Raw genomic sequence first — 57,671 nt, 5'->3', positions numbered from 1 at the left:
CGGCACGGTGAAGGGCTTCGCGTTCGCGCTCGGCCTCGCCACAGTGCTCGACCTGGTGGTGGTCTTCCTCTTCCGCCACCCGATCATGACGATGTTCGCCCGGACCCGGGCGTTCCTGTCCCCGCGGGTCAGCGGGCTCGGCCGGGCGCTTCCGGCCCGGACCCAGCAGACTCAGCCCCGCAACCCGCGCGCCAAGGAGGCCTGAGATGGCTGACAACAGTTTGGCGAGTCGCCTCTACAACGGTGAGGCCGGTCTCAACGTCGTCGGCCGACGCAAGCTCTGGTTCGGCGTCGCCGGGATCCTCGTCCTGATCGCGATCCTCAGCATCTCGATCCGGGGGTTCAGCCTCGGTATCGAGTTCGCCGGCGGCAACTCGTTCTCGGTGCCGGCCAGCGTCGGCACGCTGGAGCAGGCCGAGGAGGAGGTCAACGCTGCCCTCGCCGCCGAGAACACCGGCGTCGAGGTGGCCACCGCGCAGCAGGTCGGCGGCACCGGCGGCGACTCCTACGAGCTTCGTACGCCGCAGCTCAGCGTCGAGCAGACGAACGCGGTGAAGGCGCAGATCGCCGAGGACTTCGGTCTGGAGCCCGGTCAGATCAGCAGCAACCAGGTCAGTGAGGCGTGGGGCAGCCAGGTCACCGAGCGGGCCGTGCTCGGTCTGGTGGTCTTCATCGCGCTGGTGATGCTCTACCTGATCCTGCGCTTCGAGTGGCGGATGGCCGTCGCGGCCGTCACCTCGCTGCTGCTGAACCTGATCCTCACCGCCGGCATCTACTCGCTTGTCGGCTTCGAGGTCACCCCGTCGACGATCATCGGTTTCCTCACGATCCTGGGCTTCGCGCTCTACGACGTGGTGGTGGTCTTCGACAAGGTGCAGGAGAACACACGGGGCATCACTGCCAACAACAACCAGACGTACGGCGAGGCGGCCAACCTGGCCGTCAACCAGAGCCTCATGCGGTCGCTGAACACGTCGGTAGTGGCGCTGCTGCCCGTCGGTGGTCTGCTCTTCATCGGCGCCGGCCTGCTCGGCGCCGGCACGCTGAAGGACCTCGGCCTGGTGCTGTTCGTCGGTATGGCGATGGCCTTCCTGACCTCCATCGTGGTGGCCACCCCGATGCTGGCGCTGCTGAAGAACTACGAGCCGCGCATCCAGGCGCACAACAAGCGGGTGCAGGCCCGCCGCGGTGCGCTGGCGCGTGGCGAGGTCCCCACGAAGGGTGCCGCCGTGAGCCCGGCCCGGACCGATGCGGACGACGCGCCCGTGGACGACACGGCCGCGATGGCCGGCGCCGCTCCCAAGGTGGGCGCCCGGCCGGCGGGCAAGCGGTCCACCGGTGCCCGGGGCGGTCGCCCGGGTGGCGGCGGCAACCGGCCGGGTGGCGCCAAGCGGCGCTGACCGGCGGCAGCGCCCAGGCGGCGCTGACCAGCAGTGGCGCTGACCGGCGGTGGCGCCGGGCGGCGCGGAACGGCCCGGGTAGGCCCGGGAGGACATGACCGAACGGCGTCCGGCATGCTGTGCGAGCAGCACTGCCGGACGCCGTCGTCGTCGAAGGGAACGGAACTGCCGTGACGGAGACCCACAGCACCGCACCGCGCGGGGACCTCGGCCCGGACACCGCCCGGCTGGTGGCCAGTCGGGTGCTGGACGTGCCGGACTTCCCCCAGCCCGGTGTCCTGTTCAAGGACCTGATGCCGCTGTTCGCCGATGCGAAGGTGTTCCGCGACGTTGTCGACGGGATCGTGGCGTACCACGGGCGGGACGGCTTCGACGTGGTGGTCGGCATCGAGGCGCGCGGGTTCGTGGTGGCGGCGGCCGTCGCGTACGCGGCCGGGGTGGGCGTGGTGCCCGTCCGCAAGGCCGGCAAACTGCCCCGCCCGGCGCACTCGGTCTCCTACGCCCTCGAATACGGCGAGGCCACCCTGGAAGTGCACGAGGACGCCTTCACCGCAGGTCATAGGGTGCTTGTGGTCGACGACGTGCTGGCCACCGGCGGCACCGCCGAGGCGACTCTGGACCTGGTCGAGCGGGCCGGTGGGACCGTCAGCGGCTTCACCGTACTGCTGGAGTTGGGTTTCCTGGGTGGCCGTGAGCGGCTGGCGCCGCGTCCGGTCCATGCCCTGCTGACCGTTTGATTCGCGGCCCGTCAAGCGGACCCCGCGCCGACCGTCCGGCGGAGCGGCAGGGGACCGTCCGTGCGGGTAGCATTGCCCTTTGCTGACGCCGGCGGTACCCCGCCCGGCGGCGCGAGACCAGGCCGGCCGATGTACGGCCGGTGTTTTCCCGGCGAGCGGTGAGGAGGCCGGTGTCCCACGATGTCGTCCCTCCGGCGGAGGGCACGGTGCACCCGACAGGCGACGCTGACGGCTCGGTGACCGACCGGAACGCTGACGCTCCGGCCCGGGTGACGGGCTCCGGCAAGGGCTCGGGCAACGGCTCCGGCAGGGCTGCGATCGACGGCACGACTGTGACACCCGCCGCCACGGCGGGCGGCGTCGAGTCGTCCCTCGGCGCTGACGGGGTAGTGGTCCCGTTCCCCACCGACGCCGGTGTCGACCCGTCGCCCAGCGGCGGGTTCGGGCTGTCCAACGCGCCCACCGGTCGGCGGGTCCGGGCCCGGTTGGCCCGGTTCAACGCGCCCTGGCAGACCTCGCAGGTGAGCGAGGTGCTGGAGCCGCTCATCGCCAGCCACCGGGAGAACCACCCCAAGGCCGACGCGCGGTTGTTGCAGCGGGCCTTCGACACCGCCGCGCGGTGGCACTCCGGGCAGTACCGCAAGTCCGGCGACCCGTACATCACCCACCCTCTTGCCGTGGCGACGATCCTCGGCAATCTGGGGATGGACACCACCACGCTTGTCGCCGCGCTGCTGCACGACACCATCGAGGACACCGAGTACACGCTCGACCAGATGCGCGTCGACTTCGGCGGTGAGGTCGCCCTGCTTGTCGACGGTGTCACCAAGCTGGACAAGGTAAAGCTTGGTGACGCGGCGAAGGCCGAGACGATCCGCAAGATGGTCGTGGCGATGGCCAAGGACCCGCGGGTGCTGGTGATCAAGCTGGCTGACCGGTTGCACAACATGCGTACCCTGACCTTCCTGCCCCGCCCCAAGCAGGAGCAGAAGGCCAAGGAGACCCTGGAGATCCTGGCGCCCCTGGCCCACCGGCTCGGTATGAACACGATCAAGTGGGAGCTGGAGGATCTGGCGTTCGGCACGCTGTTCCCGAAGCGCTTCGAGGAGATCAACCGGCTGATCGGGGAGCACCAGCCGCAGCGTGAGGCGCTGCTGCGCCAGGTGACGCAGAAGGTGTCGACCGACCTCAAGGCCGCCAAGATCAAGGCGGACACCACCGGGCGGCCGAAGCACCTCTACTCGATCTACCAGAAGATGATCGTGCGGGGTCGCGACTTCAACGACATCTACGACCTGGTGGGTGTACGGATCCTTGTCGACACGGTTCGTGACTGCTACGCGGCGCTGGGCGTGATCCACGCCAACTGGCAGCCGGTGCCGGGCCGGTTCAAGGACTACATCGCCATGCCCAAGTTCAACATGTACCAGTCGTTGCACACGACTGTCATCGGGCCCACCGGCAAGCCGGTGGAGATGCAGATCCGCACGTACGCGATGCACCGCACCGCCGAGTTCGGCATCGCCGCGCACTGGAAGTACAAGGAGCACAAGGGCACGCAGATCGTCGGCCCGCCGGCGCACATCGACGAGATGACCTGGCTGCGGCAGTTGCTGGACTGGCAACGCGAGGCCGCCGACCCGAGCGAGTTCCTCGACGCGCTGCGCTTCGACCTGTCCAGCCAGGAGGTGTACGTCTTCACCCCCAAGGGTGACGTCATCCCGCTGCCGACCGGTTCGACGCCTGTGGACTTCGCGTACGCGGTGCACACCGAGGTCGGGCACAAGTGCATCGGCGCGCGGGTCAACGGCAAGCTCGTGCCGCTGGAGTCGACGCTGTCCAACGGCGACGTGATCGAGATCTTCACGTCGAAGTCCGAGACGGCCGGCCCGACACAGGACTGGCTGGGCTTCGTCAAGAGCCCACGCGCCCGCACGAAGATCCGCCAGTACTTCAACAAGGAGCGGCGCGAGGAGGCGATCGAGGCCGGCAAGGACGCGATCGTCAAGGCCATGCGCAAGCAGGGCATGCCGTTGCAGCGGATGCTCACCTCCGACGCGCTCATGTCGATCGCACGGGACCTGCACCTGGCCGACGTGGCGTCGCTGTACGCGGCGGTCGGCGACAGCCAGGTCTCGGCGCAGTCGGTGGTGCAGAAGCTGATGGCCGCGTACGGCGGCGAGGAGGGCGCGGCGGAGGACATCGCCGAGACCGCCGTCGCCACCCGGCCGCCGCGCAGCCGGCAGAGCAGCAGCGACCCCGGCGTTGTGGTCCGCGGCGTCAGCGACGTCTGGATCAAGCTGGCCCGCTGCTGCACACCGGTCCCACCGGACTCGGTCTTCGGGTTCGTCACCCGCTCCGGCGGCGTGAGCGTGCACCGTGACGACTGCGCCAACGCCGAGGACCTGCGGGCGCAGAGCGAGCGGGTCGTGGAGGTCAGTTGGAAGCTCACCTCCGCCTCGACCTTCCTTGTGGCCATACAGGTCGAGGCGCTGGACAGGCACAAGCTGCTCGCCGACGTCACGAGGGTGCTCTCCGACGAGCGGGTCAACATCCTCTCCGCCACCGTCACCACCACCCGTGACCGGGTGGCGGTGAGTCGGTTCAGCTTCGAGATGGCCGACCCGAAGCACCTCGGCCACCTCCTGGCCACCGTCCGCAAGGTCGACGGCGTCTTCGACGCGTACCGGGTCACCTCCGGGGCCTGACCCCGACAGCAAAGCGCCCGCCGGCTCAGCCGGCGGGCGCTTTCACGTGCGAGGGTGTCAGCCCTGCGGGTTGCTCATCGTGAGGTCCTTGATGACGATCTCCTTCTTCGGGTGACCGCCACCGGCCTGCTGGGCGAACGCACCGTCGTCGCCGGCCTTCGCCACGTCCTTGACGATGTCCATGCCGCCGGTGATGGTGCCCAGCACGGTGTACGCCGGGTCCAGGGGCGAGTCGCCGTACACGATGAAGAACTGGCTGCCGGTGCTGCCCGGCTGGCCGGAGTTGGCCATCGCGATGACACCCTCCGGGTACGGCGGGCGCTTGTCGGTGGGCAGGTTCTCCTCGGCCTGGCGGTAGCTCGGGCCGCCGGTGCCGTCGGTGTCCCGCCAGCCCTTGCCGGTGGCGCTCGGGTCACCGCACTGGAGCACCTTGATGCCCTCGGTCACCAGGCGGTGGCACTTGCTGTTGTCGAAGAAGTTCTTCTCCGCCAGGTAGGTGAAGCTGCCCGCCGTGCACGGCGACAGCGACCGGTCGACCTTGGCGGTGATCGGACCCAGGTTGGTGTCGATCGTCATGGTCTGCACGCCGGTGGCGGACTGCTGGTTGCTGGGCAACCCGACGTCCTTGATCTGCGGGGTCCGCTGGTCGGCGGGCACCTCGGTGAATGCGCACTCGGCCGAGCCGGGCGCCGAGGCGGCCGTGTCGGTCTTGTCGTCGTCGCCGCCGAGGGTCATGGCCAGCCAGGCGGTGCCGGCGACCACGAGAACCAGGGCAGCCCCCGCACCGATGATCGCCTGGGTCTGCCGGCGCTTACGGGCCCTGCCCGCGCGCTCGGCCATCTCCTTCTCGAGCCGGGCGCGTGCCGCCGCGCGCTGCCGCTCTCTGGTGGACGTCACGCCTGGATCCTCCTGGCTGTCTGCTGCTTGGTGCCGCTCGGGTGGGTGGGGACGACCGGTCAGCCCGCGCTCGGGCTGCTGGCCGGGGCGCTGGCGGACGACGGCGACGGTGCCGCACCGGTGACCGGCTCACCGACGGTGAGACTCTGGATCACCACGTCGGACTTGGGCTTGACCTGCGCCCCGGTCCCATTGTCCACGGTCGGCAGGGCACCTATCTTCTCCACCACGTCCAGCCCGCCGGTGACCTTGCCGATCACCGGGTACTTCGGCTCCGCGGTGGTGAAGTCCTTGAAGAAGATCAGGAACTGGCTGCCGTTGTTGCCCGGCGGGTTGGAGATCATCGCGACGGTCCCCTTGGGGTACGTCGACGGCTGACCGGGCGCCGGGCTGGCCGAGGGCGCCGTCGGCACGTCCTCGTCGTAGAACGAGTAGGTGGGCCCGCCGAGACCGGTGCCGCTGGGGTCGCCGCAGCGCAGCGCGCCCTCGGCGGTGATCTCGTGGCAGGCGGTGTTGTCGTAGAACGACCGGCTCGCCAGGTGGGCGACGCTCGCCGCGGCACAGGGGGAGTTGGCCAGGTTGAGCTCGGCGGTGATCGGCGCGCCCTGGTTGGTGGTGACCGTCATCGCGCGGGTGCCCTCGGTGGGCAGGTCCTTGGTCGCCGGCATGCCGACGTCCTTGAGGTTGGTGTTGGCGGTCGCGTCCTGCGGCGTCCAGACGCAGGTGTCCTGCGCTGCGGTCTTCTGCTCCGGCTCCGAGTCGAACGCCCCGAGTGCCCAGGCCGAACCGGCCACGACCAACGCGAGGACCAGGAAGACACCGACACCGGCCTGGATCTGTCGACGGCGCCGCGTGGCGGCGGCCCGCCGGGCCAACTGCCGGTCGAGCTTGGCCCGCGCCAGTTTGCGCTGCCGGTCCCTGCTGGAAGCCACCAGTGCTCCCCTTTCCTCTGCCTGGTCGTCGCCGACGGCCGGGTGTCCCGGCCCATCCGGCGTTTCGTGTGCCGCGCCACACGCCCGCCAGAGTGTACGGCTAGCGACTGGGAATGTGGTGTACGAGGTCCACCCCGTCCCGAGCAGCGTTTATCGGAGGCTGTCACTGTGCCCGTCAGGGCGCCAGGGACGGACGCGGCGAACCCGCTCGCCGGGCCGGTTAGGCTGCTGGGCAGGACGACAGCTCGACGGAAGGACAGCGCCCGTGCTCGTGGCCGGCTTTCCCGCGGACGCTTTCGGCACCAACTGCTACGTGGTGGCGACCGCGCCGGGGGAGCAGTGTGTCGTGGTCGACCCCGGCATCGGGGTGCTCGACCAGCTCGACGCGCTGCTCGCCGAGCACCGACTGCACCCGGCAGCCGTCCTGCTGACCCACGGGCACCTGGACCACACCTTCTCGGTCGCCCCGGTGTGCGGCGCCCGTGGCATCACCGCGTACGTGCACCCCGGCGACCGGGAGATGCTCGCCGACCCGGCCAAGGGCCTGTCGGCCGACCTGACCTCGCTCTTCGGCGGCCGGCTGAGCTACAGCGAGCCCGACGACGTGGCGGAGCTGACCGACGGCGCCACCCTCACCCTCGCCGGCCTGGAGATCGCCGTCGACCACGCACCGGGCCATACCGGCGGGTCGGTGCTGTTCCGGCTGCCCGGCGCGGGCTCGGGCTGGGAGGCTGACGAGATCTGCCTCTCCGGCGACGTGCTCTTCGCCGGGTCGATCGGCCGCACCGACCTCCCGGGCGGCAGCATGCCAGCCATGCTCGACAGCCTGCGCGACAAGATCCTCCCCTTGGCCGACGACACAGTCGTCCTGCCCGGGCACGGTCCCAGCACCACGATCGGCCGCGAGCGCGCCAGCAACCCGTACCTCATCGAGGTGGCGGGGTCGGCGCCCGCCGCGCCCACCCGGGGTCTCTAAAGAAACGTCCGCGCCGCTCGTGGACCCACGACACCACCGCGCCGCGGGCGCGGAACCGCAAGGAGTACGCCAATGAGCAAGCCCACGCCCATCTCAGGCTTCCCGGAGTGGACCCCCGGCCAGCGGATGATCGAGCAGTTCGTGCTCGACAAGATCCGGGGGACGTTCGAGTTGTACGGGTTCGCGCCGCTGGAGACCCGCGCGGTGGAGCCCCTCGACCAGCTGCTGCGCAAGGGCGAGACCTCCAAAGAGGTGTACGTGATCCGGCGGCTGCACGCCGACGCGGAGGGCGGCGGCGGTGACGACCAGCTCGGCCTGCACTTCGACCTGACCGTGCCGTTCGCCAGGTACGTGCTGGAGAACGCCGGCAAGCTCGCCTTCCCGTTCCGCCGCTACCAGATCCAGAAGGTGTGGCGGGGGGAGCGCCCGCAGGAGGGGCGCTACCGGGAGTTCGTGCAGGCCGACATCGACATCGTCGACCGGGACACACTGGCCCCGCACCACGAGGCGGAGATCCCGCTGGTGATCGGGGACGCGCTGCGCTCGCTGCCGATCCCGCCGGTGACCATCCAGGTGAACAACCGCAAGGTCTGCGAGGGCTTCTACCGGGGGATCGGGCTGACCGACCCGGAGGCGGCGCTCCGTGCCGTCGACAAGCTCGACAAGATCGGCCCGGCGAAGGTGGCCGAGCTGCTGGCCCAGACCGCCGGTGCGAGCGAGGCGCAGGCCAAGGCGTGCCTGGCGCTTGCCGAGATCTCCGCGCCGGACGCGTCGTTCGCCGACGCCGTACGCGCCCTCGGTGTCACCGACCCGCTGCTCGACGAGGGCATCGAGGAGCTGGTCCGGGTCGTCGAGACCGCCGCCGAGCACTCGCCCGGCCTGTGCGTCGCCGACCTGCGCATCGCCCGGGGGCTCGACTATTACACCGGCACCGTCTACGAGACCCAACTGCACGGCTACGAGCGCTTCGGTTCGATCTGCTCCGGCGGTCGGTACGACAGCCTGGCCACTCTCGGCGCCACCTCGTTCCCCGGCGTGGGGATCTCGATCGGGGTGACCCGGCTGCTCGGGCTGCTCTTCGGCGCGGGCGAGCTGTCGATCTCCCGTTCGGTGCCCACCTGTGTCCTGGTGGCGGTGACCGGCGAGGAGCAGCGTGCGGCAAGCAACCGGGTGGCCGAGGCGCTGCGGCGACGCGGGGTGCCGACCGAGGTGTCGCCCAGCGCGGCGAAGTTCGGCAAGCAGATCCGCTACGCCGAGCGGCGCGGCATCCCGTACGTCTGGTTCCCGGGCGTCGACGACGCGCCCGACGAGGTCAAGGACATTCGCTCAGGTGAGCAGGTAGCGGCCGACGCGGGGGAGTGGATGCCGCCCGTCGAGGACCGTACGCCGAGAGTCAACTGAGTCTCACCACTGGCGCGCAGAGCCGCGGGGACCTACGGTAGCGTAAGTTACGCCACCGTAGGGAGTTTCTCGTGACCATGAGCACCACACTGAGCCAGACCGCACTCCTCGTCGAGCTGGAGCCGGTTGTCGCACGCAACCTGGACCGCCACCTCTCGCTGGCCAAGGAGTGGTTCCCGCACGAGTACGTGCCGTGGAGCGAGGGGCGCACCTTCGACGGGCCGCTCAATGGTGAGGCGTGGTCGCCGACCGACTCGACGATCCCGGACGTCGCCCGCACGGCGCTCATCGTCAACCTGCTGACCGAGGACAACCTGCCCTCGTACCACCACGAGATCGCCACCCTGTTCGGTCGCGACGGCGCGTGGGGCACCTGGGTGCACAGGTGGACCGCGGAGGAGGGCCGCCACGGCACCGCCATCCGCGACTACCTGACCGTCACCCGGGCTGTCGACCCGGTGGCGCTGGAGCGGGCCCGGATGACCCACATGTCCGCCGGCTACGTGAACGTGCACGACGACGAGGTGCTGCACTCCCTGGCGTACGTCTCGTTCCAGGAGCTTGCCACCCGCATCTCGCACCGCAACACCGGCAAGGCCACCGGCGACCCGGCCTGCGAGGCGTTGCTGGCCCGGGTGGCAGCCGACGAGAACCTGCACATGGTCTTCTACCGCAACCTGCTCGCCGCCGCGTTCGAGTTGGCGCCGAGCCAGGCCATGCGGGCCGTCGCCGACGTCGTGGCCGACTTCCAGATGCCCGGCAACGGCATCGACGGCTTCGCCCGCAAGTCGGTGGCGATCGCCCTGGCCGGTATCTACGACCTGCGCCAGCACCGCGACGAGGTGCTCCAGCCGGTGCTGCGTCAGTGGGACGTGTTCAACGTGACCGGCCTGAACGCCGACGGCGAAGCCGCCCGGGAGCAGCTCGCCACCCAGCTCGACGACCTGGACCGCGCAGCGAGCCGCTTCGAGGAGAAGCGCGACGCCCGAGCCGCCCGTCTCGCGTCCCGCGCCTAGGCTCCCCGCTCCGCCCCGCGGCTCCGCGATCTTGCACTTTGTGCCTCCGCGAATCGGTGCAATGCGCCTGTTTCGGCGACCGAAAGTGCAAGATCGCGGGGGTGGGGGGTGGGGAGGGTTAGGGCAGGGGGAAGACCAGGCAGGTGCTTGTGGCGTGGGCTATCAGGCGGGCGTCGGTGTCGGTGAGGCGTGCTTCGGCCAGGGCGGTGCGGCGGCCACGCTGGAGCACGGTGCCCTCGCAGCGCAGCGTGCCGCTGTCGACGGTGACCGGGCGGAGGAACTTGACGTTCAGGTCCAGCGAGGTGTAGCCGACGCCGGCCGGCAGCGTGGTGTGCACGGCGCAGGCGGCAGCGGTGTCCAGCAGTGTCGAGATGACTCCACCGTGGACGGTGCCCAGCGGGTTGTAGTGGAACTCCTGCGGGATCAACTCGATGGCGACGCGGCCCTCGTCGGCCTCCATCCGCCCCATGTCGATCAGGTCCATCACGGGCGGCCCGGCCAGCTCTCCGGCGATCATCGCGCGGAGCAGTTCGATGCCACTGCGCCGCCCCACCTGCGCGGCGTTGGCCGCCGGGTCCGACCAGGTGAAGGTACGGCTGCGCGCCGGCTCCTGGGTCTGTGTCATGGACGCAGCCTCGCAGCCGATTGCTGAGTCTGTCAACAAGACCTAGCCTGGGCGGATGACGCCTGCGGCACTGGACTGGTCGGTGGAGAACTGCACCATCGCCCGCGCGATGGAGATCCTCGGCGAGCGGTGGACGCTCGTGGTGCTCCGCGAGGTGTTCAACGGCATCCGACGCTTCGACGACATGCGGGTACGCACCGGGATCCCGCGTCAGGTGCTTACCAACCGGCTGGCCGTGCTTGTGGAGCGGGGCGTCCTGCGCCGCGAGCCGTACCGGGAGCCGGGTAGCCGGGTACGCCACGAGTATCGGCTGACCGAGATGGGTCTGGCTCTGTGGCCGGTGCTGGTCGCCGTGCTCGGGTGGGGCGACCGGTACCTCGCCGACCCGGAGGGCTCGCCCCTGCGGGTGGCACACCGCGACTGCGGTGCCGAGGTACGCGTCGAGCTGCGCTGCGCCGAGGGGCACGAGGTGACCGAACCCCGCGACGTGCTGCCCCGCCCTGGCCCGGGAGCGCGCCGCCGTACCCCCTGACGCCGGATCGCCGCCGGGGCCGCGCCGTCGCGCCGGGCCGGGGGCGGCGGGCGGCCGAGGCTGCTTCGCAGACGGCGCTGCCCGTGGGTGATCGGTTGTGGCGGCAAACGCGCCCGGCGGCCGAGGGTGTCCGAAACGGATCCGAGGGCTCTTTCGGTGTGACGGTGCCTGTCCGTCAGCGTGTCAGTGGTGTTGCGGCGATGTGACCGGTGAAGGTCGACGAATTCGGGCGAAACCAAGTCTTGTCAATGATCTTAAGTATGTGAATACTTCAGTTCACTCAGCCGGTTTCCCCAGATCGGCTGGGTTGCCCTCGGGTCAGCCGCCCTCGGCGAGACCCGTACTCCCCCGCCCAGGAGGTTTGTTACATGCGACCCACGAGGTCCTCATTCCGCGTTGCGGCGACCGTCGCCGTGAGCGGAACCCTGGTCGTCGGCTCGCTCATCGGCGCCCCCGCCCAAGCCGCCCCCGCCGCCTCTGCCGACACCGCCGCCGCGCTCTCCGCCGAGCTTGGTGACCGCTCCGCCGGCTCGTACATCGACGCCAGCGGCAAGACCGTCGTCACCGTCACCGACGCCGCCGCGGCGCGGAAGGTGAGCAACGCCGGGGCGACCGTCAAGTACGTGACCCGCGGGGCCGCCGAACTCAACCGCGCCACCGCCGACCTGGAGCGTTCGGCGAAGATCCCGGGCACCGCCTGGTGGAGCGACCCGGTCACCAACCAGGTCGTCGTCTCCGTGGACAGCACGGTCACCGGGGCCAAGCTGGAGCGGGTCAAGGCCGCCGCGGCGCGCGCCAACGGCGCCGTGCGGGTCGAGGCCGAGGCCGGCGTGCTGAGCACCCGGATCTCCGGTGGCCAGGCCATCTACGCCGGTGGCGGCGGGCGCTGCTCGCTCGGCTTCAACGTGCGCAGCGGCAGCACCTACTACTTCCTGACCGCTGGGCACTGCACCAACATCTCGGCGAGCTGGTACTCGAACTCCGCCCAGACCTCGCTGCTCGGCACCCGCACCGGCACCAGCTTCCCGGGCAACGACTACGGCATCGTGCGGCACAACAACTCCGCCAACGCCGCCGGCAACGTCTCGCTCTACAACGGCAGCTTCCGGGACATCACCGGCTCGGGCAACGCCTCTGTCGGCCAGTCGGTGCAGCGCTCCGGCAGCACCACCGGGCTTCGCAGTGGCTCGGTGACCGCGACCAACGCCACTGTGAACTACGCCGAGGGTTCGGTCTCCGGCCTGATCCGCACCAACGTCTGCGCCCAGCCGGGCGACAGCGGCGGCTCGCTGTTCGCCGGTGGCACCGCCCTGGGCCTGACCTCCGGCGGCAGCGGCAACTGCAGCACCGGCGGCACGACCTTCTTCCAGCCCGTCACCGAGGCCCTGAGCCGCTACGGCGTCAGCGTCTTCTGATCCTCGTACCGCAAGCGGGCCGCCGGAGCACTCCGGCGGCCCGTTCGCTGTCCCGGTCCGTGACGGGTCAGGGCAGCGGCCGGCGGCGGGTCAGCGCGGCGAGCACGGCGGCCAGCGGTACGACCGCCTCGGCGGCCGCCACGAGCCGCTCCGTCAGTCCGATCCATGCGCCGTCGGTGAAGAACACGGCGGCGAACCAGCCGAGCAGCCCCAGCAGGAGCGCCGTCACCGCGAACGCTGGCCAGCGGGCCGGTCCGCTCGGAGCCGTCCCGTCCGGTTGCTCCAGGGCTTTGGGCCGCGCCGTCCGCCAGGGCACGGCCAGGGCGGGCCACACGGCCAACGCCCCGAACGCCACACCTGCGGCGACGACGTGGGTGATCGACCCGTCCGGGCGCTGCGGAAAGACGACGAGCACCACTGTGGCAAGCCCGCCGAGTGCGAGCAGCCCACGGCCCGCCGGTGCGGCGGTGACCAGACCGAGCGCCGTCACCAGGTGGCAGAGCCCCAGGCCGGCCAGCCCGACCGTCATGATCCAACGGTGGTCCGCGTCGGTGGCGGCGAGCGCGCTGATGGTCTGCCGGATCGGATCGAACCCGTCCGGTTGGGCGGCCTGCGCCACAGTCCAGCCTCCGACGAGGAACAGTGGCGCGCTGCCGGCTGACAGCAGGGCCCAGCGGGGAACGACCGACATCGCGTGATCGTAGCGGTGCGGCCGGCGGCGATACCGTGTGCGCGGACGGCCGGACGCGCCAGCCCGAGCAGCACCCCGACGGTCGGAGTTGGCCGGTGGCTGGCCCGGCCCGACAGAGGTCAGGCGCGGCTCACGGCAGCGGATCGGACCGCCGCGCGGTGGAGCCGGGCGGTGGGCGAAGCGGATCCGGGGTCACGACGCCGGTCAGCGGCAGGGCCGGACCGACGGTGGTGGTGCCACCGGCGGCCCAGCTGAGGTGCGCCCGCCGGGCCGACAGGACCGCAAGCAGTGGCCAGAGCGCCACCGCCACCGCCGTGACCCGCTCGGCAAGCCCGGTCCGGGACCCGCTCGTCACCTCGAACGCCGACCAGCCGAAGAGCGCCAGCAGCACGATTGTCGCGCCGAGCCCCACAGCTCGACGGAACGCCCACGGCGGCTGCGGCGCCGCCGGATGCGACTTGTCCCGACCCCGTGGCAGCCGCAGCGCCGACCCGGCCGGCCAGAGCGCCAGGGCCAGGACGGCAACCGTCGCCGCGATGCCATGGCTCAGCGAGCCGCCGACCGTCGGCCGGGGAAAGGCGACAAGCGCGATAGTGGCCACACCTCCGACGGCGAGCAGGAAACGGCTGGGCAGCCCTGCCGCGTGCAGCACGGCGGCCACCGCCAGATAGCAGCAGCCCAGCAGCACCAGGGCGGTGACCATGATCCAGGCGTCGGTGGCGTCCTGCCCCGCCAACTCGCTGATGGTGTCCCGGACCGGGTCGTACCCGGGTGGTTGCCTGCTCTCCGCGACCGTCCAACCGGCCACCAGCAGCACGGGCGCGGCAGCCGCCGTGGCGACGGCCCAGTTCGGTACGGCGCGCATTTCGCCACGTTAACCAATACGCCGGGCCGCCGAGCACGGTTCGCCCGTCCGCCCACCAGCGAATCCCCACGGGCTGCCGGGTGCCCCCGAAGGAGACCGGCCGCCCCTGACAGAATGCCGGTGAGGACTGTTCCACGATGAGGAGTTGCCAGCCGTGATCCGTACCCACAATGCCGGAAGCCTGCGCGCGACGGACGCCGGCTCGACGGTGACGCTGGCCGGGTGGGTGGCCCGCCGGCGCGACCACGGCGGCGTCATCTTCGTCGACCTGCGCGACGGCTCCGGCGTGGTCCAGGTGGTGTTCCGGGAAGAGGACGCGCACGCGCTGCGCAACGAGTTCTGCGTGAAGGTCACCGGCGAGGTGACCCGCCGCCCCGAGGGCAACGAGAACCCGGATCTGCCCACCGGTGAGATCGAGGTGACCGCCACCGAGCTGGAGGTGCTCTCCGAGGCCGCGCCGCTGCCGCTGCCGGTGGACGACCAGGTCGAGGCCGGCGACGACATCCGCCTCAAGTACCGCTACCTGGACCTGCGGCGCAGTGGCCCGGCGAACGCGCTGCGGCTGCGCTCGCGCGCCAGCCACCTCGCCCGGGGCGTGCTGCACGAGCGGGACTTCCTGGAGATCGAGACCCCGACGCTGACCCGCTCGACGCCCGAGGGCGCGCGTGACTTCCTGGTGCCGGTGCGGCTCCAGCCCGGCAGCTGGTACGCGCTGCCGCAGTCGCCGCAGCTGTTCAAGCAGCTGCTGATGGTCGGCGGCATGGAGCGGTACTACCAGATCGCCCGCTGCTACCGCGACGAGGACTTCCGCGCCGACCGGCAGCCGGAGTTCACCCAGCTCGACATCGAGATGTCCTTCGTGACCGAGGACGACGTCATCGACCTCGGCGAGGCGATCGTCTCGGCGCTCTGGAAGGACCTGGCCGGGCACGAGATCACCCGGCCGATCCCGCGGATCACCTGGCACGACGCGATGGCCCGGTACGGCTCCGACAAGCCGGACCTGCGCTACGGCGTCGAGCTGACCGAGCTGACCGACTACCTGCGCGGCACGCAGTTCCGGGTCTTCGCCGGGGCGATCGACGCGGGCGGCTACGTCGGCGCGGTGGTCATGCCCGGCGGTGCGTCGCAGACCCGCAAGGAACTGGACGGCTGGCAGGACTGGGCCAAGGCGCGCGGCGCCCGGGGCCTGGCGTACGTGGTGCTGGACGCCGAGACCGGCGAGGCGCGCGGGCCGGTGGCCAAGAACCTCTCCGCCGAGCACCTGGGTGGGCTCGCCGACGCGGTCGGCGCCAAGCCGGGCGACGCGGTCTTTTTCGCCGCCAGCACGAACACCCGTGAGGCGCAGGAGCTGCTGGGCGCGGCCCGCGTCGAGATCGCCAAGCGGGCCGGCCTGATCGACGAGAGCGCCTGGGCGTTCTGCTGGGTGGTCGACGCGCCGATGTTCGAGCGCACCGACGAGGGTGGCTGGACGGCAGTGCACCACCCGTTCACCTCGCCGAACGCCGAGTGGGTGGACCGGTTCGAGGAGGCACCGGACCGCGCTCTCGCCTACGCGTACGACATCGTCTGCAACGGCAACGAGATCGGCGGCGGCTCGATCCGTATCCACCGGGGTGACGTGCAGAAGCGGGTCTTCGACCTGCTCGGCATCACGCCGGAGGAGGCGCAGGACAAGTTCGGCTTCCTGCTGGAGGCGTTCAAGTACGGTGCCCCGCCGCACGGCGGCATCGCGTTCGGCTGGGACCGGGTCTGCATGCTGCTGGCCGGCGCGGACTCCATCCGCGAGGTCATCGCGTTCCCGAAGACCCGGGGCGGCTTCGACCCGCTGACCGGCGCGCCCACGCCGATCACCGCCCAGCAGCGCACCGAAGCCGGCATCGACGCCAAGCCCAAGCCGGCCGCCACCCCCCACACCGGCACCGCCGGCCCCGCAGCCCCAGTAGCCGACCCGGTCTAGCAGTCCCGCTGCCCCGTCCCGCCCCCGCCGCTCCGCGCGGTGATCATGAGGTTGACGGGGGCGTGCTTCGGCGCGTCGCCCCGCTAACCTCATGATCGCCGTGGGTGGGGGAGGGGCGGGGATCATGCGGGTGCTTGTGGTGGGCGGTAGTGGGTTTCTGGGGCGGGAGGTTTGTCGGCGGGCTGTTGACGCCGGGTGTTCGGTGGTGGGGACCTTCCACTCCGGTGGAATCGAGGTGCCGGGTGTGGCCGCACGGCGTCTGGACGTGACCGACCGGGCCGCCGTGCGCGCGCTTGTCGCGCAGGTGCGCCCCGACGCCGTGGTGAGCACCCCCTACCGGTACGACGACTGGACGGTCACCGCCGACGGGACCGCGCACGTGGCCGTCGCCGCCGCCGAGGCCGGTGCCCGGCTGGTGCACATGTCCAGCGACGCGCTCCACGCCGGCCGGCCGTCGCCGTACCTCGACGACGACGTGCCCACCCCGATCCACGCGTACGGGGCCGCGAAGGCGGCGGCGGAGACCGCCGTGCGGGCCATCGACCCGGGCGCGGCGCTGGTGCGTACCTCGCTGATCGTGGGGGCGGGCAGTAAGCAGATCCAGCTCTGCCGGGACGCGCTCGCCGGCCGGGCAGTGCTGTTCACCGACGAGACCCGCTGCCCGGTCGACGTCACCGACCTGGCCGACGCCGTGCTGGAACTGGCCCACTCGTCGTACGCCGGTCTGTTGAACGTGGCTGGCCCCGACGCCGTCAGCCGGGCCGAGCTGGGCCTGCTGGTGGCCGGGCGGTTCGGCCTGGACACCGCCGCGCTGAAGACCACCACCGGCGGCGCCGCCGGGGTGGTCCGCCCCACCGAGGTACGCCTGGACTGCTCCCGCGCCACGGGTCTGCTGCGCACCCGACTGCGGGGAGTCCGCGAACTTCTGGCCTCCTGAGTCCCTGCTCCGGTTGCACACTTTCTGTGCATACCTCTTGTGCACAGAAAGTGTGCACAGATATTGTGCAGGCATGGAGACCCCTTCGCCGGACAGCCCTGTCGAGGCGCGTCGCGTTCATCTGGACAGCCGGCAGGTCCGCACACTGGCCCACCCGCTGCGCATGCGGCTGCTCGGCTCGTTGCGGGTCGACGGCCCGGCGACCGCCACCGCGCTGGCGGAGAAGCTGGCCACCAACACCGGTGCGACCAGCTACCACCTGCGCCAACTCGCCGAGGTGGGGCTTGTGACCGAGGACCCCGACCGGGGCACCGGCAGGCAGCGCTGGTGGCAGGCCGCGCACGACATCAGCAACTTCGAGCCCACCGACTTCGACGACGACCCGGACGCCCGCGCCGCTGTGCAGTGGATCCAGGCTGACCAGGTACGGGTCATGGCCGAGCTGTACGAGAGGTGGATGGCCGTCGAGCACCACCAGTCCCGGCCCTGGCGTGACGCCGCCGGCATGAGTGACCTGGTGCTGCCGCTCGACCCGGCCCGGCTGCGGGCCCTCAACGACGAGCTGTGGGAGGTGCTGATGCGCCACCGCGACGAGCCCGTGGCCGACGGCGGCGACGTCAAACCGGTGCACGTGTTCCTGGCCGGCATCCCACGGCTGGACGAGCGGTGGTGAGCGCGAGGAGCGCGGTCCTGCGGGCCTCGCAAGCGTCAACAGAGGACGCGCAGTGAGCGCGCTGACCGTACGTCAGGTCCGGCAGCGGTTCCTGCTCCTGCACGGGCTGCGGTGGCTGCCCAGCGGCCTGATCATTCCGGTGATGGTCCTGTTGATGCAGGAGCGTGGCCTGTCGCTGTCCCAGATCGGGCTTGTCACCGTGGCCCAGGGGCTGGTCGTGCTGGCGCTGGAGCTGCCCACCGGCGGCCTCGCCGACGCCCTCGGCCGCCGGCCGGTCCTGCTGGTGGCCTGGACACTCGGGCTGGCTTCCCTGCTGATCTTCGCGGTCGCCGACTCGTTCGTCGTCTTCGTGCTGGTCTGGGCCCTGCAGGGGGTCTTCCGGGCCCTCGACAGCGGTCCACTGGAGTCCTGGTACGTCGACGCCACCCTCGCCGCCGACCCGGAGGCGAAGTACGAGCCGGGTCTCGGCTACGCCGGGACCGTGATCGGCGTGGCCATCGCCGCCGGCGCGCTGCTGGCAGGCGGCCTGATCGCGCTCGGCCCGATCGGGCCGGTCAGCGCGCTCACCGTCCCGGTGCTCGTCGCCGCGGCTTTCCAGGTGGTGGCCCTGGCCGCCCTTGTGACACTGCTGCGGGAGGTCCGCCCGGCCAAGGGGGCTGGGGCGTTGCGGGCCTCGATCGTCGAGGCGCCCCGGATGATCGGCCAGTCGTTCGGGCTGCTGCGCCGTTCCCGGGTGTTGCTGGCCCTCGTCGCGGTGGAACTGTTCTGGGGCTTCGGCATGGTCACCTTCGAGTCGCTGCTGCCGGTCCGGCTCGCCGAGGTGGTAGGGGATCCGGACCGGGCGGCGGCGCTGCTCGGACCGGCGAACTCGGCGGCCTGGCTGGCCAGCGCGGCCGGTGCCGCCCTCACCCCGCTGCTGCTGCGCTGGCTGGGCGCCGCGCCCAGCGCCGCCCTGCTGCGCATCCTGCAGGGCGCAACTGTGGTCGGGATGGGTCTGTTCGCAGGCCCGGTCGGGGTGCTCGTGGCCTACCTCGCCTGCTACAGCATCCACGGGGCGTCCAACCCGGTGCACATGGGTCTGCTGCACCGCCAGGTCGACGGCCCGTACCGGACCAGCGTGATCTCGCTGAACTCGATGATGGGCCAGCCCGGCTTCGCGGTCGGCGCGGTCGTGCTCACCGCGCTCGCCGACCGGGTCAGCGTCACCGCCGCGATGCTCGTCGGTGCGGTCGTGCTCGCCGTGGCCGCCCCGCTCTACCTGCCGGCCTGGCGGGCCAGCCGCCGGCCTGCGGACCCGTCGGCCGACACGGCTCCGGTTGCCGTGCCCGCCGAGCAACCGACCAGCCCATAGGGGGCCAGGCTGGGCGACGGCATGGCTGATCCACGGTGGAGATTGACGAGTCGACCGATTGGGTACATCACGCGCCGACCTACTGGGAACCCCCACCGGAGGACCGACATGCTCGCCATTCTCGCGGCCATCGTCTTTGGCTTCGCCCTGCTGCTCGACCTGCTCAACACCGACTTCGGCGCGCCGGACCTGTTCAACTGGAACACCCTCGTGCTCATCGGTCTGCTCCTGCTCTCGCTCTACCTGGCCGGCGTGGGCAGCGGCCCGCGTGGCGGTGGCGGGGGCCGTTGGTACCGGGGTCGTCGCCCCGGCCGTGGCTGACCGGAACCGATCATCGATGGCCCGGCCCGCAGCGCGATTCCGGCGTCGTGGGCCGGGCCCGGTACTGTCTTCGTGATGGAGTCCGACGCCCTCTTCTCCCTCGGTGCGCCCACCGGGCCGCGCAGCGCGCCCGAGGGTCCCGCCGGTGTCGACGGCTTCACTCCGGTAGCAGACGATTCGCCCCTGCCCGTCCGGATGCGCCCGGCGACCCTCGACGAGCTGGTCGGCCAGGACCACCTGCTCGCCCCCGGCGCGCCACTGCGGCAACTGGTCTCCGGCGGCGCCCCGCTGTCGGTAATCCTCTGGGGACCGCCCGGCAGCGGTAAGACCACAATCGCGCACCTGGTCGCGGCGGCCACCGACCGCCGGTTCGTGGCCATGTCGGCGCTCTCCGCCGGGGTCAAGGACGTCCGCGCTGTCATCGAGACGGCCCGCCGCCAGCGCCGCTCCGGCGGCCCGCAGACCGTCCTCTTCATCGACGAGGTGCACCGCTTCAGCAAGACCCAACAGGATTCGCTGCTCGCCGCCGTCGAGGACCGCACTGTCACGCTGCTCGCCGCCACCACCGAGAACCCGTACTTCTCGGTCATCTCCCCGCTGCTGTCCCGGTGTGTGCTGCTCACCCTGCAACCGCTCGACGACGACGCGGTACGCGGCCTGCTACGCCGGGCGGTCACCGACGAGCGCGGCCTCGGTGGCACGCTCACCCTTGAGCCCGAGGCCGAGGACCACCTGGTCCGGCTCGCCTCCGGTGACGTCCGCAAGGCGCTGACCGCGCTGGAGGCGGCGGCTGCCTCCGCCACGGCGCTCGGCACCGGGCGCATCGACCTCGCCACCGCCGAGCAGGCCGTCGACGTGGCGGCGGTGCGCTACGACCGCGACGGCGACGCCCACTACGACGTGGTCAGCGCGTTCATCAAGAGCATGCGCGGCTCGGACGTGGACGCCGCCGTGCACTGGCTGGCCCGCATGCTCGTCGCCGGTGAGGACGCCCGGTTCATCGCCCGCCGGCTTGTCATCTTCGCCAGCGAGGACGTCGGCATGGCCGATCCCACCGCGTTGAGCGTGGCCACCGCCGCCGCGCACGCCGTCGAGTACGTCGGGCTGCCCGAAGTGCAACTCAACCTGGCCCAGGCGGTGATCCACCTGGCCACCGCGCCCAAGTCGAACTCGGCCACCACGGCGATCGGTGCCGCCATCGCCGACGTACGGGCCGGTAAGGGTGGCCCGGTGCCGCGCGGGCTGCGCGACGCCCACTACGCCGGCGCCCGAGGGCTCGGCCACGGCACCGGCTACCGCTATCCGCACGACGACCAGCGCGGCGTGGTCACCCAGCAGTACGTCCCCGACGACCTGGTGGGCACCGACTACTACCAGCCCAGCCCGCACGGGGCGGAGCGGTCGGTGGCGACCCGGTTGCCGCTGCTGCGCCGGATCGTGCGCGGCCTGCCGACGCCACCCGCCCGACCGGAGGCACCGAAAGCCGGGGCATCCGTAACGGCGCACGCCCCATCGGCGCTTGCCGGTGAGAACGGTCGCCCGACCATGGGTACGGGCGGTCCCAGCACGACGCAGGACAGCGGCACTGACGCCGCAGGAGAGGGTCAACAGTGAGATCGCGTGGTGCGGATCGCCCGGACGAGGGCCCGGACGAGCGGCGTGATCCCCGCGCCAAGGGCCGCCGCTGGGGTCGGGGCCGAGCCGAGGCCGAGCCGGAGGAGCCGGTGGCCGGCGAGGAGTTCGGCTGGATCGACGACCTGCGCTCGGCCAAGCAGCAACGCACCGAGTTGGGCCCGGACGGCGCACCGGCCGAACCTGTGCCGCCACGCGCGGGTGCGCCTGCGCCGCCGGACGCGCCGCCCGCTCCACGCCGTGGTGACCCGGACGGCCCCGGCGCGCGGCGCCCGACTGACGGCCCCTGGCCGGGTGAGCCGCCGCAGGCTCGTCGCCCTGACGAGCGGCCACCCGCCGACCGTCCCCGCGCCGCAGGTCCAGGTGCCCCGGCCGAGCGTCCCCGCGTCGTAGGTCCCGGCACCCCGGCGCAGGGCCAGCCGGCGCCGCGTGGCGCACAGCCGGTGCCCGGCGCCGGTCCCCGGGCCGCCGGACCGCCGCCTCCCGCAGCCCGCCCGACCGCCGGCGACCCGGCTGGCCCACCCGGGCCGCTCCCGCCGGCAGGGGCTCCCACCGGCACGGCCCGGCCTCGTCCGGCGTCGGCGCCGCCCGGCCCACCTGTCGGCCCACCGAGCGCTGGTGCCCCGACCGGTCGCCGACCGGACGCCGCGGTACTGGCCGGCCGGGCGGAGACGATGCCGCCACCGCGCCGACCGGACGCCGTACCACCGAACCGTCGGCCCGGCCCCGAACCCGCCGCGCCCGGCCGTCCACCGACCAACGACGGTCCGCCGCCCGGTGTGGTGCCACAGGCCGCCGACGGCCCACGACCCGACCCCGCGATCGACCGTGACCCGCGCGCGGCCCGGCGTCGTCCCGGCCCGGCGGACCCGGGGGCACCGCAGCCCTCCGGTCCTCCCCGCCCGGCCACCGGCCGCCGCCGTGCCGCCGACGAGCAGGAAGCAGCGGTGCCTCGCTCGGGCAACGCGCCGCCGGTGCCGCCCGCGTCCGCCGTTCAGCCTGGCGGCGCGCAGCCCGGCGTTCGGCAGCAAGGTGGTGTGCCGCGCGGCGGCGCGCAACCCGGCGGCGCTGCGCAGCCGGGCGCCCGGCAGCCAGGTGTGCGCCAGCCCGGTGCGGCCCAGTCCGGCCCCGGCACTGTGCAGCAACCCGGACCGGCGCAGCCCGGCCCGGGCCAGCGCGGTCCGGCGCAGTCCGGTTCTAGGCAAGCTGGTCCGGCGCAGCCCGGCCCCGGGCAGCCCGTTCCAACGCAGTCCGGCCCAGTGCAGCCCGGTCCGGCGCAGCCTGGTGCCAGGCCGACCGGTCCGGCGTCGACCGGTGCCACGCCGGCTGGCCCCGCTCGCGGAGGGACCGCACCCACCGAGGGTGCCGGCCGCCGGCGGGCGACCACCGACGAGCAGGGCCGACGCCCTCCGGTTAGCGGTGAGCCCCGGGCGGACCGCCCGGAACGGCCTGCGGACTGGCTGCGTCAGGCCGGCCGGCTGCCACACACCGATCCCGGCCTGCCGGTGGTCAACCGGCGTGGCGGGGGTGCGCCTGCCCCGGCCGGCAGCAGGCCCGCCGAGCGCCGTCCGGCGCCGTCCGCAGGCGATCTGACCGGCCGTTCCACAGGTCCGCTCGCCGTGCCGGACCCGGCTGCGGAACGCACTGCCGGTCAGCGGCCCGTCGGGCCACCACCTGACCCGGGTGCGCCCGCTCCCACTGGTCGCGTCGCCCGGCCCGGCCCGGCGGAGTCCACCGGGGAGCAATCGCCCGGCCCGGATCCGGCCGGTCGACGCCGGCCTCACGCCCAGCCCGGCGTCGACGGACCCCCCGGTGCCCGTCCCGGCGACGACCCGTACGCCAATCCCGGTGGCGCGCCCGCACGGGGTGGCGCCCGCGCCGCCGTGCCCGGCGGTCGGGCGCGGGTCGGCCCCGGCGACGCTCCGGCCGCCGGTCGCCGTGGCCCGGACGGACCGCCTCGCCCCGGAATCGACGCGCTCGACCGAGGTGCCGCGCACCCGGATGGTCCAGGCCGTGGCGCTGTGCCGCCCGGTGCTGGTCCGGACGGCCCGCCGCGTTCCCGGCCGGAAGGGCCGGGCCGTGGCGCTGTGCCGCCGGGCGGCGGTACCGACGGCCCGCCGCGCTCCCGTCCCGACGGTCCGGCCCGAGGTGCTGCCCGCCCGCCAGTCGGCGACGCCCGCACAGGTGGCGAGCCCGTCGCCGGTCCCGGGTCGCCCGTGGCGGCGCGCGGTGGTGCTCCGGTCCGCCCGGCGGACCGCGCCGCCGGGCGTGCCCTGCCGCCGCACCGCGACGCCGGCCGTCCCGAACCCAGCGGCGTCGCCCCCGTGCCGCCGCCCGGCCGCCCCGGCGAGCCCGTCGGCGTGGCCCGAGCCGCCGCCGCGGTGCCCGCCGTGACCGGGCCGGCGGACCGCCCAGGCTCCGAACCGGCAGGCGGCCAGCCGCTGCGTACGGCCGGTCCGGACACGCCCGACGACGACGAGGCCGCCCCGGGCGCCCGGTCGGAGTTGCGCCGGCAGTTGCGCGAGCGACGTCGGCTGCGCGCGGCGGTGCTGGTGCTGGTCAGCGTCGTGCTGCTCGGCGCGGTGCCGCTCTTCTTCGGCGTCCGTACGCTGAGCCGGGACCCGGTCTTCGACAACCTGGACCAGCTCAACGTGCCGGCGTGGGCCGCCACGAAGACGGTCGACGACGTCAGCGGCAGCCGCTGGTGCCTGCTCGACTGCCGGCTCCGTGAGCGCACCGTCACCTCGGAGAAGTCGCCCGAGGAGACGGCGAAGGTGTACGAGGACGCCCTGCGTCAGGACGGCTGGCAGCCGTGGAAGGTGAGTCGCTGCCCCGAGCAGGAGACGAAGGGCACCTACACGTGCTGGCGGCAGGACGAGTTGACCCTCGACCTGTGGGTGCGTCAACCGACGTGTGTGCCACCACCTGTCGACGGCGAGCCGGCGGTCGTGCCGTCGCCGGAGGAATCGGCCGCTGCGGGGGAGTGTGCCGGCTCGTTGGTGTCGGTGAAGGTACGCAACGCCATCGACGACGAACGGACCAGACCGCAGCCCGCCACCGACCCGTCACTGACCGGCGAGGATCCGTTCCCGACGGTCAGCGGGGATCCGCTCAGCGACCTGACACCCTCACCGTCCTGAGCCGGTCTCCATCACGGACGGTAGGGTCTGGGGCTGACGGGCCCGCCCGCGACCGCTGACCGGCGACGGCTCGGTGGTTCGGCGTGGGCACCGTGGTGGTGCGTTCCGGGGACGTCGGATCCTGCGGAATTCTGTATGAGGAGGACAGGCGTGAGCGACATGGGAGAGGTCGCGGCGCTGATCGCGGCGTGCGCGTTCGCGGTGCTGGTGCTCATCCTGACGCTGCCGATCCTGCGGCTGCGGCACACGGTGGACGCCACCACCCGAATGATCAACGACCTCAACGATCGGACCGCACCTTTGCTCGGCGACGTGAACACCACGGTGAAGAACGTCAACACCGCGCTGGAGCAGGTGCAGACGTCGCTCGACGGTGTGAACCTGCAACTGGCCAAGGTCGACACCATGACCAGCCACGCGCAGAACGTCACCGCCAACGTCGCCAACCTGGCCACGGTGGTCTCCGCCGCGGCCGCGAACCCGCTGGTCAAGGTGGCCGCGTTCGGTTACAGCGTGCGCAAGGCCGCCGCTGGCCGCCGGCATGCCGAGACCGAGCGCGAGGTACGCGACACCATCAAGCAGCAGCGGCGGGCCGCTCGGCGCGGTAACCGCTGAGCAGCCGGCCAGCAGGAGGTAGCGAGACATGAGGCGGTTGTTCTGGCTCGGCATCGGTGTGGCCGTCGGCGTGATCGTGGTCCGCAAGGCGACCCGGACGGCGCAGGCGTACACCCCGGCGGGCATCGCCAGCACGTTGTCGGAATCCGCTGGCGGCCTGGTCGAGTCGCTGCGTAGCTTCGTGGAGGACGTCCGGATCGGGATGGCCGAGCGTGAGCAGGAGATCCATGCCGCGTTCGCTCGGGGCGAGGCGTTCGAGGACCAGTACGCCGAGCTGCGGGAGGACCCGCGGATCGGCGATCGAGAAATCTTTCCGGAGGAACACCAGCGATGAAGACGGCGGAGATCAAGCGGCGGTACCTCGCGCATTTCGAGGCGAACGGCCACGCCGTGGTGCCGTCGGCTCCGCTGCCCGCCATCAGTGATCCGAACCTGTTGTTCGTCAACGCCGGTATGGTGCAGTTCGTCCCGTACTTCCTGGGTCAGCAGACCCCGCCGTACCGGCGGGCGGTGAGTGTGCAGAAGTGCATCCGTACGCCGGACATCGACGAGGTCGGCAAGACCAGCCGGCACGGCACGTTCTTCCAGATGAACGGCAACTTCTCCTTCGGTGACTACTTCAAGGACGGCGCGATCCCGCTGGCGTGGGATCTGGTCACGAAGTCGCAGGCCGATGGCGGGTTCGGGTTGGACCCGGAGCGGGTCTGGCCGACGGTGTACCTGGACGACGACGAGGCGTACGAGATCTGGCGGTCGGTGGGTGTGCCGGCGGCGCGGATCGTGCGTCGGGGTAAGGCGGACAACTTCTGGTCGATGGGGATTCCCGGGCCGTGCGGTCCGTGCTCCGAGCTGTTCTACGACCGGGGCCCGGAGTACGGCCGCGAGGGTGGTCCGGCGGTCGACGAGGACCGCTACATGGAGTTCTGGAACCTCGTGTTCATGCAGTTCGAGCGGGGTCCGGGCACGACGAAGGACGACTATCCGATCCTGGGCGACCTGCCGGCGAAGAACATCGACACCGGCATGGGCCTGGAGCGGATGGCCTCGATCCTGCAGGGTGTGGACAACCTGTACGAGATCGACGAGGTCCGGCCGATCCTGGACCGGGCGGCCGAGCTGACCGGCAAGCGGTACGGCGCGCACTCGGGGCATGTGGCGAGTGAGTCGCACCCGGACGACGTACGGCTGCGGGTGGTCGCCGACCACGTGCGGACCGCGTTGATGCTGATCGGCGACGGCGTGACCCCGTCCAACGAGGGTCGCGGGTACGTGTTGCGGCGGATCATGCGTCGGGCGATCCGGTCGATCCGGCTGCTGGGCTGGCAGGATCGGGCGCTGCCGGAGTTGCTGCCGGTGGCGCGGGACTGCATGGCGCCGTCGTACCCGGAGCTGGCGACCGACTTCGACCGCATCGCGCAGTACGCGTACGCGGAGGAGGACGCCTTCCTGTCGACGCTGCGTGCCGGCACGACGATCCTGGACACGGCGATCGCCGAGACCCGCACGGCGGGCGGCACGGCGCTGTCGGGCGCGAAGGCGTTCCAGCTGCACGACACGTATGGCTTCCCGATCGACCTGACCCTGGAGATCGCGGCGGAGCAGGGCCTGAAGGTCGACGACGAGGGCTTCCGCCGGCTGATGGCCGACCAGCGGACCCGGGCGAAGGCCGACGCGCAGGCCCGCAAGACCGGCCACACCGACGTGTCGGCGTACCGGTCGGTGCTCGACTCGGGTGGCCCGGTGACCTTCACCGGCTACAGCGAGGTGGCGCGCGAGTCGCGGGTGCGGGCGCTGCTGGGCGGAGCCGGCCCGGTGCAGGCGGCGGCCGAGGGCGAGACCATCGAGTTGGTCCTCGACACGACCCCGTTCTACGCCGAGGGCGGCGGCCAGCAGCCCGACCACGGCATGATCACCGTCGGCGACGGTCAGGTCGAGGTGCTCGACGTGCAGCAGCCGGTGCCCGGCCTGATCGTGCACCGCGCCCGGGTGATCCGGGGCGAGGTGCGCGCCGGCGACACCGGTTATGCCGAGATCGACACCACCCGGCGGCGGGCGATCTCCCGGTCGCACACCGCCACCCACCTGGTGCACCAGACCATGCGGAACTTCCTCGGCGAGTCGGCGACGCAGGCGGGTTCGTTGAACGCGCCCGGCCGGTTGCGGTTCGACTTCAACACCCCGACGGGTGTGTCGCCGACAGTGCTGCGGGACGTGGAGCAGCAGGTGAACGAGGTGCTCCTGGCCGACCTGGAGGTGCACGCCTTCATCACGTCGCTGGACGAGGCGCGGCGGATCGGGGCGATGGCGCTCTTCGGCGAGAAGTACGGCGAGGAGGTGCGGGTCGTCGAGGTCGGCGACTACGCCCGGGAGCTGTGCGGCGGCACGCACGTGGCGCGCTCGGCCCAGCTCGGCCTCGTGAAGATCCTCTCCGAGTCGTCGATCGGTTCCGGTGTGCGCCGCGTCGAGGCGCTTGTCGGCATGGACGCGTTCGGCTTCCTGGCCCGCGAGCACCTGCTGGTGTCCCGGCTGGCCGAGCTGTACCGGGTGCCCAACGACCAGGTCGCCGACCGGGTGGAGCAGACGGTCACCCAGCTCCGGGACGCGGAGAAGGAGTTGGAGAAGCTGCGCGCCCAGCTGGTGCTGGGTGGGGCGGGAGCGCTCGCCGCGCAGGCGAAGGATGTGCGCGGGGTGGCGTACGTGGGCACCGAGGCGCCCGAGGGCGCGGCCGGTAACGACGTGCGGACCCTGGCGCAGGAGATCCGCGGCAAGATCGACCCGGCGCGGCCGGCGGTGGTCGCGGTGGCGGCACGGGCGAACGGCAAGGCGTCGCTGGTGGTGGCGGTCAACGCGGCGGCCCGCAGCCGTGGCCTGGCGGCGTCGGCCCTGGTGAAGGCGGCGCTCTCGGGGCGCGGCGGAGGCAGCCCCGACCTGGCTCAGGGTGGCGGTCTGCCCGCGGCGGAGGCGCCGAACCTGCTACTCACCGTCGAGAAGGCGATCACCGAGGCGTGATGTCACGATCAGCGTCGGCCAGGGCGGACCGTTTGGTCCGCCCTGGCTCGTCTGCCCCTCAGGTGACCGTCGGTGAGTGAGCGCATGCGTGGTGTGCGGATCGGCGTGGATGTCGGCCAGGTGCGGGTGGGGATCTCCCGCTCGGATCCGGATGGCATCCTCGCCACGCCGCTTGTCACACTGGCTCGTGACCTCACTGCGGCGCCGGACGCGGTGCCGAGTGACATTGCCCAGGTGGCGGCGCTGGTGGCCGAACATGAGGCTGTCGAGGTTGTCGTCGGCCTTCCGGTCAATCTCGCCGGCAAGCATGGCCCGGCGGCGGTCCATGTGAAGGCGTACGCTGACCGACTAGTCGATGTGATAACGCCCGTCCCGGTAACGCTCACTGACGAGAGGATGTCGACCGTGGTCGCTTCTCGTAGGCTTGCCGAGCGTGGCGTTCGGGGCAAGCGTCAACGTGCGGTTGTCGACCAGGCGGCCGCGGTGGAGATCCTGCAGAGCTGGCTGGACGCGCAGCGGAGGCGGACGTAATGATCGACGATCTGGATCTTGGGTTCGACGAGCCGGAGCGGGGGGAGAAGGGCCGGCACCGGCGCGGCTTCCGCAAGCGCAAGGGCGGCTCCGGTGGTGGCCGGGGCAAGACGTTCCTGGCTCTGCTGATGGCCCTTGTCCTGCTGGGCACCATCGGCGGCGGGGCGTTCTACGGTTTCGACCGGATCCAGAACTACTTCGTCACGCCCGACTACGACGGCGCCGGGGCGGGCGAGGTCACCGTCGAGATCAAGAACGGCGCGCTGCTCGCCGACATGGCCGACGCGTTGGTCTCCGCCGACGTGGTGAAGAGCCAGAAGGCGTTCGTCGAGGCCGCCGAGGCCAACTCGCGCAGCAAGAACATCCAGCCGGGCACGTACAAGCTGCGCAAGCAGATGAGCGGCGAGAGCGCCGTTGCCGCGATGCTCGACCTGAAAAACAAGATCGTCAACGGGTTGACCATCCCCGAGGGGCGCACCGCCAAGAACATCTACAAGCTGCTCTCCGACAAGACCAAGATCCCGGTAAAGGACTTCGAGGCCGCTGCGAAGGACCCGGAGGCGCTCGGCGTGCCGGACTGGTGGTTCACGCGCGACGACGGAAAGAAGGTCGTCAAGTCCATCGAGGGCTTCCTCTTCCCGGACACGTATGAGATTCCGCCGAAGGCCACCGCGGAGAGCATCCTCAAAATGATGGTGGACAGCTTCCTCTCGGTGACCGGCGAGATGAAGTTCGCCGACCGGGTGCAGAAGGAACGCAAGGTCAGCCCGTACGAGGCTCTGATCGTGGCGTCGCTGGCCCAGGCCGAGGCGGGCAACAAGGACGACCTCGGCAAGGTCGCCCGGGTGGCCTACAACCGGGTGTACGGGGAGTTCCCCTGCAACTGCCTGGAGATGGACGTCACTGTCAACTACTACCTGGAGTCGATCGGCAAGCCGACCAAGTCGTCAAAGCAGATGACGGCGGCGGAGTTGGACGACCAGAAGAACCCGTACAACCGCAAGCTGCGGGGCATGATCCCCACCCCGATCAACAACCCGGGCAAGCAGGCACTGGAAGGGGCGATGGACACGCCGGTCGGCAAGTGGCTCTACTTCGTGGCCATCGACAAGGAGGGCCACTCCGCCTTCGCCGAGACCTACCCTGAGCACAAGCGCAACGAGGCCAAGGCCCGCGAGGCCGGCATCATCTGATGGCACCGGTTCGGCGTGCGGCGGTGTTGGGGAAGCCGATCGCGCACTCGCTCTCCCCGGTGATCCACAACGCCGGCTACGCCGCCGCCGGGCTGACAGGCTGGTCGTACACCCGGATCGAGTGCGCGGCGGCGGAGCTGCCGGCCCTGGTCGCCGGCCTGGGCCCGGAGTGGGCCGGGCTGTCGGTGACCATGCCGGGCAAGGAGGCGGCGCTCGCCGTGGCCGACGCCGCGTCGCCTGTCGCCGCCGCCGCCGGCGCGGCGAACACGTTGGTACGCCGTCCGGACGGCTCCTGGTACGCGGACAACACCGACGTGGGCGGCATGGTGCATGTGCTCACCGACGCCGGGGTACGCGCCGGTGCGGCGATGACAGTGCTGGGCGCGGGTGGAACGGCCCGCGCAGCGCTCGCCGCCGCCGCGCGGCTGGCCTGTTCCTCGGTGACGGTGGTGGCTCGCCGCCCCGAGGCGGTCGACGAGCTGCGACAGGTGGCGGACGCGCTGGGGGTGGCGCTGAGCGCCGGGGCCTGGGTGGACGCGCCCCGCCACCTCACCGCCGACGTCGTGGTGTCCACAGTGCCGGCGGGCGTCGCCGATCCGTTGGCCGAAACGGTGACCTGGTCGCCGGGCGCGGTGTTCTTCGACGCGGTGTACGACCCGTGGCCGACACCGCTGGCCGCCTCCGCGCTCTCGGCGGGCCTGCGGGTGGTGTCCGGTTTGGACCTGCTGCTGGCCCAGGCGCTCGGGCAGTTCGAGCAGTTCACAGGTGTCGCGGCCCCGGTCGAGGCGATGCGGGAGGCCCTGCGGCAGGCAACCGGGCGACTTCCTTAGCTGACTCTTAAGACGCGCTTACGGGAAACTGTCCTGCGCGCGACATTCCCTGGTCGTGGATACGCTGCACCCGGTTACCACAGCAGACACAGGGAGTTCTCCTTGACCAGGCACGGACTGCACCGCATCACCCGGTTCCGCTCCGGGCCCCGGCGCAAGGCGATCGCCCTCGGCGTGGTCGGGGGTGCCGTGGTGGCGGGCCTCGTGGCGACAATGATGCCGCTGCTGGCCAGCGACGACCTGTCGATCCGCGCGGTAGCGGACACGACGGCGACAGCTGTCACGCAGGACGGCGACAACGCCGTCAAGTCGACCCTCGCCACCTGCCCGGCGCGTTGCGACGGCAACCCGCGAGGCGGCCGGGAGGCTGTCGTCGAGTTCGCCGTGACCAACGTGCCGGCCGCCGCCGTCAACGTGCGGGCGACGCTGCGGATGCACACCTGGCAGCAGTTCGCCGCCACCGTGACGGCGCACGCCTCGACGTTGAGCGCCCGCGAGGCGCGGCCGGCTCCGACGTCTGCCGGCACCGCGCTGTCCACGGTGACCGGGGTCGCCAAGGGCGTCAACGAGTGGGACGTGTCCAAACTGGTCACCGGCAACGGCACCTGGACGGTGTCGCTCGCCCAGACCGGTCTGGACACCCGCATCTACTGGGCGTCGGTGGAGAACCGCAACGCGGACCTGCGGCCCAGCCTGACGATCACCTATGACATCGGTACCGCACCGTCGTCCGCGCCGACCACCCGCCCCGCTCCGGCGCCGTCGCCGAGCGCGCCGCCGACCACCGCCGCGCCCAAGCCGTCGGCGACGGTCGCGCCGACCCGTACGCCGACCGCGACGGCGAGCGCGGAACTCCCGTCTGGCAAGTGCGGGTCCGTGTCGGACAAGCTCGTCCCCTCCTGCGGCGCCTGGTGGGGCATGTACTCACCCGCCGGTGCCGCCGGCGGCTGGGACCACGGCAAGGCGATCACCGACGTGGAGGCGCAGGTCGGCCGCAAGTTCGACATCGTGCACCGCTACCACGACTTCTCCAACGCCGGCAGCAACGGCGCCTTCCCCGACGCGTACGAGCAGCAGCAGATGCGCGAGGGTCGGCTGATGTTCTTCGCCTGGGAGTCCCGCAACTTCTCCGCCGGTACGACGCTGAAGTGGGCCGACGTCTACAGCGGTCGGCAGGACGCGACGATCGACGCGGTCGCCGGCCGCATCCGGGCCGCCAAGGTGCCGGTGTTCATGGGCTTCGACCACGAGCCGGAGGACGAGCCGGAGAAGGGCAGCGACGCTGAGTTCGTCAGGGCGTGGCGGTACGTGCACGAGCGCTTCGCCAAGGCGGGCGCCGACAACGCGGTGTGGGTCTGGACGATGATGGGCTGGTCCGGGCACTACTCCCGGTACGCGGGTCTCTACCCCGGTGACCGCTACGTCGACTGGGTGGCCTACGACCCGTACAACTTCCACGTCTGCAACAACAGCACTGTGTGGAAGAGCCCGAGCACCACCGTGAGTGGCTTCTACCGCTGGCTGGACGAGAACGGGATCGGTGCTGGCAAGCCGCGGATGCTCGCCGAGTTCGGCACGAATTTCAACTCCGCCGATGCGGGTGCCAAGCAGCGCTGGTTCCAGGACTTCCCGGCCGCGCTCAAGGCGCACCCGAAGATCAAGGCAGCCGTCTACTTCAATTCGCCGGGCATGACCACCCGCACGGCGACCTGCGACATGACGATGAACCACAACTCCTCGGCGCTGGCCGGGTTCTCACAGGCCGGCAAGGACCCGTACCTGCGCCAGCCCACCGGAGGGAGCCGCTGAGGATCATAAAAGAGGCTGACAGCACGCCGTTTACCGAGGTCGGGCATCCGATCCTCCGGTATCTGTCGGTTTGCGGATTCAGGCACCGCCCAATCGGCGGATGCGCCTGACAGGGTGGACGAGGCACGCTACCTCGGGTTCTCATCCATCTTGGAGGCGCAGCGTGCCCAAAATTCCGCCCTTGTGGCGATTGTCAAGAAGGCGTCGTGTCCGGGCGGGGGTCGTCGTGTTCGCGGTCGCCGCCGCGACACTGGGCGTGCCCACGGCGTCCTCGGCGGCGGTGGTGCCGGTCCCGACGACGCAGACCCTGGTCTCGGCGAACCCCGCCGACCAGACTCCACACGCCCGCGACGGTGAGACTCGCGCGTTCGCGCAGGTCGGCAACACCGTGTTCGTGGGCGGCAGCTTCACCCAGATCCGGCAGACCGCCACGTCTGCCTGGGTCACCCAGCGTTACCTGTTCGCGTACGACCGCACGAGCGGCACCATCTCGACCACGTTCCTGCCGGTGCTCGACGGCGCGGTCAACTCGCTGATCGCCGGCCCGGGCGGCACGGTGATCGTCGGTGGCGCTTTCAAGAACGTCAACGGGGTGTCGCGGAAGAACCTGGTGGCGCTCGACCCCAGCACCGGCGAGATCATCGACAGCTGGGTCGGGCGTTCCGACGGCGGCAACGTCCGCGACATGGTGTTGAACGGCAACTGGCTGTACGTGGCCGGGGCGTTCAACTGGCTCAACGGCACCGCCCACGCCGGGCTCGCCCGGATCAACGCGACCACCGGCGCCATCGACCCGACCTTCAACATCAACGCCACGGTCGGGCGGCGGGGCACCAACTCGTACGTGTGGGCGATCGACGTCGCCCCCGACGGCAACACGCTTGTCGTCGGCGGTAACTTCACGCTCGTCAACGACCTGCCGCGTAACCAGATCGCGCTTGTCGACGTCTCCGGCACCCCGTCGGTGCTGGATTGGAGCACCGAGAAGTTCGTCGCACCGTGCGCGGACCCGGCGACCTTCGTGCACTACGTGCAGGACGTGCGGTTCGGCGCGGACGGCAGTTGGTTCGTGGTCGGCACCAACGGCGGGTCCGGCTGGCCGGCCGCGTACTGCGACGCGCTGGTCCGGTTCGAGACCGCCGACCGGGGCAGCGGTCTTGTCGCCACCTGGGCTAACTTCACGGGCAACGACACCATCACCTCGGTGGAGGTCGCCGACAACGTGATCTACCTGGGCGGGCACTTCCGCTGGTTGAACAACCCGAACGCCAGTGACCGGGCCGGCAACGGCGCTGTCGACCGGCTCGGCATCGGCGCGGTCACCCCGGCCACCGGCATGCCGGTGAACTGGAACCCGCGTCGCAGCGGCAGCGCCTCGATGCCGTCGGGCACCAGCAACTGGGGTTCGGCGGTGCCGGTGCTGTGGCGTGGGACGGACGGCCTCTACTTCGGCCACAACTCCGACGGCATGGGCAACGAGTACCACGGCCGGCTCGGCATGTTCCCGCTGGCCGGCGGGCGTACCGTCACGCCGAAGAACCCGCCGGCGGCCACCAGCGGCAACCTCTACCTGGGCACCGGCCCCGGCACGTTGGCGAAGGTGCCGTTCGACGGCAGCACGTTGGGCACGGCGACCACTGTCAGCCAGCCCAACTACACGGCGGCGGGCGCGACCTGGCGGGTGGACGACCGGATCTACTGGTCGCGCACCGTGGCGGGCACTCCCACCGGCAGCCGGATCGACATCTCGATGTTCAACGGCAACACGATCGGTGCGCCGTGGGAGGCGTCCGGCTACAACGACTGGTTCAACCCGGCGGCGTTGACGGGCGCGTTCTTCCTGGACGGGCGGCTGTACTACACCCGTACCGGTGCGAACAACCTCTACTACCGCTACTTCGAGATCGACGGCAACTACCTGGGCGCTACCGAGTTCGCCCTGCCGACCACGGGCGTTACGTGGTCGACGGTGCGGGGCATGGCGTGGGTCGATGGCAAGATCGTCTATGGTGCCACCGACGGCGCGCTGCGCAGTGTTCCGTTCGACCCGACGGCCGCGCCGGCCGCTGTGGTCGACGGTACGACGGCGACGGTGATCGCTCCCGCGACCACCGAATTGTCCTGGTCTACCCCGTCGACGTTCTTCTCTGTGCAGTAGCGGTTAACGGTTCGTAACGGAACATCGGTAGATTGTTCACGTTGGGCCGGCGGCGGTACCCCCGCCGTCGGCCCCGCGACATGGGGAGGGTCGTTGGTCGGCGCCGCTGGCATCCGCGCGAAGAGCGCGGTGCGCCTGGTCTTCGCGGTCAAACGCGGGTGGTATCGGCTCCGCTACCGTCGGCTGACGCTCGGCCGCGACGTGGAGATCCGAGGCCGGATCCGGCTGCGTCGCGGCGTCCGCGTGACAATCGGCGACCGGACCCGCATCAACAAGCTGGTCCGCTTCGCAGGTCCTGGCGAGGTACGCGTCGGCACCGACTGTCTGCTCAACGCCACCTGGATCGGCACCTGGACGTCGGTGACAGTGGGGGACCGCTGCCTGCTCTCCGATTGTGAACTTCTCGACAACGACTTCCACAATTTGCCGCCCGAGCTGCGCCACGCGCCGCCCGGCGCGGCCACGCGCGCACCGATCGTTATCGAGGAGAATGTCTGGATCGGCGCGCACGCCCTGGTGATGAAGGGTGTCCGCGTCGGGCGGGACAGCGTCGTGGGCGCGGCGACGGTGGTCCGCACGGATGTGCCACCCCGCGTCGTCGTCATCGGCAACCCCCAACAGACGGTGAAGAAGTTCCATGACTGACGCCGCACCCGCCTCCTGGTCGACGGACGGCCCGCCCTCCAACACCGCCCGTTCCGTCACACTGACCGACCTGCTGCGGGTGCCGATGCACCGAATCCGCCTGGTGCTCGCTGTCGCCCTGGTCGGCCTGCTCGCCGCGCTCGGCTTCGTGCTGCTGGTGCCGGCGGCCGTGACCGCGAACGCGGTGGTGGCGGTCCGGCCCGTGGTCACCGACGCGTTCACCCCCAGCGGTGCGAACGCCGACCGGGCGGTCAACATGAACGTCGAGAGCCGCATCGCCACCGGCACCGAGGTGGTCCAGCGCCTCGCCGGCGCCGTCGGCGGCGATCCGCGCGAGATCCGCGACGCACTCGAGGTCGAGGTCCCCACCGGCGGGCAGATCCTGCGCTTCAGCTACTCCTCGCCCGACGCGCAGCAGGCGGTGCGGGGCGCCAACCTCGCCGCACAGGCGTACCTCGACGTGCGACGCGCCATGTACGAGCAGCAGCGCGCCGAGATGCTGCGCTCCTACGACGCCAGCATCACGAAGGTCGCCGCCCAGCAGACCGCCGTCCAGAAGCGCGTGAGCGCCGCCAAGGACACCGCAGCCAGCGACGCCGCACTCGCCGAGCTGGCCGGGATCAACAACCAGCTCACCCAGCTCAACTCCTCGCGGACCGAGATCGCTGCCGTCGACGTCAACCCCGGCTGGGTCACACAGACCGCCGAGCGGGCGCTCGCCACCTCCGCCGGAAACCGGCTGCTCTTCCTGGTCGCCGGCCTGCTCGGCGGCGCGCTGCTCGGCATCGTGCTGTCCTACGCCTGGGAGGCGACCGACCGGCGGGTCCGCTCGGTCGCCGACGGCCGGGACGCCACGGGCCTGCCGCTGCTCGGCACGGTCCGCCGGCCGGGCTTCCGGGGCAGTCCCCGAGCCGCCGACGCGGACATCCGGTACGTGGCGATGGCGGTCGCCGAGCGGGTCCGCCAACCTGCCCGGGTGGCGCTTGTCACCGCCCGCGAGGACGCCACATCGCTCACCGCCGGGCTCGCCGTCGCACTCGCCGTCGACGGCCGGGAGGTCTTCGTCGCCGACGACAGCGGGCGGACCGACCGCCTGCGCGCCGCAGTGCTCGCCGACCGGGGGCGGCTGCCCATCGACCCGTCCCGGCCGCACGTGCCCAAGCCGCGCCCGGCCGGCAGCACACCCGCAGCTGCCGCCACCCCGGCGACCCCCGCCCCCCGACGGCCCTCCCCGCACCCGCCCGGCGCACGCCCGTCCACCGACCCGGACGCCACCCTGACGCTGCCCCGCGTCGCGTCGGCCCGTACCGACAGCAACCGGCCGGCCACACCGGACGAGGTTTCCGTGGGCGTGGGCACCGTCCGGTTCGGCACCTGGCGGCAGGGCGCCGACCACGGGCTCGTGCTGTACAACGCCCCACCGGGGGAGTCCGACGAACGCGGCGTCGCTGTCGCCCGGCAGGGCAACGCCGTGGTGGTCGTCGAGCGGGACCGCACCCGGCAGAGCGACCTGCGGCGGCTCGTGGAGCGGCTGCGCGCCGCCGGCGTCACCCCGCTGGGCTTCGTGCTCACGCGCAACGGCCGGGCCTGACGGATGTCGGTCACCCGCGCCCCGGCGACCGTGCCGCCCGGAGGCGCCCCCTCCGCAGGCGCGCCCACCCCGCCGACCCCGCCCCCCGCCCAGCTGCCCCTGTGGCCGCTTGCCGTGATGTTCGGCCTGGTGCCGCTCTGGTGGCTGCTCGGGGCCTTCTACCTCGGCTGGCCGTTGCTTGGCGCGCTGCTGCTCGCGCTGCTGTTCACCCGGGGGCGGGTGCCGCTGCCGCCGGCCGCCGGCATCTGGCTGCTGTTCCTCGCCATCGTGGTGGTCAGCGCCACCCAACTGACGTCACCGGCCTCGCTGTTGACGTTCACCCTGCGGCTCGCCTTCTATCTGACCGCGCTCGTGGTCGGTGTCTACGTCTACGCCGCCGCACGGGAACGCGCCGACCTGGTGCCGGTGCTCATCCCGCTCTGCGCGTTCTGGTTCGCGCTCGTGGTGCTGGGCTGGCTCGGGGTGCTGGTGCCCCGACTGGAGATGACCACCCCGCTGGAGGTGCTGCTGCCCGGCGGGGTCGCCGGCACCCCGTTCATCCAGGACATGGTGCACCTCACCACAGCCGAATACAGCGTCCGCTCGCTCAACCCGATCTACCGCCCGGCCGCGCCGTTCGCGTACACGAACAACTACGGCAGCGCGTACGCAATGACCCTGCCCTGCGTGGTGGCGTTCACGATGCTGTGCCGGCGTGGGGTGCTGCGGTGGGCGCTGCTGGTGTCGCTGCCGCTGTCGCTGGCGCCGGCCTTCCTCACCCTCAACCGGGCGATGTTCCTCAGCCTCGGCGCCGGGCTGGCGGTGCTCGGGGTACGGGCCAGCCTGCGCGGCAACGTCCGGGTCGCCGCGTCCATCGTCGGCGTGGTGCTGATCGGGGCGCTGACCACGCTTGTCATCCCGATCACCGAACTCATCAGCCAGCGGGTCGACTCCAGCGACACCAACACCGACCGGTTCTCGCTCTACAGCGAGGTGATCCGCCGCGTGCAGGAGTCACCGTGGCTGGGCTACGGCGCTCCGGTGAACGTCGACACCGTCTCCGCCGCCGCGCCGATCGGCACCCAGGGTCAGCTGTGGATGGTGCTGTTCAGTCACGGCGTACCCGCGCTGATCTGTTTCCTGGCCTGGTTCGTGGCCGCTGCGGTGATCTGCGCGCGGGCGGCCTCACCGGCCGGGCAGTGGCTGGCCGCGGTGCCGGTGGTCTGCCTGGTGCAGATCCCGTTCTACGGCATGGCCAACCAGAACCTGGCGGTCGCGTTCTTCGCCGTCGCCTTCGCGATGGCGCTCGCCGAACGGGAACGGCTCACCGCGTCCGGCGGGTCGCAACCGCCGGCCGTCCGGCGTACGGCGGTGCCGGCATGACCGCCGCCACCCGGGGAGCGGTCGGCACCGACACGAGTGGCCCGTCCGACGCCGGTGCGGCGGAGACCCGGCGCAGCGCGCGCAGCGGCGTGGCCGGGCTGCTCGGCGCCGCGACCAGCGGACTGTTCGGCTTCGTGCTGGCAGTGGTCATCACCCGGGCGTACGGCACGGCCGGCTCGGGCGCTTTCTTCGCGGCGATCGGTGTCGTCACCGTTGCCACGGCGGTGTGCACGCTCGGTGCCGAGACCGGCCTCATGTGGGCCCTGCCGCGGCGTCGGATCGGCCGCCAGGGGGACGCCGCCCGGATGCTCCCGGTGGCGCTGCTCCCGCCGCTGCTCGTCGGGCTCCTGGTCGCCGTCGTCGGTGTGCTGGCCGCCGACGCGCTCGCACCCCGGCTGCTCCAGGGCTCCGGCGACGACGGCCGGGCGCTGCTCACTGTCACCTTCGCGGCGGTGCCGGTGGTGGTGGCCATGACGCTGCTGCTTGCCGCCCTGCGGTGCGTGCGACCCATCCGCGCGTACGTCGGTGTGCAGTTCCTGCTGCTGCCGGTGGCCCGCCCGGCGCTTGTCGGCGCCGCCGCGCTGGCCGGCGGCGGTCTGCTCGCTGGCATGACCGGCTGGCTGGTGCCGGCGGCGCTGGCGCTGCTGGCCTGCCTCACCCTGGTGGCCGGCCCGCTCGGGCTGGGCCGGGGCGCGGCGTTGCGGTCCAACCGCGCCGACTGGTCGACGTTCTGGCGCTTCGCGCTGCCTCGGGCCGCCTCGGCGGCCATCGACGCGGGCAGCATGTGGGTGGGCGTGCTGCTCACCTCGGTGCTGGCCGGGCCGGCGGACGCCGGCGTGTTCGGCGCTGTCGGCAGGTACGTGCTGGCTGGCCAACTGGCCATGCAGGGGCTCCGGGTGGCCGTGTCGCCGCAGTTGTCCCGGCTGCTCGGGCAGGGCGAGCGGGCCGCCGCGGCGGCAGTGCACAGGCAGTTGACCATCTGGGGTCTGGTGCTGTCCTGGCCGGTGTACCTGCTGCTGGCGGTGTTCGCGCTGGCCTTCCTGCAACTGTTCGGCCCGGAGTTCACCGCCGGGGTGCCGGCGATGACGGTGCTCGCGCTGGCGATGCTCGTGAACACCGGCGTGGGCAACGTGCAGAGCCTGCTGCTGATGGGTGGGCGCAGCGGACTGCACCTGGTGTCCACCCTGGCCGGGCTGACGATGACCGTCACGTTGGGGTTGCTGCTGATCCCGGAGCACGGTGCGACAGGCGCGGCTCTGGCCTGGGCCGCCGGCATCACCACCGAGAACCTCAGCGCGGCAGGCTTCGCCCGGTCGGTGGTCCGGGAGCCGCTGTTCGACGGTGCGACGCTACGCGCGGCGGCGGCCACCGTCGCCGGCGTGGGCCTGGCGTCCGGCGTCGGCGTGCTGGTCGGCGGGCGCGGCCTGCCCGGCGTCGCGGTGGCGTTGGGAGTTCTGCTCGCCGGCTGCGTCGGCTTGTTGACGTTGCCCCGGGTGCGCGCCGGCATCCGGGTGACCATGAGGCAGATCCGTGGGCGGGACGACGCGGCCACTGCCGCCGGGGCGACCCCGGCATCGACGAAAGGTAGGTGAGGTCCGTCGTGGCGTCCATCCGTGACCGGGTCAAGCAGTTGGTGCCGACCCAGGTGACCACCCGGGTGAAGGAATCCCTCGTCGACTACGGGGTCCGCACCAGTGATCGGCGGCCCCTGCCGGACTTCCTCATCATCGGCACCAAGCGGGGCGGCACCACCTCCCTGTGGAACTACCTCATCCAGCACCCCCTCGTTCCCCGGCTCTTTCCCGCGTGGAACACGAAGTCGGCGCACTACTTCGAGGAGCACTGGGGTCGCGGCGAGGCGTGGTACAGGTCGCACTTCCCCACCGAGCGGCACCGCGAGGCGCTCCAGCGGCGGCACGGCGGGCCGGTCCGCGTCGGTGAGGCGGCACCGCTGTACATGTTCCACCCGCTCGCCGCGCAGCGGGTGTCCGCGCTCATGCCGACGGTGAAGCTGATCGTGCTCCTGCGGGACCCGGTGGAGCGGGCGTACTCGCACTGGAAGGAGCGCCGCACCCACGGCATCGAGCCGCTGGACTTCGCCGCCGCGCTGGCCGCCGAGCCGGAGCGGACGGCGGGGGAGCGGGAGCGGCTGATCGCCGAGCCGGAGTCGTTCAGCGAGGCGTACGACTGGTACACGTACCGGGCCCGGGGGCGCTACCTGGAGCACCTGGAGCCGTGGCTGGAGCGCTTCGACAGGTCGCAGATCCTCTTCCTGCCCAGCGAGGACCTGTACCGCGACGCCCGCGCCACCTACGGGCGCACACTCGACTTCCTCGGCCTGCCGCCGCACGACCTGCCGGACTTCAAGGTCTACAACGACAGGCGTTCCGCGCCGTTGGACCCCGCGGTGCGCGCCGAGCTGACCGAGTACTACCGGCCGTACAACGACGCGCTGCGCGAGCGGCTCGGGTTGGACCTCGACTGGGCGGACCGGGCGGCGTGACGACGGAGGTCGCCTCGGACACGGATCCCCGATCCCGGTCAGACGGACTGGGCTGGGTCAGTCGCGCGGTGTTCCCGGACGACAGGGTCGGCCTGACCGTGGGCGGAGACCTGCCGGCCGGTCACCGGGCCGTGGCCCGCTACGCGGTGGTGCCGTCGGTGGCCCGGGCACGGTTCCTGGTGCCGCTTGGCGCTCCCCGGGCCGGTGCGGCGTCGCTGCTGGCGTACAACGCGTTGCGTCCGCCGAAGGTGCGTGCGTTGCGGGCGGCGATCGGCGGGCTGGCCCGGTTCGGCGGCGCGGGCCTGGCGCCCTTTCCGACGCTCACCGTCTCGGTGCCGGCGGGCGTGCCTGCGGTCGACCTGCTGCTTACCGAGCGGCTCGCCGCCGATCTCGGCGGTACGCCGTTGCTGGCAGCCTTCGGTGTTCGTCCACCGGACCCGAACGGCAAGCCCACCCTGCAACTGTTCGACGCCGACGGTCGCCCGCGTGGCTACGCGAAGATCGGCTGGAACGACGCCACCCGGGCGCTTGTCACCGCCGAGGCGGCGGCGCTGCGGGACCTGCGCGCGGTGACCGGCGTGACCGACCACCCGACGCCGCCGGGGCTGCTCACCGAGACGGTGTGGGGCGACCACGTGGTCGCGGTGGTGGAGCCGTTGCCGCCCGACGTGCGCGGCGTACCTGTCGACGACCCGCCGCGGATCGCGGCCCTGCTCGCGGTGGCCCGCCGGGGCGCTCCGGCGGGGGCACCCCGACCGTTCGCCTCCTCGACGTTCCTCGACCGGCTGACCGCGCTTGCCGACCGGGCCGCCGTGGCCGAGCCGGCCGGCGCGCGGGCGGTCGCCGCAGTCGCCGCGCTGGCTCGCCGGCACCGTGACACCGCAGTGGAGTTCGGGCACTGGCACGGCGACTGGGTGCCGTGGAACCTGGGCCTGCACGCCGGCCGGCTGGTCGCGTGGGACTGGGAGCACAGCGCCCCGGACGTGCCGCTCGGTTTCGACCTGGCGCACGACGCGTTCCAGCGGTCACTGGTGCTGCGGGGGGAACCGGCCGCCGTGGCCGCTACCGCCGTTGACGAGCATCTGGACCGGCACGGTGAGCGGCTCGGCCTGAATCCGGGGCAGCGCCGGCTGGTGGCCGACGCGTACCTGGTGGAGATGTGGCTGCGGACGTGGCGGTTGGCCGACGCTGGCGCGGGCTGGAACGGCGCGCTGCATCCCGCACTGTTGGACGTCATCGAGAAACGACATACCTCCTGAACTGGGAAAACCGCTACGACGGGAATGTGTCGTAGAGTGACGACGAACTAGCAGGTCGTGATGGATGTCGATGGGTCCAGGACGGACGGTGCACCCGGACGCCCCGGGTGGAGATCGTCACCTCGGCCGGTCGCGCTATTCAACGGCCGGCGAACCTGTGATCTGCTTCTGGCTGGTCCAAACCTGAATTCCAAGCGAACTTGTGGGGAGTCGCGTGGACGCGAACAACGACGGCGGCGAGCCGCCGGTGCTGCTGCTTGTGGGATCCAGCGGCGGACACCTGGCGCAACTGCTCGCCCTTGCGCCCTGGTACGAACAGTGGCGACGCTGCTGGGTCACCTTCGACACCCCGGAGGCGGTGTCGCTGCTGGCCGGGGAGGACCTGGTGCCCGCGCACCATCCGACCACCCGCAACGTGCCGAACCTGCTGCGCAACGCGCTGCTGGCCTGGCGGGTGCTACGCCGTAGGCGGGTCGCCGCCGTGGTCACCACCGGCGCCGGGGTCGCGGTGCCGTTCGTGGTGCTGGCCCGCCTGCGGCGCATCCCGACGGTCTACATCGAGGTGTACGACCGGATCGACACGCCGACGCTGACGGCCCGGCTCTGCCGCCCGTTCCTGTCCGCGATGCTCGTGCAGTGGGACGAGCAGCGCCGGCAGTACCCGGAGGCCACAGTCGTCGGGACGCTGCTGTGAACGGGGAGACCGGCACCGCACCGCGCCCGTACGCGGCCGGCACCTCGGAGCCGGCCCGGCTGCCCCGCCAGCGCGACACCAGGCAGAGCGCGCAGATCCGACTGCTTGTCGCGGTCGGCACCGACAAGCACCGCTTCGACCGGCTCGTCGACTGGCTGGCCCAGTGGCACGCGAAGGTCGACCGCCCGGTCGCACTGACCGTGCAGCACGGGCACACCGAGGCGCCGCAGCTGCCCGGAGCGGTGCCGTTCCTCGGCCACGACGACCTGCAACAGGCGATGGCCGACGCCGACCTGGTGGTCTGCCACGGCGGCCCGGCGACGATCCTGGAAGCCCGCCGGCACGGCCACCTGCCCATCGTGGTGCCCCGCGACCCTTTGCACGGTGAGCACGTCGACGACCACCAGCAGCTCTTCGCCCGCAGGCTCGGCGCGGCCGGCCTGGTGGCGCTCTGCGAGACCCGGGAGGCGCTGCACGACGCGCTCGACGCCGGGCACGCCGACCCGTCCCGCTACGCGGTGGCCGCCGACCCGGACGCGCACGAGGCGCGCCGGGCGGCGGTGTTCCGGGTGGGACAGATCGTGGAGGACCTGGTGGCCCGGTCGAACCGGCGCCGCCCCCGCTGGCGGACCTGGCCGCGTTCCGGCCGGGGTACGGAGGAGATTCGATGACCCGGCAGCCGACAGTGAGCGTCGTGGTGCCCACCCGGGACCGGCCCGAGCTGCTGCGCGCCGCGCTGGCGGCGATCCTCGCCCAGGAGTACGCGGGCGGTATCGAAGCGGTGGTCGTGTTCGACCAGTCCACGCCCGACGAGTCGCTGACCGAGCTGGCTGGGCTGACCGGTCCGGACCGTGCGGTGCGGGTGATCCGCAACGAGCGCACGCCGGGCCTCGCCGGCGCCCGCAACAGCGGCACCCTCGCCGCCGAAGGTGAGCTCGTCGCGTTCTGCGACGACGACGACGAGTGGCTGCCGGGCAAGTTGGCCGCCCAGGTCGACGCGTTGACCGCGGACCCGGCCGCCGAGTTCGTGTGCTGCGGCATCCGGGTCACCTACGACGGGCACACCGTCGACCGGGTGCTCGACAAGGACCGGATCACCCTTGACGACCTGCTGCGGGACCGGATGACGGAGCTGCACCCGTCGACCTTCCTGATCCGCGCGGCAGCGCTGCGCGACGGGTTCGGCCTTGTCGACGAGGAGATCCCGGGCAGCTACGCCGAGGACTACGAGTTCCTGTTGCGGGCCGCCCGCAGCGCGCCGCTGCTCAACCTGCGTACCCCGTCGGTGCTCGTGCGCTGGCACAAGCGCTCGTACTTCGCCCAGCGCTGGGACACGATCTCCGAGGCGTTGCAGTGGCTGCTGCAGCGCTACCCGGAGTTCGCCACCCAGCCGGCCGGGGAGGCCCGCGTCGCCGGGCAGATCGCGTTCGCCCGGGCCGCCTCCGGCGACCGCCGGGGCGCGCTGCGCTGGGCGCGGCGCACCCTGCGTCGCAACCCCCGCGAGCCGCGCGCCTACCTGGCGCTCGCGGTCGCCGGTCGGGTGGTACGGGCCGACGCGGTGCTGCGCACCCTGCACAAGCGCGGCCGGGGCATCTGACCCACAGTCAGCGGTGGCCCGGGCTCCCACCGGGTCACCGCCGACGGCTGTCCCGACGTGTGCCGCCGTCCGTAGGGCGGGACGCGGCGGGCAGCGCACCGGGCCGGTGGCCGGGCGTGACAGACTGACCGCTGTGTTGCGCTGGTTGACTGCAGGTGAATCGCACGGTCCCGCCCTCGTCGCGTTGATGGAGGGGGTGCCGGCCGGCATCGAGGTGAGCACCACCGAGATCGCCGGTGAGCTGGCCCGTCGGCGGCTCGGCTACGGCCGGGGCGCCCGGATGTCGTTCGAGCAGGACGAGGTCGAGGTGCTCGGCGGGCTGCGGCACGGCGTCACACTGGGCAGCCCGGTGGCGATCCGGGTGGGCAACTCCGAGTGGCCCAAGTGGCGCACCGTGATGGCCGCCGACCCGGTCGACCCCGACGAGCTGGCCCGGCAGGCCCGCAACGCCCCGCTGACCCGTCCCCGGCCCGGTCACGCCGACCTGGCCGGCATGCAGAAGTACGGCCACAGCGACGCCCGACCCATCCTGGAGCGAGCAAGTGCCCGGGAGACCGCCGCCCGGGTGGCCGTCGGCACTGTCGCCAAGGCGCTGATCCGGCAGGCACTCGGCGTCGAGATCGTCTCGCACGTCATCGAGCTGGGTCCGGTCGCCGCGAAGCCCGGGCTGCGCCCGAGCCCGCAGGACGCCGCCCGCATCGACGCCGACCCGCTGCGCTGCCTCGACCCGGAGGCCAGCGCCCTGATGGTCGCCGAGGTCGACGCCGCGAAGAAGGCCGCCGACACTCTCGGCGGTGTGGTCGAGGTGCTGGCGTACGGCGTGCCGCCGGGGCTGGGCAGTCACGTGCAGTGGGACCGCAAGCTCGACGCCCGGCTGGCCACCGCGCTCATGTCGATCCAGGCGATCAAGGGCGTGGAGATCGGCGACGGGTGGCAGCAGGCCCGCTCGCGCGGCTCCGAGGCACACGACGAGATCATCCCGTCGGCCACCGGTGTTCGCCGGGTCACCGACCGGGCCGGCGGTCTGGAGGGCGGCATCACCACCGGTGAACCGCTGCGGGTCCGCGCCGCCATGAAGCCGATCTCTTCGCTGAACCGCGCGCTGGCCACCGTGGACGTCACCACCGGTGAGCCGGCGACCGCCATCAACCAGCGTTCGGACGTCTGCGCGGTGCCGGCCGCGGCGGTCGTCGCCGAGGCGATGGTGGCCCTGGTGCTGGCCGAGGCCGCCACCGAGAAGTTCGGCGGTGACTCGGTCGCCGAGATCCGCCGCAACCTCGACAGCTACCTCGACGCGCTGGTCATCCGCTGATGGCGCCGGTCGTCGTGCTGGTCGGGGCGCCCGGCTGCGGCAAGACCACTGTCGGGCAGGCGCTCGCCGCCGTACTCGGTGTGGAGTTCCGGGACACCGACACCGACATCGAGCAGATGGCCGGCAAGCCCATCCCGGAGATCTTCATCGACGAGGGCGAGGAACACTTCCGTGCCCTGGAACGGGCCGCCGTCGCCGCCGCGTTGGCCGCGAGCCCAGGTGTGCTCGCCCTAGGTGGCGGCGCGGTGCTGGCCGAGGAGACCCGCGCCGCCCTGATCGGGCATCGGGTCGTGCACCTCTCGGTCGAGTTGCCCGACGCCGTGAAACGGGTCGGGCTCGGCGCGGGCCGACCACTGTTGGCGATCAACCCGCGCGCCACCCTCAAGCACCTGATGGACCAGCGCCGCCCGCTCTACGCCGAGGTGGCCACCGAGACGGTCGTCACCGACGGCCGTACCCCGGCGGAGATCGCTGCCGAGATCGCCGCGCTGCTGCCGCGCTGACCCGGTCAGCCGCCGGCGGGGCGCCGGGCGGGGCCGTTGTCGACGAGTCGGAAGGTGCTGCGCAGGGGTGCGTCGCCGACTTCTTCGAGGATGATGCCCCTGCTGGGGGAGTGTTGGAGGTACGCCGACCTGTTGCTGATGGCGTATGCGCCCTTGCCGCTGGCGGTGATCGTGAAGCGTTGCGCCGGGTTGTCGGGGTCGCAGACGGCTCCCTCGATTGTCAGCGGGCGCGCGTTGCCGGGGTTGTCGACCTGCCAGCAGGCTGGTTCGTCGTTGGCGGGGTGGCCGTCGGCCCGGCCGTATGCCTTGATGAGGTAGGTGTCGCCGCCGAGCGGGGTGGGGACGAACAGTTGGCGACCGCTGTCGTCGTCGACTTCCATGAGTTGTCCGTCGAGGGCGATGCCACCCTCGGGTGACTGCACCCGCACGATGGTGACCTCCCGCGTGCCGGACAGCACGCGGTCGGTCGAACCGGCCGGAGTACGCGGACTCGGCGTGACCGACGCCGGGCTGGACGACGGCGGGCTGGCCGACGCAGGGCTGGACGACGGCGGCACCGTCGCGGACGCGGTCGCCGAGGCGGGCGCGGCCGGCCCGCTGGAGGCGACAGGAGTCGCGGTCGGGTCGGACTGGCACGCCACCAGCGCACCGCCGCACACCACGAGCACCGCGCCGGTGGCCCACTTCACCTTGGACATGTCCCGCTCCTCACCTGCTGCCCCGCGGCTGGCCGCCGGGCAGTCCCCATGGACGCCACGTCGGCACTTCTCGCCGACGCGCCCCCAACACGCCTGCCCTCGCCCGCCGGTTTCACCGGGTTGGCAGGAATCTCGGACGGAAGCTGGGCCTGTTCAGGTCATGGCGGCAGCCGGGCCCGTCAGTCGCGGGCGGCGGCGTCGAGCGCGTCGGCCAGGGCCTTCGGCTCGCTGAGCATCGGCCAGTGCCCGGTGGGCACCTCGAACAGCCGACCCCCGGCCAAACCGGTGAAGAACGGGTGCCCCTGGTCGATCATGTCGCGGACCACTGTGAGCGGGAAGGTGCTGGCGACCAGGGCGGTCGGCACCGGACGGCCGCCGGTGCGACGGACCGGGTCGGTGGCGGTGCGCAGCGGCTGCGGGGTGGCGCGGGCGCGTAGCAGGGCCAACGTCGGGTCATCAAGCCCGGCCAGGTTGGTCGGGTCGGCCGCCGGATCCCAGGCCGGCGGCGGCAGCAGGTGCCCGGTGCCGATGAGAGCCCGCAGGCGCTGCTGCTCCTCCGGCGGCACCGTGTCGAACTGCGCCGTGCCGTCGGGCAGCGGCCCACTCTCCACGTAGACCACCCGGGCGATGCGGTCCGGGATGCGGTCCGCCGCCTGGGCGACCGGCATCCCGCCGCCGGAGTGGCCGACAAGCACCACGTCGCGCAGCGCCTCGACCTCGATCAGCCGGACGATGTCGGTGGTGTGCGTGTCCAGGGTGACGTCCGGCCCGGCGAGGTGGTCACGCTCGGCCAGCCCGGTCAGCGTCATCGGGTAGACCTCGTGCCCCTGCGCGCGCAGCGCCCCGGTCACGTCCCGCCACGCCCAGGCGCCCAGCCAGAACCCCGGCACCAGCACGAACGTCGCCATCTGTCGCTCCTTCACTCGGTCGTCGAGCCGACCCTACGGCCGAGCACCGACAGTCCTGTCCGGTTTCACGCAGTGGGCGCCGCCGTCTCCCGACGCCGCCGCGCCACGCGCTCGACTAGGCTGCCGGCGATGGACGACGTGACCCGGATCCCGGTCGGCGGCGAGCGGCCGTACGACGTGCTGGTCGGCCGCGACCTGCTGGACGCCCTGCCCGGCCTGCTGCCCGGCGCGACCCGGGCGGCGGTGCTGCACACGCCCCCGCTCAAGACCCTCGCCGACGCGCTCGGCGAACGGTTGCGCGCGGCCGGGATCGAGCCGCTGCCGATCGAGGTGCCCGACGCCGAGTCGGGCAAGCAGATCGACGTGGCCGCTGCCTGCTGGGACCGGCTGGGCGCGGCTGGCTTCACGCGTACCGACGCGGTGGTCGGGGTGGGTGGCGGCGCGGTGACCGACCTGGCCGGCTTCGTCGCGGCCTGCTGGCTGCGCGGTGTGCGCTGGGTGCCGGTGGCGACCTCGCTGCTGGGCATGGTGGACGCCGCAGTGGGCGGCAAGACCGGAATCAACACCGCCGCAGGCAAGAACCTGGTGGGCGCGTTCCACCCGCCGGTCGGGGTGTTGGCCGACCTGGCCACCCTGGACAGCCTTCCCGCCGTCGACCTGGCGGCCGGGCTGGCCGAGGTGGTCAAGTGCGGCTTCATCGCCGATCCGGTGATCCTCGACCTGGTCGAGCGCGACCCGGCCGCGGCCACCGACCCGCGCGGGCCGGTGGCCCGGGAGCTGATCGAGCGGGCCATCCGGGTCAAGGCCGACGTGGTCGCCGGCGACCTGCGCGAGTCCGGCCTGCGGGAGGTCCTCAACTACGGCCACACCCTCGCGCACGCGATTGAGCAGAACGAGGGCTACCGCTGGCGGCACGGCCATGCCGTCTCCGTCGGCCTGGTGTACGCCGCCGCGCTGGCCCGCCTCGCCGGCCGCCTGGACGCGCCGACCGCAGACCGACACCGCCGCACCCTTGTCGCGATCGGCCTGCCGGTGAGCTACCCGGCCGACGCCTGGCCACGACTGCTGGCCACGATGCGGGTGGACAAGAAGGCCCGGGGCAGCAAGCTGCGTTTCGTGGTGCTGGACGGGCTGGCCCGCCCCGCGATGCTTGAGGGGCCGGACGACGCGCTGCTCGAAGCGGCCTACCGCGAGGTATGCGCGTCGTGAAGGTCTACGTGTTGAACGGGCCGAACCTGGGCCGGCTGGGCACCCGGGAACCGGCGGTCTACGGCTCGACCAGCTACGCCGACCTGGTGGCGCTCTGCGAGGCGACCGGTCGGGAGTTGGGGCTGGACGTGACGGTCCGCCAGACCGACGCGGAGCACGAACTGTTGGGCTGGCTGCACGCCGCCGCCGACGAGAGCGCGGCGGTGGTGCTCAACCCGGCCGCCTGGTCGCACTACTCGTACGCGGTACGCGACGCCTGCGCGATGCTGCGCGGGCCGCTTGTCGAGGTGCACCTGTCAAACATCCACGCCCGCGAGGAGTTCCGGCACCACTCGGTGGTCTCCGCAGTGGCGACCGGGGTGATCTGCGGTCTCGGCATCGACGGCTACCGCCTCGCCCTGCACCACCTCGCCACCCGCACCTCCTGACGGCGGCAAGGGCGGGCCGCCGCAGCTTTCGCCTTCTCGGCTCACCCACTGTGACACCGCTCCCAGGCGCGGGCCGTCACCCTCGGTTGCCGCATCCCTGCCGCACGTCGGCGGCACCTTCCATGCTCGCGTCCTTTGCTCTGCTTCAACCACCGCAACACAAGCATTGAGCTGCGCATACCCGGTGCCGCTGTCGTCCGGCCCTGCCCTGCCGCTTTTACGGAGGGTGACTGTTGCGTGGGTTGAAGCAGAGCAAAGGGCCCGGGGAGGGTGGGGACGGCCACGACCCGCAAATGACGTTCCGTCACTGTCGTCGGAATGCCGGCCGCGCGGCGGGACGGGCGGCCGACCACGGCGGGTAACGCGTCACAGCGCAGCTTGTAGACTTGCCAGGTCTGTCCGCCAATTGATGATCAAGGCAGGAAATGGCCTCTACCAACGACCTCAAGAACGGCCTGGTACTCAACCTTGACGGCGAGCTCTGGTCCGTCGTCGAGTTCCAGCACGTCAAGCCCGGTAAGGGTGGTGCCTTCGTGCGCACCACGCTGAAGAACGTGCTGTCCGGGAAGGTGGTCGACAAGACCTTCAACGCGGGCACCAAGGTCGAGACCGCGACCGTGGACAAGCGCACGATGCAGTATCTGTACGCCGACGGCGAGGACTACGTCTTCATGGATCTGGAGACCTTCGACCAGATCACCGTTCCCGGCGGCACCGTCGGGGAGGCAGCCAACTACCTGCTGCCCGAGGCGGAGGCGACAGTCGCCACCCACGAGGGTGTGCCGCTCTACATCGAGCTGCCCACCAGCGTCGTGCTCGAGGTCACGTACACCGAGCCGGGTCTGCAGGGCGACCGGTCGACCGGCGGTAACAAGCCGGCGACCGTCGAGACCGGCGCCACAGTGCCGGTCCCGCTGTTCATCACCACCGGTGAGAAGATCAAGGTCGACACCCGCGACGGCCGTTACCTCGGCCGCGCCTGATGGCTGAGGGTCCCAAGCAGCAGATGCCGGCGCGCCGCAAGGCGCGCAAGCGGGCGCTGGATGTCCTCTACGAGGCCGACCTGCGGGACCGGCCGCCCGTGGAGGTGCTGGCCGGCTATCTCCAGCGCATCGAACAGCCCCGCCCGGAGCACCTGGGTTACGCGGTGGGCCTGATCGAGGGGGTCGCCGAACACCTCAACCGGATCGACGAGCTGATTGCCAGCTACGCCGAGGGCTGGACCCTGGACCGGATGCCGGTGGTAGACCGCAACCTGGCCCGGGTCGCCGTCTACGAGCTGCTCTACGTCGACGAGATCGACGACGCGGTGGCGATCAGCGAGGCTGTGGAGCTGGCCCGGCAGATGTCCACCGACGATTCGCCGCGCTTCCTCAACGGTCTGCTCGGCCGCATCGCCGAGTACGCCACCCGCTGAGGTCAGGCACCACCGAAAAGGCCCGTGCCGGATGGCACGGGCCTTTTCGGGTGGAGCGACAGCTCAGGAGGCGAAGAACGCCCGGGGGTCGGCGACCAGCACACCGTGCTCGGTGAGCCGCTCGATCAGCCCGGACGGCGAGGCGTCGTAGACGATCGCGAGCGCGCGCAGGTCGTCGGCGCGGATGGAGAGCACCCGACCGTTGTAGTCACCACGCTGCTGCTGGATGGCGCGGGCGTAGCGGGCGACGTAGGCCAGGTCCTCGGAGGCTTCGTCGTAGAGCCGCTCCAGGTCCAGGACGATCTTGCTGGTGGGCTCGTGACGGACACCACTGCCGTCGGGCAGCAGCTCCGAGACGGGGACACGGTAGAACTCGGCCAGCTCGGCCAGACGGGAAACCGTCACGGCGCGGTCGCCACGCTCGTACGAGCCGACCACCACGGCCTTCCACCGCCCGTTCGACTTCTCCTCCACACCCTGCAGGGACAGACCCTGCTGTTGGCGGATGGAGCGCAGGCGGGCGCCCAGAGATTTGGCGTATTCAGAGGGCATTCGGACACTCCCAGTGCTGCTCGGGGTTCTCCCGTCGATCGCTACGGAGCGTGACGGTACGGGGAATGGGACACGTGGTCAAGTGGTCGTGACCCTACCGTTGAGGGCCACCGGGGGAGTTATCCCCATTCGTCGGCCTGATCCGGTGGTCAGCAGCCGCCGTCCATCGGCCGGGTGACCACTGGTAACGTGGCGTGAAGCCCCGGTCCGGGTCTGTACGCGGTCCGACCGGAGTTGCCCGACATCCTTTAACGACCCGTCCCGTGAGGCGGGGAAGGAGGTCTGCCGTGGCGTACCCACCGGCTGCCCGCTCGTCACCACCACGACAACCCTCGGTGAAGGTCATCCTCGACAGCGCCGACGTGCAGCGCGTGGTCGACCGCATCGCCCACCAGATCCTGGAGAAGACCCAGGGCGCCGCCGACACCGTGCTGTTGGGGATTCCCACGCGCGGCACGCCACTCGCGCGACGGCTCGCGGCCCGCATCAGCACCTTCGAGGCCGTCGACATCCCGGTCGGTGTGCTCGACATCACGCTCTACCGCGACGACCTGCGCCGCCATGCCACCCGCGCGGTCGGCCCCACCCAGGTGCCCACCGGCGGCATCGACGGCAAGCGGGTCATCCTCGTCGACGACGTGCTGTTCTCCGGCCGCACGGTCCGGGCCGCGCTCGACGCGCTCAACGACGTGGGCCGGCCGGCGTCGGTGCAGCTCGCGGTCCTTGTCGACCGGGGCCACCGGGAGCTGCCGATCCGCGCCGACTACGTCGGCAAGAACATCCCGACCTCGCTCGCCGAGAGCGTGAAGGTCACGCTCGCCGAGACCGACGGTGTCGACGAGGTCAAGTTGTACGGAGGGGCAACCGCATGATCAAGCATCTGCTCTCCGGCGCGGACCTGGACGCCGACACCGCCACCGAGATCCTGGACACCGCCGCCGAGATGGCAACTGTCGCCGGCCGCGAGATCAAGAAGCTGCCCGCGCTGCGCGGCCGTACTGTCGTGAACCTCTTCTACGAGGACTCCACACGTACCCGGATCTCGTTCGAGGCGGCGGCGAAGCGGCTCAGCGCCGACGTGATCAACTTTTCCGCGAAGGGTTCCAGCGTCGCCAAGGGCGAGAGCCTGAAGGACACCGCGCTGACCCTTCAGGCGATGGGCGCCGACGCGGTGGTCGTGCGGCACCCCGCCTCGGGCGCCCCGCACCGCCTTGCGAACTGGGTGGACGGCTCGGTGGTGAACGCTGGCGACGGCACCCACGAGCACCCCACACAGGCGCTGCTCGACGCGTACACGATGCGGGCCCGGCTGGGTCGGCTCGCCGGCCTGTCGGTCGCCGTGGTCGGGGACGTGCTGCACTCCCGGGTCGCCCGCTCGAACGTCCTGCTGCTGTCCACCCTCGGTGCGAAGGTGACCCTCGTCGGCCCGCCGACGCTCATCCCGGTCGACATCGCCGGGGCCCTCGCACCCGGCACCGACGTCTCCTACGACCTCGACTCGGTGCTGCCCGACGTCGACGTGGTGATGATGCTGCGGGTGCAGCGGGAGCGGATGAAGGACTCCTACTTCCCGTCCGCCCGCGAGTACGCCCGCCGCTACGGGCTGGACGGGCCCCGCATGCGCCGGCTGCCGGAGCACGCCATCGTCATGCACCCGGGCCCGATGAACCGGGGGATGGAGATCACCCCCGAGGTGGCCGACTCACCCCGCTCCACGATCGTCGAACAGGTCACCAACGGGGTCTCCGTGCGGATGGCCGTCCTGTACCTGCTGCTCGGAGGGAACAACCGGTGACCGCGTACCTCATCACCAGCGTGAGCGTCGTCGGCGCCGCGCCGACGGACCTGCTGATCCGCGACGGCGTCGTCGCCGAGGTCGAAGCGGGATTGTCCGCGCCGGACGCGACGGTCATCGACGGCACCGGGCTTGTCGCCCTGCCCGGCCTTGTCGACCTGCACACCCACCTGCGCGAGCCGGGTCGGGAGGACGCCGAGACCGTCGAGTCCGGCTCCCGGGCTGCGGCGCTGGGCGGCTACACGGCGGTCTGCGCGATGGCCAACACCTCTCCGGTGGCCGACACCGCGGGCGTGGTCGAGCAGGTGTGGCGGCTCGGCCGCGAGGCCGGGCTGGTCGACGTGCAACCCGTCGGCGCGGTGACCGTCGGCCTGGCCGGCGAACGCCTCGCCGAGTTGGGCGCGATGGCCGACTCGGCGGCGCAGGTGCGGATCTTCTCCGACGACGGGCACTGCGTGGCCGACCCACTGCTGATGCGCCGGGCACTGGAGTACGTCAAGGCGTTCGACGGGGTCATCGCCCAGCACGCCGAGGAGCCCCGGCTCACCGAGGGCGCCCAGATGCACGAGGGTGAGGTCTCCACCCGGCTCGGGCTGATCGGCTGGCCGGCGGTCGCCGAGGAGGCGATCATCGCCCGGGATGTGCTGCTCGCCGAGCACGTGGGCAGCCGCCTGCACGTCTGCCACGTCTCCACCGCCGGCAGCGTCGAGGTGCTGCGTCAGGCGAAGGCCCGTGGGGTACGCGTCACCGCCGAGGTCACCCCGCACCACCTGCTGCTCACCGACGAGCGCGCGGAGAGCTACGACCCGGTCTTCAAGGTCAACCCGCCGCTGCGGACCGCTTCGGACATCGCCGCGCTGCGCGCCGCGCTCGCCGAAGGCGTCATCGACATCATCGCCACCGACCACGCCCCGCACGCCGTGGAGGACAAGGAGTGCGAGTGGGCGTACGCCCGGCCGGGAATGCTCGGTCTGGAGACGGCCCTGTCCATCGCGCTCGACGTGCTCGGCCCCGAGTGGGACCTGATCGCCGAGCGGATGTCCCGCACGCCGGCCCGGATCGCCGGGCTGACCGGGCACGGCGTCGACCCGGCACCCGGTGTGCCGGCCAACCTGACCCTCGTCGACCCGGCCGTCCGCCGCACCATCGAGCCGGCGGAGCTGGCCAGTCGCAGTCGCAACACCCCGTACGCCCGCATGACGCTGCCTGGTCGCATCGTGGCGACCTTCCTGCGTGGCGAGCCGACGGTTCTGGACGGAAAGGCTGTCAAGTGAGCAAGCGCAGGCCCGCGATTCTCGTACTCGAGGACGGGCGCATCTTCCACGGCGAGGCGTACGGCAGTGTCGGGGAGACCTTCGGCGAGGCCGTCTTCAACACCGGCATGACCGGCTACCAGGAGACCCTCACCGACCCGTCCTATCACCGGCAGGTCGTCGTGCAGACCGCGCCGCACATCGGCAACACCGGCGTCAACGGCGAGGATGACGAGTCCGACCGGATCTGGGTGGCCGGGTACGTGGTGCGCGACCCGGCCCGCATCGGTTCGAGCTGGCGGGCCACCGGCAGTCTGGAGGACCGGCTCGCCACCGAGGGTGTGGTGGGCATCAGCGGGGTGGACACCCGGGCGCTGACCCGGCACCTGCGTGAGCGGGGCGCCATGCGGGTGGGCATCTCCAGCATCGACACGGACCCGCAGAGCCTGCTGGCCCGGGTCCTCGCGTCGCCGCAGATGGTCGGCGCGGACCTCTCCGCCGAGGTGACCACCGCCAAGCCGTACGTCGTCGAGGCGATCGGCGAGCGGAGGTTCACCGTCGCGGCGCTGGACCTGGGCATCAAGCGCAACGTGCCGCGGCGGCTGGCCGAGCGTGGGGTGACCACCCACGTGCTGCCGGCCTCGTCGAGCATCGAGGACCTGCTCGCCACCGGCGCGGACGCGGTGTTCTTCTCGCCCGGCCCGGGTGACCCGGCGACCGCCGACGGACCGGTGGCGCTGGCCCGGGAGGTGCTGACCCGCCGCATCCCGCTGTTCGGCATCTGCTTCGGCAGCCAGATCCTCGGCCGGGCGTTGGGCTTCGGGACCTACAAGCTGGGCTACGGCCACCGTGGCATCAACCAGCCGGTGCTCGACCGGGTCACCGGCAAGGTGGAGGTGACAAGCCACAACCACGGTTTCGCGGTGCAGGTGCCGGGCGCCGGGCAGGGGGCGGTGGTCCCCGACCAGGTGATCCAGACCGAGTTCGGTGGTGTTCAGGTGTCGCACGTCTGCCTCAATGACAACGTGGTCGAGGGGCTGCGGGCCGTGGACGTACCCGCGTTCACCGTGCAGTACCACCCGGAGGCGGCGGCCGGTCCGCACGACGCGGACTATCTCTTCGACCGTTTCGCCGAGTTGATCGAGGGCGCTGGCGTCCTCGACCGGCAGACCGGCGAGGGCGCTGACGCGCTCGACCGGCAGCACAGTGAAGGCCCGAACCACAGCGAGGGGCGCAGCAATGCCTAAGCGGAGCGATCTCAAGCACATCCTGGTGATCGGCTCCGGGCCGATCGTCATCGGGCAGGCCTGCGAGTTCGACTACTCCGGCACCCAGGCGTGTCGGGTGCTGCGCAGTGAGGGGATCCGGGTCAGCCTGGTCAACTCCAACCCGGCGACGATCATGACTGACCCGGAGTTCGCCGACGCCACGTACGTCGAGCCGATCACCCCGGAGTTCGTGGAACTGGTCATCGCCAAGGAGCGCCCGGACGCGATCCTGGCGACCCTCGGTGGGCAGACCGCGCTGAACACGGCTGTCGCCCTGCACTCCAACGGCGTCCTGGAGAAGTACGGCGTCGAGTTGATCGGCGCGAACATCGACGCCATCAACCGGGGCGAGGACCGCCAGTTGTTCAAGGAGATCGTCGCGAAGGCCGGTGTCCGGCTCGGCGTCGACGACCCGGCCGCGCTGGTGCCCCGCTCCCGGGTCTGCCACTCGATGGAAGAGGTCGAGGAGACCGTCGCCGAGCTTGGGCTGCCGGTGGTGATCCGGCCGTCGTTCACAATGGGCGGTCTGGGCTCGGGCATGGCGCACACCCCGGAGGACCTGGCCCGCATCGCCGGTGACGGCTTGGCCGCCAGCCCGGTGCACGAGGTGCTCATCGAGGAGAGCGTGCTCGGCTGGAAGGAGTACGAGCTCGAACTGATGCGCGACCGGCACGACAACGTGGTGGTGGTCTGCTCGATCGAGAACATCGACCCGATGGGCGTGCACACCGGCGACAGCGTCACAGTGGCACCGGCCATGACGCTCACCGACCGGGAGTACCAGCGGCTGCGTGACCTGGGCATCGCGGTGCTGCGCGAGGTCGGTGTGGACACCGGTGGCTGCAACATCCAGTTCGCGGTCAACCCTGTCGACGGCCGCATCGTCGTGATCGAGATGAACCCGCGGGTGTCCCGGTCGTCGGCGCTGGCGTCCAAGGCGACGGGCTTCCCGATCGCCAAGATCGCCGCGAAGCTGGCCATCGGCTACACCCTCGACGAGATCCCCAACGACATCACGTTGAAGACTCCGGCGGCGTTCGAGCCGACCCTGGACTACGTGGTGGTGAAGATCCCCCGGTTCGCGTTCGAGAAGTTCCCCGGCGCGGACCCGGAGCTGACCACCACGATGAAGTCGGTGGGCGAGGCGATGAGCCTGGGCCGCAACTTCTCCGAGGCGCTCAACAAGGCGATGCGGTCGATGGAAACCAAATCATCTGGTTTCTGGACCACTCCGGACCCGGAGGGCGTCACCCTGGCCGACACCCTGGCCGCGTTGCGCATCCCGCACGACGGCCGGCTGTACACCGTCGAGCGCGCGCTGCGCCTCGGCGCGTCGATCGCCGAGGTCAGCGCCGCGTCCGGTGGCATCGACCCGTGGTTCCTGGACCAGATCGTCGCCCTTATCGAGCTGCGGGCGGAGATCGTGGACGCCCCGGTGCTCGACGCCGACCTGCTGCGCCGCGCCAAGCGGGCCGGCCTGTCCGACCGGCAGTTGGCCGCGCTGCGCCCGGAACTGGCCGCCGAGGACGGCGTCCGCACCCTGCGGCACCGCCTCGACGTACGCCCGGTCTACAAGACCGTGGACACCTGCGCTGCCGAGTTCGAGGCGACCACGCCGTACCACTACTCGACGTACGACTCGGAGACCGAGGTCGTGCCGTCGGACCGGCCGAAGGTGCTGATCCTGGGCTCCGGCCCGAACCGGATCGGGCAGGGCATCGAGTTCGACTACTCGTGCGTGCACGCCGTGCAGGCGCTGCGGTCGGCCGGCTACGAGACCGTCATGGTCAACTGCAACCCGGAGACCGTCTCCACCGACTACGACACCGCCGACCGGCTCTACTTCGAGCCGCTGACCTTCGAGGACGTCCTGGAGGTCTGGCACGCCGAGGACTCCTCGGGCCGGGCGGCCGGCGGGCCGGGCGTGGTCGGGGTGGTCGTGCAGCTCGGCGGGCAGACCCCGCTGGGGTTGGCGCAGCGACTCAAGAACGCCGGTGTGCCGGTGGTCGGCACTTCCCCGGAGTCGATCCACCTTGCCGAGGAGCGGGGCGCCTTCGGCCTCGTACTGGCCCGCGCGGGGCTGCGTGCGCCGGCGCACGGCATGGCCACGTCCTACGACGAGGCCAAGGGGATCGCCGACGAGATCGGCTACCCGGTGCTGGTCCGGCCGTCGTACGTGCTGGGCGGGCGTGGCATGGAGATCGTCTACGACGACCCGACGCTGCGCGACTACATCGGTCGGGCCACCGACATCTCCCCGGACCACCCGGTGCTGGTCGACCGTTTCCTCGACGACGCCATCGAGATCGACGTGGACGCGCTG

At 71.7% G+C, this 57,671-nt stretch carries 52 protein-coding genes (2 of these 52 cut by a window edge); 44 read left to right on the top strand and 8 right to left on the bottom strand.

All coding sequences use genetic code 11. The annotated features are described in order from the left end of the window. The 4 genes from secD to ACLQ23_RS25000 form a co-directional block, all read left to right on the top strand. Positions 1-205, top strand: partial view of a protein translocase subunit SecD gene (secD, locus tag ACLQ23_RS25015; protein WP_355597556.1) — the 3' portion only. 1,691 nt of this gene lie to the left of the window's left edge; 205 of the gene's 1,896 nt are visible here — the last part of the coding sequence; its start codon lies off the left edge, out of view; its stop codon occupies positions 203-205. A 1-nt stretch (position 206) separates the two neighbouring features. Next, positions 207-1,400, top strand: coding sequence for a protein translocase subunit SecF (gene secF, locus ACLQ23_RS25010; RefSeq protein WP_425881191.1), 1,194 nt, complete (start codon positions 207-209; stop codon positions 1,398-1,400). A 170-nt stretch (positions 1,401-1,570) separates the two neighbouring features. Next, entirely contained in the window at positions 1,571-2,137 is a 567-nt protein-coding gene (locus tag ACLQ23_RS25005; protein WP_355597552.1) for an adenine phosphoribosyltransferase, read from the top strand. 170 nt (positions 2,138-2,307) lie between these two features. Then, positions 2,308-4,845, top strand: coding sequence for a RelA/SpoT family protein (locus ACLQ23_RS25000; protein WP_355597550.1), 2,538 nt, complete (start codon positions 2,308-2,310; stop codon positions 4,843-4,845). Positions 4,846-4,902: 57 nt separating this feature from the next. On the opposite strand, the gene ACLQ23_RS24995 is transcribed toward ACLQ23_RS25000, so the two are convergent. Together ACLQ23_RS24995 and ACLQ23_RS24990 are read right to left on the bottom strand one after the other, a co-directional pair. Beyond that, positions 4,903-5,742 (bottom strand): peptidylprolyl isomerase, encoded by an 840-nt coding sequence (locus ACLQ23_RS24995; RefSeq protein WP_355597548.1) that lies wholly within the window; start codon positions 5,740-5,742, stop codon positions 4,903-4,905. Between the two features lie 59 nt (positions 5,743-5,801). Next, on the bottom strand, positions 5,802-6,674 hold the full coding sequence (locus tag ACLQ23_RS24990; protein WP_425881190.1) for a peptidylprolyl isomerase: 873 nt from the start codon (positions 6,672-6,674) through the stop codon (positions 5,802-5,804). A 265-nt stretch (positions 6,675-6,939) separates the two neighbouring features. Here ACLQ23_RS24990 and ACLQ23_RS24985 point away from each other — a divergent pair, with 265 nt between their 5' ends. From ACLQ23_RS24985 to ACLQ23_RS24975, 3 genes are all read left to right on the top strand, one after another. Beyond that, positions 6,940-7,650: an MBL fold metallo-hydrolase gene (locus tag ACLQ23_RS24985; protein ID WP_355597544.1), complete on the top strand. Its 711-nt coding sequence runs from the start codon at positions 6,940-6,942 to the stop codon at positions 7,648-7,650. Between the two features lie 72 nt (positions 7,651-7,722). After that, positions 7,723-9,051, top strand: a complete 1,329-nt coding sequence (hisS, locus tag ACLQ23_RS24980) for a histidine--tRNA ligase (RefSeq protein WP_355597542.1) — start codon at positions 7,723-7,725, stop codon at positions 9,049-9,051. A gap of 77 nt (positions 9,052-9,128) precedes the next feature. Beyond that, positions 9,129-10,067 carry an acyl-ACP desaturase gene (locus ACLQ23_RS24975; RefSeq protein WP_355597624.1) on the top strand — a complete coding sequence of 313 codons (939 nt, stop codon included), beginning with the start codon at positions 9,129-9,131 and terminating at the stop codon, positions 10,065-10,067. Between the two features lie 118 nt (positions 10,068-10,185). Here ACLQ23_RS24975 and ACLQ23_RS24970 read toward each other — a convergent pair whose 3' ends face one another. Further along, positions 10,186-10,692 carry a PaaI family thioesterase gene (locus ACLQ23_RS24970; protein WP_355597540.1) on the bottom strand — a complete coding sequence of 169 codons (507 nt, stop codon included), beginning with the start codon at positions 10,690-10,692 and terminating at the stop codon, positions 10,186-10,188. Between the two features lie 55 nt (positions 10,693-10,747). Between ACLQ23_RS24970 and ACLQ23_RS24965 the strand changes: the two genes are divergently transcribed. Both ACLQ23_RS24965 and ACLQ23_RS24960 read left to right on the top strand, forming a co-directional pair. Continuing rightward, a complete protein-coding gene (locus ACLQ23_RS24965) occupies positions 10,748-11,224 on the top strand; it encodes a winged helix-turn-helix transcriptional regulator (protein ID WP_355597538.1) in 477 nt (158 codons plus the stop codon). 368 nt (positions 11,225-11,592) lie between these two features. Continuing rightward, entirely contained in the window at positions 11,593-12,639 is a 1,047-nt protein-coding gene (locus ACLQ23_RS24960; protein WP_355597536.1) for a S1 family peptidase, read from the top strand. A gap of 67 nt (positions 12,640-12,706) precedes the next feature. On the opposite strand, the gene ACLQ23_RS24955 is transcribed toward ACLQ23_RS24960, so the two are convergent. Further along, complete coding sequence (locus tag ACLQ23_RS24955; protein ID WP_425881189.1) at positions 12,707-13,330, bottom strand: DUF998 domain-containing protein; 624 nt, start codon at positions 13,328-13,330, stop codon at positions 12,707-12,709. 130 nt (positions 13,331-13,460) lie between these two features. Next, on the bottom strand, positions 13,461-14,195 hold the full coding sequence (locus ACLQ23_RS24950) for a DUF998 domain-containing protein (RefSeq protein WP_425881188.1): 735 nt from the start codon (positions 14,193-14,195) through the stop codon (positions 13,461-13,463). A 154-nt stretch (positions 14,196-14,349) separates the two neighbouring features. Here ACLQ23_RS24950 and aspS point away from each other — a divergent pair, with 154 nt between their 5' ends. The 26 genes from aspS (at position 14,350) to ACLQ23_RS24820 (ending at position 45,820) form a co-directional block, all read left to right on the top strand. Beyond that, positions 14,350-16,155 carry an aspartate--tRNA ligase gene (aspS, locus tag ACLQ23_RS24945; protein ID WP_425881187.1) on the top strand — a complete coding sequence of 602 codons (1,806 nt, stop codon included), beginning with the start codon at positions 14,350-14,352 and terminating at the stop codon, positions 16,153-16,155. A 124-nt stretch (positions 16,156-16,279) separates the two neighbouring features. Further along, positions 16,280-17,092 carry a sugar nucleotide-binding protein gene (locus ACLQ23_RS24940; RefSeq protein WP_425881200.1) on the top strand — a complete coding sequence of 271 codons (813 nt, stop codon included), beginning with the start codon at positions 16,280-16,282 and terminating at the stop codon, positions 17,090-17,092. 73 nt (positions 17,093-17,165) lie between these two features. After that, positions 17,166-17,765: a helix-turn-helix domain-containing protein gene (locus ACLQ23_RS24935; RefSeq protein ID WP_425881186.1), complete on the top strand. Its 600-nt coding sequence runs from the start codon at positions 17,166-17,168 to the stop codon at positions 17,763-17,765. A gap of 52 nt (positions 17,766-17,817) precedes the next feature. Beyond that, positions 17,818-19,116 carry an MFS transporter gene (locus ACLQ23_RS24930; RefSeq protein WP_355629255.1) on the top strand — a complete coding sequence of 433 codons (1,299 nt, stop codon included), beginning with the start codon at positions 17,818-17,820 and terminating at the stop codon, positions 19,114-19,116. Between the two features lie 108 nt (positions 19,117-19,224). Further along, positions 19,225-19,437 carry a hypothetical protein gene (locus ACLQ23_RS24925; RefSeq protein WP_007458297.1) on the top strand — a complete coding sequence of 71 codons (213 nt, stop codon included), beginning with the start codon at positions 19,225-19,227 and terminating at the stop codon, positions 19,435-19,437. A gap of 75 nt (positions 19,438-19,512) precedes the next feature. Continuing rightward, the gene (locus ACLQ23_RS24920; protein WP_425881185.1) at positions 19,513-21,051 is read left to right on the top strand and encodes a replication-associated recombination protein A; all 1,539 of its coding nucleotides are present in this window, start codon (positions 19,513-19,515) and stop codon (positions 21,049-21,051) included. 2,459 nt (positions 21,052-23,510) lie between these two features. Beyond that, positions 23,511-24,209 (top strand): hypothetical protein, encoded by a 699-nt coding sequence (locus tag ACLQ23_RS24915; protein ID WP_355629272.1) that lies wholly within the window; start codon positions 23,511-23,513, stop codon positions 24,207-24,209. Between the two features lie 159 nt (positions 24,210-24,368). Then, positions 24,369-24,824: a DUF948 domain-containing protein gene (locus tag ACLQ23_RS24910; protein ID WP_355596779.1), complete on the top strand. Its 456-nt coding sequence runs from the start codon at positions 24,369-24,371 to the stop codon at positions 24,822-24,824. A 28-nt stretch (positions 24,825-24,852) separates the two neighbouring features. After that, on the top strand, positions 24,853-25,158 hold the full coding sequence (locus ACLQ23_RS24905; RefSeq protein ID WP_355629251.1) for a hypothetical protein: 306 nt from the start codon (positions 24,853-24,855) through the stop codon (positions 25,156-25,158). Next, complete coding sequence (gene alaS / locus ACLQ23_RS24900; RefSeq protein ID WP_355596652.1) at positions 25,155-27,833, top strand: alanine--tRNA ligase; 2,679 nt, start codon at positions 25,155-25,157, stop codon at positions 27,831-27,833. The genes ACLQ23_RS24905 and alaS overlap by 4 nt, the downstream gene beginning before the upstream one ends. 72 nt (positions 27,834-27,905) lie before the next feature. Next, positions 27,906-28,364: a Holliday junction resolvase RuvX gene (ruvX, locus tag ACLQ23_RS24895; protein ID WP_355596654.1), complete on the top strand. Its 459-nt coding sequence runs from the start codon at positions 27,906-27,908 to the stop codon at positions 28,362-28,364. Next, entirely contained in the window at positions 28,364-29,557 is a 1,194-nt protein-coding gene (mltG, locus tag ACLQ23_RS24890; RefSeq protein ID WP_355596656.1) for an endolytic transglycosylase MltG, read from the top strand. The genes ruvX and mltG overlap by 1 nt, the downstream gene beginning before the upstream one ends. After that, positions 29,557-30,387: a shikimate dehydrogenase gene (locus tag ACLQ23_RS24885; RefSeq protein WP_425881184.1), complete on the top strand. Its 831-nt coding sequence runs from the start codon at positions 29,557-29,559 to the stop codon at positions 30,385-30,387. The genes mltG and ACLQ23_RS24885 overlap by 1 nt, the downstream gene beginning before the upstream one ends. Before the next feature lie 102 nt (positions 30,388-30,489). Then, positions 30,490-32,196 (top strand): glycosyl hydrolase, encoded by a 1,707-nt coding sequence (locus ACLQ23_RS24880; RefSeq protein ID WP_355596660.1) that lies wholly within the window; start codon positions 30,490-30,492, stop codon positions 32,194-32,196. Positions 32,197-32,386: 190 nt separating this feature from the next. Further along, on the top strand, positions 32,387-34,354 hold the full coding sequence (locus tag ACLQ23_RS24875) for a hypothetical protein (RefSeq protein ID WP_425735855.1): 1,968 nt from the start codon (positions 32,387-32,389) through the stop codon (positions 34,352-34,354). A 93-nt stretch (positions 34,355-34,447) separates the two neighbouring features. Further along, a complete protein-coding gene (locus tag ACLQ23_RS24870; RefSeq protein ID WP_355596664.1) occupies positions 34,448-34,999 on the top strand; it encodes an acyltransferase in 552 nt (183 codons plus the stop codon). Continuing rightward, a complete protein-coding gene (locus tag ACLQ23_RS24865) occupies positions 34,992-36,590 on the top strand; it encodes a lipopolysaccharide biosynthesis protein (protein WP_355596666.1) in 1,599 nt (532 codons plus the stop codon). Before ACLQ23_RS24870 ends, ACLQ23_RS24865 begins: the two co-directional genes overlap by 8 nt. A gap of 117 nt (positions 36,591-36,707) precedes the next feature. Continuing rightward, positions 36,708-37,952: an O-antigen ligase family protein gene (locus tag ACLQ23_RS24860; RefSeq protein WP_425881199.1), complete on the top strand. Its 1,245-nt coding sequence runs from the start codon at positions 36,708-36,710 to the stop codon at positions 37,950-37,952. Then, on the top strand, positions 37,949-39,544 hold the full coding sequence (locus tag ACLQ23_RS24855) for a lipopolysaccharide biosynthesis protein (RefSeq protein ID WP_425881183.1): 1,596 nt from the start codon (positions 37,949-37,951) through the stop codon (positions 39,542-39,544). Before ACLQ23_RS24860 ends, ACLQ23_RS24855 begins: the two co-directional genes overlap by 4 nt. A gap of 8 nt (positions 39,545-39,552) precedes the next feature. Beyond that, positions 39,553-40,455: a sulfotransferase domain-containing protein gene (locus ACLQ23_RS24850; protein ID WP_355596672.1), complete on the top strand. Its 903-nt coding sequence runs from the start codon at positions 39,553-39,555 to the stop codon at positions 40,453-40,455. Continuing rightward, positions 40,452-41,714: a hypothetical protein gene (locus ACLQ23_RS24845; protein ID WP_355596674.1), complete on the top strand. Its 1,263-nt coding sequence runs from the start codon at positions 40,452-40,454 to the stop codon at positions 41,712-41,714. Before ACLQ23_RS24850 ends, ACLQ23_RS24845 begins: the two co-directional genes overlap by 4 nt. Positions 41,715-41,928: 214 nt before the next feature. Continuing rightward, entirely contained in the window at positions 41,929-42,408 is a 480-nt protein-coding gene (locus ACLQ23_RS24840) for a UDP-N-acetylglucosamine--LPS N-acetylglucosamine transferase (protein WP_355596676.1), read from the top strand. Further along, positions 42,405-43,079, top strand: a complete 675-nt coding sequence (locus ACLQ23_RS24835) for a glycosyltransferase (RefSeq protein WP_425881182.1) — start codon at positions 42,405-42,407, stop codon at positions 43,077-43,079. The genes ACLQ23_RS24840 and ACLQ23_RS24835 overlap by 4 nt, the downstream gene beginning before the upstream one ends. Further along, positions 43,076-44,005, top strand: a complete 930-nt coding sequence (locus ACLQ23_RS24830; RefSeq protein WP_355596678.1) for a glycosyltransferase family 2 protein — start codon at positions 43,076-43,078, stop codon at positions 44,003-44,005. The genes ACLQ23_RS24835 and ACLQ23_RS24830 overlap by 4 nt, the downstream gene beginning before the upstream one ends. Positions 44,006-44,138: 133 nt before the next feature. Continuing rightward, entirely contained in the window at positions 44,139-45,317 is a 1,179-nt protein-coding gene (aroC, locus tag ACLQ23_RS24825) for a chorismate synthase (RefSeq protein WP_355596680.1), read from the top strand. Next, positions 45,317-45,820: a shikimate kinase gene (locus ACLQ23_RS24820; protein WP_355596682.1), complete on the top strand. Its 504-nt coding sequence runs from the start codon at positions 45,317-45,319 to the stop codon at positions 45,818-45,820. The genes aroC and ACLQ23_RS24820 overlap by 1 nt, the downstream gene beginning before the upstream one ends. 5 nt (positions 45,821-45,825) lie before the next feature. On the opposite strand, the gene ACLQ23_RS24815 is transcribed toward ACLQ23_RS24820, so the two are convergent. Together ACLQ23_RS24815 and ACLQ23_RS24810 are read right to left on the bottom strand one after the other, a co-directional pair. Next, entirely contained in the window at positions 45,826-46,518 is a 693-nt protein-coding gene (locus ACLQ23_RS24815; RefSeq protein ID WP_425881181.1) for an RICIN domain-containing protein, read from the bottom strand. 179 nt (positions 46,519-46,697) lie between these two features. Then, complete coding sequence (locus ACLQ23_RS24810; protein ID WP_355629228.1) at positions 46,698-47,426, bottom strand: alpha/beta fold hydrolase; 729 nt, start codon at positions 47,424-47,426, stop codon at positions 46,698-46,700. A gap of 129 nt (positions 47,427-47,555) precedes the next feature. On the opposite strand from ACLQ23_RS24810, the gene aroB reads away from it, so the two are divergent. From aroB to nusB, 4 genes are all read left to right on the top strand, one after another. After that, entirely contained in the window at positions 47,556-48,635 is a 1,080-nt protein-coding gene (gene aroB / locus ACLQ23_RS24805; protein ID WP_355596688.1) for a 3-dehydroquinate synthase, read from the top strand. Then, positions 48,632-49,063: a type II 3-dehydroquinate dehydratase gene (gene aroQ / locus ACLQ23_RS24800; protein ID WP_355596690.1), complete on the top strand. Its 432-nt coding sequence runs from the start codon at positions 48,632-48,634 to the stop codon at positions 49,061-49,063. The genes aroB and aroQ overlap by 4 nt, the downstream gene beginning before the upstream one ends. Positions 49,064-49,488: 425 nt before the next feature. Further along, on the top strand, positions 49,489-50,046 hold the full coding sequence (efp, locus tag ACLQ23_RS24795) for an elongation factor P (protein WP_053655444.1): 558 nt from the start codon (positions 49,489-49,491) through the stop codon (positions 50,044-50,046). A gap of 23 nt (positions 50,047-50,069) precedes the next feature. Beyond that, positions 50,070-50,480: a transcription antitermination factor NusB gene (nusB, locus tag ACLQ23_RS24790; protein WP_197281519.1), complete on the top strand. Its 411-nt coding sequence runs from the start codon at positions 50,070-50,072 to the stop codon at positions 50,478-50,480. 63 nt (positions 50,481-50,543) lie between these two features. On the opposite strand, the gene ACLQ23_RS24785 is transcribed toward nusB, so the two are convergent. Next, on the bottom strand, positions 50,544-51,032 hold the full coding sequence (locus tag ACLQ23_RS24785; protein WP_007458348.1) for a transcriptional regulator BldD: 489 nt from the start codon (positions 51,030-51,032) through the stop codon (positions 50,544-50,546). Positions 51,033-51,319: 287 nt separating this feature from the next. Here ACLQ23_RS24785 and pyrR point away from each other — a divergent pair, with 287 nt between their 5' ends. The 5 genes in view from pyrR to carB are tightly spaced (each overlapping or abutting the next) and all read left to right on the top strand, a layout consistent with a single transcriptional unit that may run on beyond the window. Next, positions 51,320-51,904 (top strand): bifunctional pyr operon transcriptional regulator/uracil phosphoribosyltransferase PyrR, encoded by a 585-nt coding sequence (pyrR, locus tag ACLQ23_RS24780; RefSeq protein ID WP_355596692.1) that lies wholly within the window; start codon positions 51,320-51,322, stop codon positions 51,902-51,904. Continuing rightward, positions 51,901-52,827 (top strand): aspartate carbamoyltransferase catalytic subunit, encoded by a 927-nt coding sequence (locus ACLQ23_RS24775; RefSeq protein WP_355596694.1) that lies wholly within the window; start codon positions 51,901-51,903, stop codon positions 52,825-52,827. Before pyrR ends, ACLQ23_RS24775 begins: the two co-directional genes overlap by 4 nt. Beyond that, positions 52,824-54,101: a dihydroorotase gene (locus ACLQ23_RS24770; protein WP_425881180.1), complete on the top strand. Its 1,278-nt coding sequence runs from the start codon at positions 52,824-52,826 to the stop codon at positions 54,099-54,101. Before ACLQ23_RS24775 ends, ACLQ23_RS24770 begins: the two co-directional genes overlap by 4 nt. Further along, on the top strand, positions 54,098-55,327 hold the full coding sequence (gene carA, locus ACLQ23_RS24765; protein ID WP_355596698.1) for a glutamine-hydrolyzing carbamoyl-phosphate synthase small subunit: 1,230 nt from the start codon (positions 54,098-54,100) through the stop codon (positions 55,325-55,327). Before ACLQ23_RS24770 ends, carA begins: the two co-directional genes overlap by 4 nt. After that, a protein-coding gene (gene carB, locus ACLQ23_RS24760) for a carbamoyl-phosphate synthase large subunit (protein ID WP_355596700.1) crosses the window boundary here: on the top strand, positions 55,320-57,671 show its 5' portion. 996 nt of this gene lie beyond the right edge of the window; the window shows 2,352 of its 3,348 coding nt (coding positions 1-2,352); it begins with the start codon at positions 55,320-55,322; its stop codon lies off the right edge, out of view. Before carA ends, carB begins: the two co-directional genes overlap by 8 nt.

Origin of the sequence: Micromonospora sp. DT41 (assembly GCF_049841715.1) — a bacterium.
GTDB lineage: Bacteria > Actinomycetota > Actinomycetes > Mycobacteriales > Micromonosporaceae > Micromonospora > Micromonospora profundi.
The sequence above is the reverse complement of the archived record's forward strand: the minus strand, read 5'-3'. Positions and strand labels throughout refer to the sequence as shown.

Excerpts from the sequence above, each read along its gene's own strand:
- secF (WP_425881191.1), top strand. The coding sequence starts at position 207 with ATGGCTGACAACAGTTTGGCGAGTCGCCTCTACAACGGTGAGGCCGGT.
- hisS (WP_355597542.1), top strand. The coding sequence starts at position 7,723 with ATGAGCAAGCCCACGCCCATCTCAGGCTTCCCGGAGTGGACCCCCGGC.
- ACLQ23_RS24975 (WP_355597624.1), top strand. The coding sequence starts at position 9,129 with ATGAGCACCACACTGAGCCAGACCGCACTCCTCGTCGAGCTGGAGCCG.
- ACLQ23_RS24970 (WP_355597540.1), bottom strand. The coding sequence starts at position 10,692 with ATGACACAGACCCAGGAGCCGGCGCGCAGCCGTACCTTCACCTGGTCG.
- ACLQ23_RS24965 (WP_355597538.1), top strand. The coding sequence starts at position 10,748 with ATGACGCCTGCGGCACTGGACTGGTCGGTGGAGAACTGCACCATCGCC.
- ACLQ23_RS24960 (WP_355597536.1), top strand. The coding sequence starts at position 11,593 with ATGCGACCCACGAGGTCCTCATTCCGCGTTGCGGCGACCGTCGCCGTG.
- ACLQ23_RS24955 (WP_425881189.1), bottom strand. The coding sequence starts at position 13,330 with ATGTCGGTCGTTCCCCGCTGGGCCCTGCTGTCAGCCGGCAGCGCGCCA.
- ACLQ23_RS24950 (WP_425881188.1), bottom strand. The coding sequence starts at position 14,195 with ATGCGCGCCGTACCGAACTGGGCCGTCGCCACGGCGGCTGCCGCGCCC.
- ACLQ23_RS24940 (WP_425881200.1), top strand. The coding sequence starts at position 16,280 with ATGCGGGTGCTTGTGGTGGGCGGTAGTGGGTTTCTGGGGCGGGAGGTT.
- ACLQ23_RS24935 (WP_425881186.1), top strand. The coding sequence starts at position 17,166 with ATGGAGACCCCTTCGCCGGACAGCCCTGTCGAGGCGCGTCGCGTTCAT.
- ACLQ23_RS24925 (WP_007458297.1), top strand. The coding sequence starts at position 19,225 with ATGCTCGCCATTCTCGCGGCCATCGTCTTTGGCTTCGCCCTGCTGCTC.
- ACLQ23_RS24920 (WP_425881185.1), top strand. The coding sequence starts at position 19,513 with ATGGAGTCCGACGCCCTCTTCTCCCTCGGTGCGCCCACCGGGCCGCGC.
- ACLQ23_RS24910 (WP_355596779.1), top strand. The coding sequence starts at position 24,369 with ATGGGAGAGGTCGCGGCGCTGATCGCGGCGTGCGCGTTCGCGGTGCTG.
- ACLQ23_RS24905 (WP_355629251.1), top strand. The coding sequence starts at position 24,853 with ATGAGGCGGTTGTTCTGGCTCGGCATCGGTGTGGCCGTCGGCGTGATC.
- alaS (WP_355596652.1), top strand. The coding sequence starts at position 25,155 with ATGAAGACGGCGGAGATCAAGCGGCGGTACCTCGCGCATTTCGAGGCG.
- mltG (WP_355596656.1), top strand. The coding sequence starts at position 28,364 with ATGATCGACGATCTGGATCTTGGGTTCGACGAGCCGGAGCGGGGGGAG.
- ACLQ23_RS24885 (WP_425881184.1), top strand. The coding sequence starts at position 29,557 with ATGGCACCGGTTCGGCGTGCGGCGGTGTTGGGGAAGCCGATCGCGCAC.
- ACLQ23_RS24865 (WP_355596666.1), top strand. The coding sequence starts at position 34,992 with ATGACTGACGCCGCACCCGCCTCCTGGTCGACGGACGGCCCGCCCTCC.
- ACLQ23_RS24860 (WP_425881199.1), top strand. The coding sequence starts at position 36,708 with ATGTTCGGCCTGGTGCCGCTCTGGTGGCTGCTCGGGGCCTTCTACCTC.
- ACLQ23_RS24855 (WP_425881183.1), top strand. The coding sequence starts at position 37,949 with ATGACCGCCGCCACCCGGGGAGCGGTCGGCACCGACACGAGTGGCCCG.
- ACLQ23_RS24830 (WP_355596678.1), top strand. The coding sequence starts at position 43,076 with ATGACCCGGCAGCCGACAGTGAGCGTCGTGGTGCCCACCCGGGACCGG.
- ACLQ23_RS24820 (WP_355596682.1), top strand. The coding sequence starts at position 45,317 with ATGGCGCCGGTCGTCGTGCTGGTCGGGGCGCCCGGCTGCGGCAAGACC.
- ACLQ23_RS24815 (WP_425881181.1), bottom strand. The coding sequence starts at position 46,518 with ATGTCCAAGGTGAAGTGGGCCACCGGCGCGGTGCTCGTGGTGTGCGGC.
- ACLQ23_RS24810 (WP_355629228.1), bottom strand. The coding sequence starts at position 47,426 with ATGGCGACGTTCGTGCTGGTGCCGGGGTTCTGGCTGGGCGCCTGGGCG.
- aroB (WP_355596688.1), top strand. The coding sequence starts at position 47,556 with ATGGACGACGTGACCCGGATCCCGGTCGGCGGCGAGCGGCCGTACGAC.
- efp (WP_053655444.1), top strand. The coding sequence starts at position 49,489 with ATGGCCTCTACCAACGACCTCAAGAACGGCCTGGTACTCAACCTTGAC.
- nusB (WP_197281519.1), top strand. The coding sequence starts at position 50,070 with ATGCCGGCGCGCCGCAAGGCGCGCAAGCGGGCGCTGGATGTCCTCTAC.
- ACLQ23_RS24785 (WP_007458348.1), bottom strand. The coding sequence starts at position 51,032 with ATGCCCTCTGAATACGCCAAATCTCTGGGCGCCCGCCTGCGCTCCATC.
- ACLQ23_RS24775 (WP_355596694.1), top strand. The coding sequence starts at position 51,901 with ATGATCAAGCATCTGCTCTCCGGCGCGGACCTGGACGCCGACACCGCC.